Source organism: Chitinophaga deserti (assembly GCF_003149455.1).
Lineage (GTDB): Bacteria > Bacteroidota > Bacteroidia > Chitinophagales > Chitinophagaceae > Chitinophaga > Chitinophaga deserti.
The window spans coordinates 1-57,671 of record NZ_QFFK01000004.1 but is presented as its reverse complement, the minus strand read 5'-3'; the positions used below and the strand labels follow the sequence as shown (position 1 = coordinate 57,671).

44 protein-coding genes (1 of these 44 running past the window's edge) are annotated in these 57,671 nt (G+C 52.3%); 24 read left to right on the top strand and 20 right to left on the bottom strand.

The features are described from left to right. Window positions 1-1,539: the 3' portion of a glycosyltransferase family 4 protein gene (locus DEV76_RS10085; RefSeq protein ID WP_109697784.1), read on the top strand. Its footprint begins 735 nt before the window's first position; 1,539 of the gene's 2,274 nt are visible here — the last part of the coding sequence; its start codon lies off the left edge, out of view; it ends in the stop codon at window positions 1,537-1,539. After that, window positions 1,540-2,589 (top strand): glycosyltransferase family 4 protein, encoded by a 1,050-nt coding sequence (locus tag DEV76_RS10080; RefSeq protein ID WP_109697783.1) that lies wholly within the window; start codon window positions 1,540-1,542, stop codon window positions 2,587-2,589. Here the strand turns inward: DEV76_RS10080 and DEV76_RS10075 are convergent. From DEV76_RS10075 to DEV76_RS10060, 4 genes are all read right to left on the bottom strand, one after another. Further along, entirely contained in the window at window positions 2,586-4,049 is a 1,464-nt protein-coding gene (locus tag DEV76_RS10075; protein ID WP_109697782.1) for a glycoside hydrolase family 130 protein, read from the bottom strand. The genes DEV76_RS10080 and DEV76_RS10075 overlap by 4 nt on opposite strands. A gap of 32 nt (window positions 4,050-4,081) precedes the next feature. Continuing rightward, a complete protein-coding gene (locus tag DEV76_RS10070) occupies window positions 4,082-5,353 on the bottom strand; it encodes a glucose-1-phosphate adenylyltransferase (protein WP_109697781.1) in 1,272 nt (423 codons plus the stop codon). A gap of 11 nt (window positions 5,354-5,364) precedes the next feature. Continuing rightward, entirely contained in the window at window positions 5,365-6,786 is a 1,422-nt protein-coding gene (locus DEV76_RS10065) for a glycogen synthase (RefSeq protein ID WP_109697780.1), read from the bottom strand. A 130-nt stretch (window positions 6,787-6,916) separates the two neighbouring features. Beyond that, entirely contained in the window at window positions 6,917-7,393 is a 477-nt protein-coding gene (locus DEV76_RS10060; protein ID WP_109697779.1) for an HAD domain-containing protein, read from the bottom strand. A gap of 128 nt (window positions 7,394-7,521) precedes the next feature. On the opposite strand from DEV76_RS10060, the gene DEV76_RS10055 reads away from it, so the two are divergent. The 3 genes from DEV76_RS10055 (at window position 7,522) to DEV76_RS10045 (ending at window position 11,991) form a co-directional block, all read left to right on the top strand. Beyond that, window positions 7,522-8,034, top strand: coding sequence for a DinB family protein (locus DEV76_RS10055; RefSeq protein ID WP_109697778.1), 513 nt, complete (start codon window positions 7,522-7,524; stop codon window positions 8,032-8,034). A gap of 32 nt (window positions 8,035-8,066) precedes the next feature. Then, window positions 8,067-8,972: a DUF72 domain-containing protein gene (locus DEV76_RS10050; RefSeq protein WP_109697777.1), complete on the top strand. Its 906-nt coding sequence runs from the start codon at window positions 8,067-8,069 to the stop codon at window positions 8,970-8,972. A 97-nt stretch (window positions 8,973-9,069) separates the two neighbouring features. Next, window positions 9,070-11,991, top strand: a complete 2,922-nt coding sequence (locus DEV76_RS10045; protein ID WP_109697776.1) for an FAD-binding and (Fe-S)-binding domain-containing protein — start codon at window positions 9,070-9,072, stop codon at window positions 11,989-11,991. 400 nt (window positions 11,992-12,391) lie between these two features. On the opposite strand, the gene DEV76_RS10040 is transcribed toward DEV76_RS10045, so the two are convergent. Further along, complete coding sequence (locus DEV76_RS10040; protein WP_157962810.1) at window positions 12,392-12,811, bottom strand: hypothetical protein; 420 nt, start codon at window positions 12,809-12,811, stop codon at window positions 12,392-12,394. Between the two features lie 113 nt (window positions 12,812-12,924). Here DEV76_RS10040 and DEV76_RS10035 point away from each other — a divergent pair, with 113 nt between their 5' ends. Genes DEV76_RS10035 through DEV76_RS10005 form a run of 7 tightly spaced genes read left to right on the top strand, consistent with a single transcriptional unit; the run spans window position 12,925 to window position 20,494 of the window. Continuing rightward, window positions 12,925-14,382 carry a TolC family protein gene (locus tag DEV76_RS10035; protein ID WP_109697774.1) on the top strand — a complete coding sequence of 486 codons (1,458 nt, stop codon included), beginning with the start codon at window positions 12,925-12,927 and terminating at the stop codon, window positions 14,380-14,382. Beyond that, a complete protein-coding gene (locus DEV76_RS10030) occupies window positions 14,379-15,368 on the top strand; it encodes an HlyD family secretion protein (RefSeq protein ID WP_109697773.1) in 990 nt (329 codons plus the stop codon). The genes DEV76_RS10035 and DEV76_RS10030 overlap by 4 nt, the downstream gene beginning before the upstream one ends. Further along, the gene (locus DEV76_RS10025) at window positions 15,365-16,549 is read left to right on the top strand and encodes an ABC transporter permease (protein WP_109697772.1); all 1,185 of its coding nucleotides are present in this window, start codon (window positions 15,365-15,367) and stop codon (window positions 16,547-16,549) included. Before DEV76_RS10030 ends, DEV76_RS10025 begins: the two co-directional genes overlap by 4 nt. Then, window positions 16,524-17,684, top strand: coding sequence for an ABC transporter permease (locus DEV76_RS10020; RefSeq protein WP_109697771.1), 1,161 nt, complete (start codon window positions 16,524-16,526; stop codon window positions 17,682-17,684). The genes DEV76_RS10025 and DEV76_RS10020 overlap by 26 nt, the downstream gene beginning before the upstream one ends. Beyond that, window positions 17,662-19,089 (top strand): DHA2 family efflux MFS transporter permease subunit, encoded by a 1,428-nt coding sequence (locus DEV76_RS10015; RefSeq protein ID WP_109697770.1) that lies wholly within the window; start codon window positions 17,662-17,664, stop codon window positions 19,087-19,089. Before DEV76_RS10020 ends, DEV76_RS10015 begins: the two co-directional genes overlap by 23 nt. 8 nt (window positions 19,090-19,097) lie before the next feature. Beyond that, a complete protein-coding gene (gene murI, locus DEV76_RS10010; protein WP_109697769.1) occupies window positions 19,098-19,925 on the top strand; it encodes a glutamate racemase in 828 nt (275 codons plus the stop codon). A gap of 53 nt (window positions 19,926-19,978) precedes the next feature. Then, window positions 19,979-20,494 carry a ferritin gene (locus tag DEV76_RS10005; RefSeq protein ID WP_109697768.1) on the top strand — a complete coding sequence of 172 codons (516 nt, stop codon included), beginning with the start codon at window positions 19,979-19,981 and terminating at the stop codon, window positions 20,492-20,494. 233 nt (window positions 20,495-20,727) lie between these two features. On the opposite strand, the gene DEV76_RS10000 is transcribed toward DEV76_RS10005, so the two are convergent. Continuing rightward, on the bottom strand, window positions 20,728-21,618 hold the full coding sequence (locus DEV76_RS10000; RefSeq protein ID WP_109697767.1) for a chromate resistance protein ChrB domain-containing protein: 891 nt from the start codon (window positions 21,616-21,618) through the stop codon (window positions 20,728-20,730). Between the two features lie 544 nt (window positions 21,619-22,162). Here DEV76_RS10000 and DEV76_RS09995 point away from each other — a divergent pair. The 5 genes from DEV76_RS09995 (at window position 22,163) to DEV76_RS09975 (ending at window position 32,439) form a co-directional block, all read left to right on the top strand. Then, on the top strand, window positions 22,163-25,201 hold the full coding sequence (locus DEV76_RS09995) for a SusC/RagA family TonB-linked outer membrane protein (protein WP_109697766.1): 3,039 nt from the start codon (window positions 22,163-22,165) through the stop codon (window positions 25,199-25,201). An 11-nt stretch (window positions 25,202-25,212) separates the two neighbouring features. Beyond that, a complete protein-coding gene (locus tag DEV76_RS09990; RefSeq protein ID WP_198652011.1) occupies window positions 25,213-26,904 on the top strand; it encodes a RagB/SusD family nutrient uptake outer membrane protein in 1,692 nt (563 codons plus the stop codon). Between the two features lie 18 nt (window positions 26,905-26,922). Then, the gene (locus DEV76_RS09985) at window positions 26,923-29,997 is read left to right on the top strand and encodes a SusC/RagA family TonB-linked outer membrane protein (RefSeq protein WP_109697764.1); all 3,075 of its coding nucleotides are present in this window, start codon (window positions 26,923-26,925) and stop codon (window positions 29,995-29,997) included. 14 nt (window positions 29,998-30,011) lie between these two features. Beyond that, window positions 30,012-31,757 carry a RagB/SusD family nutrient uptake outer membrane protein gene (locus DEV76_RS09980; protein ID WP_109697763.1) on the top strand — a complete coding sequence of 582 codons (1,746 nt, stop codon included), beginning with the start codon at window positions 30,012-30,014 and terminating at the stop codon, window positions 31,755-31,757. A 148-nt stretch (window positions 31,758-31,905) separates the two neighbouring features. Continuing rightward, window positions 31,906-32,439 (top strand): NAD(P)H-dependent oxidoreductase, encoded by a 534-nt coding sequence (locus tag DEV76_RS09975; protein WP_109697762.1) that lies wholly within the window; start codon window positions 31,906-31,908, stop codon window positions 32,437-32,439. 56 nt (window positions 32,440-32,495) lie between these two features. On the opposite strand, the gene DEV76_RS09970 is transcribed toward DEV76_RS09975, so the two are convergent. The 3 genes from DEV76_RS09970 to DEV76_RS09960 form a co-directional block, all read right to left on the bottom strand. Continuing rightward, window positions 32,496-32,933, bottom strand: coding sequence for a nuclear transport factor 2 family protein (locus tag DEV76_RS09970; protein ID WP_109697761.1), 438 nt, complete (start codon window positions 32,931-32,933; stop codon window positions 32,496-32,498). Window positions 32,934-32,985: 52 nt separating this feature from the next. Further along, window positions 32,986-34,515 carry a M60 family metallopeptidase gene (locus tag DEV76_RS09965; protein ID WP_109697760.1) on the bottom strand — a complete coding sequence of 510 codons (1,530 nt, stop codon included), beginning with the start codon at window positions 34,513-34,515 and terminating at the stop codon, window positions 32,986-32,988. Window positions 34,516-34,874: 359 nt separating this feature from the next. After that, on the bottom strand, window positions 34,875-36,176 hold the full coding sequence (locus tag DEV76_RS09960; RefSeq protein ID WP_109697759.1) for an O-acetylhomoserine aminocarboxypropyltransferase/cysteine synthase family protein: 1,302 nt from the start codon (window positions 36,174-36,176) through the stop codon (window positions 34,875-34,877). 173 nt (window positions 36,177-36,349) lie between these two features. On the opposite strand from DEV76_RS09960, the gene DEV76_RS09955 reads away from it, so the two are divergent. From DEV76_RS09955 to DEV76_RS09945, 3 genes are all read left to right on the top strand, one after another. Then, the gene (locus DEV76_RS09955; protein ID WP_157962809.1) at window positions 36,350-36,829 is read left to right on the top strand and encodes a hypothetical protein; all 480 of its coding nucleotides are present in this window, start codon (window positions 36,350-36,352) and stop codon (window positions 36,827-36,829) included. Between the two features lie 42 nt (window positions 36,830-36,871). Beyond that, a complete protein-coding gene (locus tag DEV76_RS09950; RefSeq protein ID WP_232826922.1) occupies window positions 36,872-37,312 on the top strand; it encodes an SRPBCC family protein in 441 nt (146 codons plus the stop codon). A gap of 65 nt (window positions 37,313-37,377) precedes the next feature. After that, window positions 37,378-38,424 carry a sialidase family protein gene (locus DEV76_RS09945; RefSeq protein WP_109698169.1) on the top strand — a complete coding sequence of 349 codons (1,047 nt, stop codon included), beginning with the start codon at window positions 37,378-37,380 and terminating at the stop codon, window positions 38,422-38,424. Between the two features lies 1 nt (window position 38,425). Here the strand turns inward: DEV76_RS09945 and DEV76_RS09940 are convergent, their stop codons facing one another. The 5 genes from DEV76_RS09940 to DEV76_RS09920 all read right to left on the bottom strand — a co-directional run bounded on the left by DEV76_RS09940 (window position 38,426) and on the right by DEV76_RS09920 (window position 41,342). Then, window positions 38,426-38,905, bottom strand: coding sequence for a hypothetical protein (locus DEV76_RS09940; protein WP_109697756.1), 480 nt, complete (start codon window positions 38,903-38,905; stop codon window positions 38,426-38,428). 61 nt (window positions 38,906-38,966) lie between these two features. Beyond that, window positions 38,967-39,458, bottom strand: coding sequence for a hypothetical protein (locus DEV76_RS09935; protein ID WP_109697755.1), 492 nt, complete (start codon window positions 39,456-39,458; stop codon window positions 38,967-38,969). 19 nt (window positions 39,459-39,477) lie between these two features. After that, entirely contained in the window at window positions 39,478-39,960 is a 483-nt protein-coding gene (locus DEV76_RS25895; protein WP_157962808.1) for a hypothetical protein, read from the bottom strand. 96 nt (window positions 39,961-40,056) lie between these two features. Continuing rightward, a complete protein-coding gene (locus DEV76_RS09925; protein WP_109697753.1) occupies window positions 40,057-40,536 on the bottom strand; it encodes a hypothetical protein in 480 nt (159 codons plus the stop codon). A gap of 35 nt (window positions 40,537-40,571) precedes the next feature. After that, window positions 40,572-41,342, bottom strand: a complete 771-nt coding sequence (locus DEV76_RS09920) for a DeoR/GlpR family DNA-binding transcription regulator (RefSeq protein ID WP_317048082.1) — start codon at window positions 41,340-41,342, stop codon at window positions 40,572-40,574. Window positions 41,343-41,819: 477 nt separating this feature from the next. Here DEV76_RS09920 and DEV76_RS09910 point away from each other — a divergent pair, with 477 nt between their 5' ends. Both DEV76_RS09910 and DEV76_RS09905 read left to right on the top strand, forming a co-directional pair. Beyond that, entirely contained in the window at window positions 41,820-44,867 is a 3,048-nt protein-coding gene (locus tag DEV76_RS09910) for a SusC/RagA family TonB-linked outer membrane protein (protein ID WP_157962807.1), read from the top strand. Between the two features lie 18 nt (window positions 44,868-44,885). After that, entirely contained in the window at window positions 44,886-46,466 is a 1,581-nt protein-coding gene (locus DEV76_RS09905; protein WP_109697749.1) for a RagB/SusD family nutrient uptake outer membrane protein, read from the top strand. An 88-nt stretch (window positions 46,467-46,554) separates the two neighbouring features. On the opposite strand, the gene DEV76_RS09900 is transcribed toward DEV76_RS09905, so the two are convergent. Next, window positions 46,555-47,376 (bottom strand): N-acetylmuramoyl-L-alanine amidase, encoded by an 822-nt coding sequence (locus tag DEV76_RS09900; protein ID WP_109697748.1) that lies wholly within the window; start codon window positions 47,374-47,376, stop codon window positions 46,555-46,557. A 93-nt stretch (window positions 47,377-47,469) separates the two neighbouring features. On the opposite strand from DEV76_RS09900, the gene DEV76_RS09895 reads away from it, so the two are divergent. Both DEV76_RS09895 and DEV76_RS09890 read left to right on the top strand, forming a co-directional pair. Then, window positions 47,470-48,123 carry a hypothetical protein gene (locus DEV76_RS09895; protein ID WP_109697747.1) on the top strand — a complete coding sequence of 218 codons (654 nt, stop codon included), beginning with the start codon at window positions 47,470-47,472 and terminating at the stop codon, window positions 48,121-48,123. 98 nt (window positions 48,124-48,221) lie between these two features. Next, window positions 48,222-49,775: a PAS domain-containing protein gene (locus tag DEV76_RS09890; RefSeq protein ID WP_109697746.1), complete on the top strand. Its 1,554-nt coding sequence runs from the start codon at window positions 48,222-48,224 to the stop codon at window positions 49,773-49,775. A 53-nt stretch (window positions 49,776-49,828) separates the two neighbouring features. Here the strand turns inward: DEV76_RS09890 and DEV76_RS09885 are convergent, their stop codons facing one another. From DEV76_RS09885 to DEV76_RS26190, 5 genes are all read right to left on the bottom strand, one after another. Beyond that, the gene (locus tag DEV76_RS09885) at window positions 49,829-51,244 is read right to left on the bottom strand and encodes an alpha-L-fucosidase (RefSeq protein ID WP_109697745.1); all 1,416 of its coding nucleotides are present in this window, start codon (window positions 51,242-51,244) and stop codon (window positions 49,829-49,831) included. Window positions 51,245-51,336: 92 nt separating this feature from the next. Beyond that, the gene (locus tag DEV76_RS09880; RefSeq protein WP_109697744.1) at window positions 51,337-55,461 is read right to left on the bottom strand and encodes a hybrid sensor histidine kinase/response regulator transcription factor; all 4,125 of its coding nucleotides are present in this window, start codon (window positions 55,459-55,461) and stop codon (window positions 51,337-51,339) included. A gap of 84 nt (window positions 55,462-55,545) precedes the next feature. Beyond that, window positions 55,546-55,986 carry a DUF983 domain-containing protein gene (locus tag DEV76_RS09875; RefSeq protein ID WP_109697743.1) on the bottom strand — a complete coding sequence of 147 codons (441 nt, stop codon included), beginning with the start codon at window positions 55,984-55,986 and terminating at the stop codon, window positions 55,546-55,548. Between the two features lie 4 nt (window positions 55,987-55,990). Further along, window positions 55,991-56,860, bottom strand: a complete 870-nt coding sequence (locus DEV76_RS09870; RefSeq protein WP_109697742.1) for a helix-turn-helix domain-containing protein — start codon at window positions 56,858-56,860, stop codon at window positions 55,991-55,993. A 441-nt stretch (window positions 56,861-57,301) separates the two neighbouring features. Further along, on the bottom strand, window positions 57,302-57,671 hold a 370-nt coding region (locus DEV76_RS26190; protein ID WP_232826921.1), incomplete at its 5' end, for a hypothetical protein.

The following is a 57,671-nucleotide window of genomic DNA, read 5'->3' as shown; positions in this document are numbered from 1 at the left end:
CTGGGAAAAGACCTGGGTGTTGAAGACCATGTCATGTTCCTCGACGAGTTCCTGTCTGAAAATGACCTGTTTGCATGGCTCACCTGCAGCCAGATATACGTTACACCTTACCTCAGTGAGGCACAGATTACGAGCGGCACGCTCACCTATGCTATGGGTGCAGGCGCAGCCGTATTGTCTACCCCCTACTGGTATGCCCGTGAGTTACTGGCAGAAGGACGTGGCAGGCTTTTCGGCTTTGCACAGCATGAAGCACTCGGACAGCTGATCCTTTCCCTGTTCGACGAGCCGGCTAAACTGGAGGCACTCCGAACAAACGCGCTCGCCTATGGCCGGGAGCTGCAATGGAGCCGGATGGGTGGCAGATACCTGCAGCTGGCTATGAAAGTACGCAGCACTCCCCGCCCAAAGCAATTGGCTCCCCCCATGCCCGACGCAGCGGCTTTACCTCCGCTTAACCTTACCCACATCCGCCGGCTGACAGACGATACCGGTATCGTTCAGCACGCCAAGTACGGTATTCCCAATCTGAAAGAGGGCTATTGTGTGGATGATAATGCCCGGGCACTGATGATGCTCCTCATGGCGCAGCAATACCGTAAGGGAAAAGAAGGCCCGGAGCTCTTACCCGTTTATCTCAGTTTCATCCATTATATGCAAACACCGGAGGGTAACTTCCGGAATTTCCTCAGCTTCAGCCGTCAGTACCTGGACGAGGTTGGCTCCGAAGACTCCTTCGGCCGCACCGTCTGGGCACTGGGCTATCTCATCCGGTTTGCCCCCAACAATTCTTACCGCGAGTTCGCTTACGAACTGTACCACCGTTCCATCCAGCACTTTGATGCGCTGGAGCACCTGCGCGGCCGCGCCAACACAGTAATCGGCGTATGCCATTATCTGATGCAGCACCCGGCAGATGAGGGTATGTTCCATGTGCTCGAACGGCTTGTTCTGCCCATGACCGATGCCTGGGAACGTAATTCCACCCGGGAATGGCGCTGGTATGAGAAGTCGATGACGTACGACAACGGCATCCTCCCCCTCGCTTTGTTGCATGCGGCTGAAGTAACGGGTAACGAACGGTGGCGCGAAATTGCATTAGAAAGCCTATCCTTCCTGGAAAACCTCACCATGGTGCATGGTTATTTTTCACCAGTGGGCAACAATGGCTGGCACTGCGAAGGTGGCGCCTGCCCTGTATTTGACCAGCAGGCGATCGAAACCATGGCCATGGTACTCCTCTACCGCCAGGCCCATGCTGTTACGGGCGATGCAACCTACTTAGAGAAAATGGTGCATTGCTACCAGTGGTTCCTCGGTGAAAACGTGCTTCGCATACCGCTGTACGACCATGAAACACATGGTTGCTGCGACGGCCTGTCTGCCGAAGGACTTAACCGTAACCAGGGTGCAGAATCAACGCTGGCGTACTTCATCTCGCACCTTACCGTGCTTAACTGCTGTGAGGCGCTTCCGAAACAGGAAAAGCCCGTACGCACAACAATCATTTCCACCAACATCATCAGTAAAATCGGATAAATGAAAATAGCGATCCTCTCCCCCGTGGCCTGGCGTACACCTCCCGTGCACTACGGGCCATGGGAACTGATCGCGTCCGGCGTAGCCGAAGGCCTCGTTAACCGGGGCCTGGACGTTACGTTGTTCGCCACCGCCAACTCCATCACGAGTGCCAGACTGGAAGCAGTTTGTCCGCAGGGGTATGAAGAAGACCGTACCCTTGATGCAAAAGTGATGGAATGCATGCACATCAGTAACCTGATGGAGCAGGCGCATCAATTCGATATCATCCATAACCACTTCGATTTCCTCCCCCTTACTTACAGCCGCCTCATCCGCACACCGATGGTTACTACCATCCACGGCTTTTCTTCGGAGAAGATCGTACCCGTGTTCGAACGCTATAACGATATCTCGCATTATGTAGCCATCAGCGAAGCCAACCGGCATCCGGCCCTGCAATACGCCGCCACCGTGTATAACGGCATTGATCCCCGCCAGTTCGATTACCAGCCTGAGCCGGAAGATTATCTGTTATTCTTCGGCAGGTTCCACCCGCACAAAGGCGCGCACGACGCTATCTCCATTGCACAGCTCACCGGCCGCAAACTCATTATGGCAGGTATTGTACAGGACGAAACTTATTTCCGGGAACAGATAGCGCCTCATATCGATGGGGAACGTGTTCAATATGTTGGCGCTGCAGGATCAGAAGAGCGCAACCGGCTGTTAGGTAACGCTTATGCCCTGCTGCATCCCATCTACTTCGATGAGCCTTTCGGCCTGAGCGTGGCTGAGGCCATGATGTGCGGAACACCCGTGATAGCCTACAACCGTGGCTCTATGCCGGAATTGATTAAATCAGGAGAAACAGGGTACCTCGTAAAGGATGCCGCAACTGCAGCTGCAGCCGTAACGGATATTGCCGCTATCGACCGGCAACAGTGCCGCAACTGGGCATTGTCCCGGTTTAGTGTGGATAGTATGGTAGATGATTACCTGGCAGTTTACGAACGCGTATTGCGGAAAGCAAGCCCTGCGGGCGTAAAGGCCGGCGCAATGTTGCGCTAGCCTTCCTTCACTCTTTTTAGCAGATCTTTTAAATGCACCGTCGCGAAGGTGGATGCGTAGTCAGACAGTCCGTATGGTATGAGCAGCTCTTCATTATGAATAAGGGCGCCGCAGCTGTAGAGGACGTTGGGCACGTACCCTTCGCGTTCGTCTTTATTGGGGATGATGAGCGGCTCGCGGAGGCGGCCTATCTCGATCTGGGGATCTTCCAGATCCAGCAGTGTGGCACCGAGGCAGTAGGTACGCATAGGCCCTACACCGTGGGTGATTACCAGCCAGCCATCGGGTGTTTCGATGGGTGAGCCGCAATTGCCGATCTGCACAAACTCCCAGGGGTATTTAGGTGTTTGAAGTATCTCAGGGTTTTCCCAGATATTGATCTTATCGGAATACATGATGTAATTGTTGATCCCGTCGATGCGCGACATCATGGCGTATTTCCCTTTGATCTTCCGGGGAAAGAGCGCCAGGTTCTTGTTCTGCGCACCTTCTCCATACAGCGGCATGATCTTGAAATGATAGAAATCCCTCGTGGCCAGGAGCTTTGGCTGGATGGTAATTCCATCAAACGCGGTATAGGTGGCGTAATAGGTAACGCCACTTGTATCGCCGGTGTATTTCACGAAACGGGCATCTTCTATCCCCCTGCTTTCTGCATCGGAATATGGGAAAATCACCCGGTCGGAAATATCAGTATCCAGGGAAAAGTTGATTTCGTAATAGCTGTCGGCCAGCCACAACAGCCGTTCCAGGTTGCGTTTCAGCAAATGATCTACCTGGTAACGCTGCTGCATATCCCGGATCACCTTTTTAAGTCCCACGTAATCAAATGTATCGGGCAGGGAAGCGGCCACTTCGCGGAAAACGGAATCGGGCAGGCGGATGGAGACTGCGTTCTGGAAGAATATCTGTTTCTGATAAATTGTGTTGCGGATTATATCCGGTTCGTCCACATAATTCCCCGCCGGAACAATGGTAACGTTGTTATCGCGGTCCACAATTGCCTGACGGAAAACGATGGATGACACGTGCCCTTCGCCCACTGCGCGGAAGCTCAGAACTACGCGTTTCTCTCCTTCTTCGAGATTGCTCTGGTCCGGATCTTCCACGATAGACGGGTTAAAGAACGCCGCCGATTCAATGGAAAACTCGTTGGTGAAATAAGACCCGATCAGGAGTTTCCTTTTCATGCCCAGTCCTTCAAAATCGAGGCCCAGTGCTTCTACGAGGGGTTTTACCTTATCGGCATGCCGCTCAAAGATCCGGGTGATGTTCCGGTGCCTTCGCGAGAACTCGCGGAGGATAGGATTAATTGCGCCTTCCACATCCGTGTCAGACATCTCAGTTACTTTCAGGATAACGCCCTTTGCCCGGGCGTCACCATTAAAGAAGAACCGTGCCACCACACGTTTAAGGTCGGGTGTAATCTTGGTCTTCTGCCGTTCGATGGGTATGCGCATATGCCTGATTTTTAAAGCCTGTGCCCGCCGGATCAACACTGAAAGCCGTCGGGCAACACTGCTCCTTTCTTAACAACAACGATGCCATCCTTCACCGTATACTTCTCAAAATCACCATCTTCCAGATGCCTGCCTCCGTTGATCCGCACATCGTTCCCGATACAGGCGTTCTTATCGATGATGGCATTGTTGATATAACAGCGGTCGCCGATGCCGATGGGCGGGCGGCCTTGTGATTTAGCGAGATTGATCTCATCCAGCGTCTGGTACTTATCGTTCCCCATCAGATATGCATTGCTGATAGTAGTGCCTTTACCTATACGGGTACGGATGCCCACCACGCAACGCTCGAGGCGGCTGGCATTGATGATACAGCCGTCGGCGATCACCGTTTTCTCCAGCGTGGTGCCTGATATCTTCGCGGGCGGCAGCATGCGTGCGCGGGAGAAGATGGTTTTGGCGTCGTCGAAAAGATTGAACTGGGGGATATCGTCTGTCAGTTCCAGGTTGGCTTCGAAGAAGGAAGAGATATTCCCGATATCGGTCCAGTAGCCTTCGTACTGATAGCTGAGTACCTTGCGCTCACCGATGGAATTGGGGATGATCTCCTTCCCGAAATCCGTGGCATCGGGCTGCTGGGTAAGCAGTTCGTACAACAGGCCCTTGTTGAAAATGTAAATACCCATGGAGGCAAGGTAGTTACGGCCGGCACGTTCCATTTCCGGGCCGGTATCCGAGGTCCAGTCGGGCAGCAGGTCTTTCTTCGGCTTTTCGATGAAAGCGGAAATGAAGTTTTCCTCATCGGTTTTGAGAATACCGAAATCAGTAGCCTCGCGGGCATGCACAGGAATAGTGGCAATAGATATATCCGCCCCCTTCTCAATATGGTTATTGATCATTTCCCGGAAATCCATCTGGTACAACTGATCGCCCGAGAGGATGAGGATGTACTTGTAATCGTAGTTCTCGAGGTGGCGGATGGTTTGCCTAACGGCATCAGCCGTGCCCTGGAACCAGGTAGGATTGTCAGGCGTCTGCTCTGCTGCCAGGATGTCTACAAATGCCTTGCTGAAATGACTGAAATGGTACGTGTTTTTAATATGCTGGTTCAGCGACGCGGAGTTAAACTGCGTCAGCACAAAAATACGGTGCAGGTCGGCATTCAGGCAGTTGGAGATAGGAATATCGACAAGTCGGTACTTGCCGGCTACCGGAACAGCGGGTTTGGAGCGGCTGCGGGTCAGGGGATACAGGCGGGTTCCTGCGCCCCCGCCAAGGATGATCGAGATCACTTCGTTAGACATAACGTTCAGATTTATGTGAGGCTGGTATAAAGGTCCATGTATTGCCGGGCGGCTTTGTTCCACGAATGGTCTTGCTGCATACCCGTTTTTCTGATTTTATTGAAATTAGTTTTGGTGCCATAAAGCTCCAGCGCCCTTCCGATGGCGTGGTGGAGATCGCCCGCTGTGGGCTGGAAAAACCGTACGCCGGTACCTCCTTCGTCCCCGAAATCGGTGACGGTATCGCGGAGGCCACCCGTACTGCGTACGATGGGAATAGTGCCATAGCGCATGGCGTACATCTGGTTCAGACCGCAGGGCTCCACACGCGAAGGCATCAGCAGGAAGTCTGCCCCGGCGTACATCCGGTGACTGAGCGTTTCGTTATAACCGATATACACGCCAAAGTGTTCAGCATGCATATGCCGCGCCTGTTGCATCAGCCATTCAATATGCGCATCTCCGCTGCCAAGTACCAGGCAATTGAAGCTGCCAGGGTTTTCGAACATGGTGCGCCCTACGGCTTCAGGGATGTAATCAGCCCCTTTATCGCCTACCAGCCGCCCGATGAACACGAACAGCGGCAGTGCGGGATCGAGTTTGAATTCTTCGCAGAGGGCCTGTTTATTGGCCTTCTTTCCCTTGGTCATGTCTTTAATGCCAAAGTTCGTAGTAAGCATGGGGTCTGCCGAAGGGTCCCATACGGCATCGTCGATACCGTTCAGGATACCCCGGGCTTTCGACCTTTCGGTATTCAGCAGCCCTTCCAGCCCGTTGGCTGAATGGTACAACTCTTCCATATAACTGGGCGATACGGTGTTGATCCGCCAGGCGCATTTGATGGCCGATGCCAAGGGATTGATGGCACCGTTCCAGTCGAGCAGCCCGCTTTTCCAGAGGTCGAACGATGGGATGAGGTATAGTTTATCCCAGCCGAACTGCCCCTGGTACTGGGCATTGTGAATGGTGAGCACGGCAGGGATATGCTGCATGCCGCTGTACTTGCGGCCGTATTGCAGCAGAAATGGGATCAGGCCGGTGTGATGATCGTGGCAATGGATGATATCTGGCTGATGTTGCCATTCACTCAGCCATTCCAGCACAGCGATCTGGAAAGCCAGGAACCTTTCGGTATCATTGGCATAACCGTACACGTTGGGGGTATCCAGCAGGCCGGGAATATCGACCTGGTAGAAATCGAAGCCCAGTGCGTTGGCGCTTTCCTTCCAAACGTTGAAGTGAAACCAGTCGTGCCCCAGCCACAGCCCGCCCTGATGCACAAGCTCAAAGCTGTACTTCCCGCTTTCGCGGAAAGCGTTCCTGTAAGCCGGGATCACCACTTTGGCGATGGCCCCTTCCTGCGTCTGGTATTTGGGGAGCGCACCCACTACATCCGCCAGACCACCTACCTTGGCGGCCGGGTAACATTCCGCGCTGACGTGCAATATTTCCATACTGATTATAATTTAATCCGTAAACTTCACATTACAAAGGAAACGTGCATAAAAATATGAAGATCAGGAAAGTTAGTTGGAACAGCGGGCTATACGGGGTGATAGTGGATTGCGGAAACATGTTGTTATTTTAAACCGCAGCATGGAGTATTTCCAATGCCTTTTCTGCGGCTTCTGTGTTGAGGCCGATATTGGGGAATGTTTTAACCCAGTGGGTTTTAATATTGTCAGGGAGGGCATGTAATGATGAATCATCGTCTAGTATTACATAACTGGCATTACCATGTATGTGTACCCATTTTACCACATCATCCAGCCGGGAAAACCGTAGCGGTATAGGCTGGTTACAGGAATCATCCAGCGTTAGTACTTCGTTCACTGCCTGAAATCTCCTGCTCAGTAGTTCTTTCCATTCGATACTGGAATATCGCGTTCTATGTGTAGTAGTTAAAATAATGGTTGAATTGGTTTCCCCCAACAGCCACTCCAGGCTGCGCTGAGCTATTTGACTGAACTGGTAAAATCCATCTGCATGAATAGCAACCGGCTTCCATCCGGAAGCAGGAACCATCACTCCATCTATATCCAGTAAAATGAACTTCTGCATAGTAATAGTAATAGAACCAATTTAATCAAATTATCACCGCAAACACATTACAGTAAACAATCATAATAAATCTGGCACAGTATTTCGCGTTTAGAAAAATCATAAATTAACTGCATAAAACCATTCTTATGATTATCCAGGCCCTACTCGCTGAATTCGAACAGGAAGTAACCAGCACCCGTAAACTCCTCGATGCTGTTCCTGAAAAAGACCTCGGCTACAAACCCTCCCCCACTTCGTGGACGATGGGAGAACTGGCGCAGCACATCGCTACCATTTACTACTGGTACACGGGTACCCTCACCCAATCGGTATATGATATTGCTGCCGACCATTTGGAGCGCGGCTCCACTTCAGATATTAAAGCTACCCGGGAGCTGTTCGAAAAGAATGTGGAACTGGCAAGGAAAGCGCTGCAGGGCGTTACAGAAGAAAGTCTTACCGAAAACTGGACCATGAAGGCAGGCGGCCACACTGTTCTGGGGCCTTTACCACGCGGCACTGTGGCACGCAGCTTCCTCTTTAACCACATCTACCACCACCGTGGTGAAATGATTGTGTATTTACGCGCTACCGGCAATAAGGTACCCGGGCTGTATGGCCCCACTTACGAGCAAAGCCAGGGGAAAAAGGCGGGATAGCTTATTTCCCTCAAATCCCATAATTTGCAGCTATGAAATTTGGCCAGATCGATGAGGCTCTCCTCTACGAAACCGACTTCAAGCTGCCCGCAGAGCCCGCCTTCAACCAGGGCGCCCTGCCGGGAAAACCCGCAGCCAAACCCGTTATAAGGCTGGGATGCACTACCTGGAACCGTAAAGACTGGGTAGGCGACATCTTCCCCAAAGGCACCCGCGAAAAAGACTTCCTCACTGAATACGCCCGGTCCTACGCCAGCGTGGAACTCAACGCCACACATTACAAGATCTATGGGCCGGATGCTATTGCCGGCTGGTCCGAAAAGGTCAAAAACCCGGATTTCAGGTTTTGCCCTAAAGTGCCACAGTCTATCAGTCATTACAGTAGCCTGGTGAACGCCCGCGAAGCCACTACGGCCTTCCTGGAAGGTGTTCTTGCCTTCGGGGATATGCTGGGGCCTATTTTCCTGCAGGTCAGTGAATCTTACGGCCCTTCCCGGAAAGACCAGCTGTTTACCTACCTGGCCTCCCTGCCAACGGACCTGCGCTTTTTCGTGGAGCTACGGCACCCCGACTGGTTTGCCGACCCACACCACAGCCAGATTCTTTTTGACACTTTCCGCAAGCTCAATACCGGCCTGATAATCACTGACACTGCCGGCCGCCGGGATGTGGTGCATATGCACCTCCCTGTGCCCCGGGCCATGATCCGGTTTGTGGGGAACAGTTTACATTCAACGGATTTCCAGCGGGCGGACGATTGGATCAACCGGCTTCATTTCTGGCTGGAAAACGGGCTGGAAGAAGCCTATGTGTTCATCCACCAGCATAACGACGACGGGGTTACCGAGCTGGCCTCCTATTTTGCAGAGCGGCTGGAGGGCTTCCCCGGCCTGGATATCCGTAAGCCGAAGAGCTTTAAGGAGAATACCCTTTTCTAAGGAAATCCCCCGGCAGCCGCCCCCTCAGGCGATCCCTGTCATAAAAGCAAATATTCCGTGCTTTTAATGCTCCGGGCAATGTATTAATTTCGCATTCATGATCAAGCGAGACGAGCTTTTACAGCTAGGCCAGGAACTGAAAGGCGAACTGTATACCGACGATACCATGCGGACCCTCTATGCCACGGACGCATCCGCTTACCGCGAAATGCCCCTGGCAGTAGCTATCCCAGCCGATGAATCCGATCTTAAAACACTGATCCGCTTCGCACGGCAGCATAAAACCTCCCTGATCCCCCGCACCGCAGGCACCTCTCTCGCAGGACAGGTAGTGGGTAACGGCATCATCACCGATGTATCCCGCACCTTCACCCAAATCCTCGAAATCAATACGGAAGAAAAATGGGTGCGCGTGCAGCCCGGCGTTATCCGCGACGAGCTGAACATGTTCCTCAAACCTTATGGTTTCTACTTCGGTCCGGAAACTTCCACCGCCAACCGTGCTATGATCGGCGGGATGGTGGGCAATAACTCCTGCGGCTCCAACTCCGTGGTGTACGGCAGTACCCGCGAGCACCTGCTGGAAGTGAAGGCCATCCTCAGCGACGGGTCGGATGCCACCTTCGGGACGCTCTCCCCTGACGAGTTCCATGCCCGCTGCGAAGCCAACGACGGCAGGCTGGAAACGGCAGTATACAAACAGATCCGAACCATCCTCGGCAATGCCGGCAACCAGGAAGAAATCCGGAAGGAGTTCCCCAAGCCGGAGATCCTCCGTCGTAATACCGGATATGCCATTGATCTGCTGCTCGAATCCGCCCCTTTTACTGCCGGTAAAGAGGATTTCAACTTCTGCAAGCTCATTGCAGGGTCTGAAGGCACCCTGGCATTCCTGACAGAGATCAAGCTGAACATAGTGCCGCTGCCGCCCAAAGAAACCGGGCTGCTGTGTGTGCATTTCAATACCATCGACGAATCCCTCAGGGCCAATATCATCGCTATGCGCTACAAACCCAGCGCCAGCGAACTGATCGACCACTTCATTCTCGAATGCACCAAGGATAACATCGAGCAAAGTAAAAACCGCTTCTTCGTTCAGGGCGATCCCGGCGCCATCCTCGTGGTGGAATTCTGCCGCAATACCCGCGAAGAAATCACGGCTATCACCGAACAGGTGAAGGCTGATATGCTGGCGGCAGGGCTCGGTTACCACTTCCCCCTCCTGTTCGGGGAGGATACCAAGAAGATCTGGACCCTTCGCAAAGCGGGCCTCGGCCTGCTCAGCAACCTCCCCGGCGATGAAAAAGCCGTTCCCGTGATAGAGGATACCGCCGTGGCGGTAGACGATCTGCCGGAGTTCATCGCGGAGTTTAATGAGATCCTGAAGAAATACGACCTCTACGCCGTTCACTACGCCCATGCGGGCAGTGGTGAGATCCACCTCAGGCCTATCATCAATCTTAAAACGGAAGAAGGCAACCAGCTCTTCCGTACCATCGCCGAAGAAATTGCCACGCTGGTGAAGAAGTTCCATGGTTCCCTCAGCGGTGAGCATGGCGACGGCAGGCTGCGTGGTGAGTTCATACAGCAAATGATCGGCGCACGTAACTACGAATTGCTCCGCCAGCTGAAATACACCTGGGACCCTGAGAATATCTTCAACCCGCATAAGATCGTAGACACCCCGTCTATGAACTCCTTCCTGCGGTACGAACCGGGCAAAAAGGCACCGGATATCAAAACGGTATTCCACTTCCCCGAGCAAACCATCCTGCAGCATGCAGAGCAGTGTAACGGCTCGGGCGACTGCCGCAAAACGCACCTTTCCGGCGGCACCATGTGCCCCAGTTATATGGCTACCCGCAATGAGAAGGATACCACCCGCGCCAGGGCCAACATCCTGCGCGAGTTCCTGACCAACAGCACCAAAGAGAATAAATTTGATCATGAGGAGATATATGACGTGCTCGACCTTTGCCTTGCCTGTAAGGGCTGCAAGGGCGAATGCCCGTCTAACGTAGACGTGGCCAAGCTGAAGATGGAGTTCCTCCAGCATTATTACGATGCCAACGGCGTTCCTCTCCGCGCCAGGATGATCGGTAACTTCTCGCGCCTCAATGCGCTGGCTGCCATTGCGCCCGGTATCTACAATTTCCTGGTAAAAAACAAAGCCACATCTACTTTCATAAAGAAGCTCAGTGGCTTTGCCCCGGCACGTTCCATGCCTACCCTGCAAAGTACCACGCTTCGCAAATGGCTGCGCCGTAACCCGGCTCCGGCTTCCGGCGGAAAGAAAGTGTACCTCTTTTGCGACGAGTTCACCAATTACAACGATACCCATGTGGGCATCAAAGCCGTTCAGCTGCTGCGGAAGCTGGGATACGACGTTACGCCGGTAGACCATCCGGAGAGTGCACGCGCCCTGCTGTCTAAAGGCTTCCTGCGCCAGGCGAAAGTATTTGCGGAGAAAAACGTGTCGCTTTTCGGTGATATCGTTACTGCCGATGCTCCGCTTGTAGGTATTGAGCCCAGCGCCATCCTTACCTTCCGGGATGAGTACCCCGACCTGGTGGGCGATGCCCTGCGCGACAAAGCAAAAACCCTTGCTAAAAACGTGTTCCTCATAGATGAGTTCCTCGCCATGGAGGTGGACAAAGGCGCTATCCACAGCGGCCAGTTCCGTGCCGGGGAGCAGAACATCAAACTGCATGGCCACTGCCAGCAAAAGGCGCTTTCATCGGTGCTTCACAGTAAAAAGATCCTCAGTCTGCCTAAAGGCTACACCGTAGATGTGATCCCTTCCGGATGCTGTGGCATGGCGGGTTCTTTCGGATATGAAAAAGAGCACTACGAAGTGTCAATGAACATTGGGGAGCTGGTGCTCTTCCCGGCAGTGCGTAAAGCAGGTAATCAGTCGCTCATAGCAGCACCCGGTACCAGCTGCCGGCACCAGATCAAAGACGGAACCGGCGCTCATGCCTTGCACCCCGTGGAAATACTCTATGATGCATTAGCATAGCCCTAATTTCAATTAATATACTATCATAGGCATCGTTACAGCCCTGTAACGGTGCCTTTCTCAATTAGTTCATTATCAATCAACTTACAGTCTTCCTTCATCCATCCTCCATCCATCCTCCATCCAACCTATAGCAAACCCTTGATTTTGCTGGCCGTGGATGGAGGATGGATGGAGGATGGCAGGAGGATGTCAGTAGGCATTCCGATACGATATTAACACTAAGGTTGATATTCCTGTATACCAGGCATTTCTGTTTTTACCTGTAAACCCATTTCAGGATTTTCTAAACATCAGTGTAAAACGATAGCAGATCAAGACCAAATCGGTTTCAAATAGAAAAGCCCCGTAAAAGCGGCAAGGGCATTTTACGGGGCTTGTTATTACTTCAGTATGGATTTTACTTTTTGAGGTAGAATTCTCCACCGGTGGGGCCGTCGTACCCTACCAGCCATTTACCACCCAAACTATCGGGGCGTTCCAGATTTGCGCGGAATGAAAATTCGGAGTTACCCTGAATATATTTATACCGGGCATATAATTTCTTATCCTTCAGTTCATACTGCCCTTTGGCGGTCATCGTCTGTCCGTTCCCGATATCACGCACCACCAGATCGCCGTTGCGGGCAAAATCCATTTCAAAATATCCGAAATAACCGCCGAAGGTAGTGTCCCCTTCATCATTACCGTAGGAGTAACCGTACCTGCCCGTCCAGGTACCCTGTAAATATTGTTGGGGATGCTGTGGTTGCGGCTGACGGGACTTTTTGCACGCAAAAAAGGCCATGACAAGGCATAGCGCGAAAATGTTACGAAGCATAAACATGGGGGTTTAACCGGCACAAAACTAAACCGTTCCCCGGCAGCAAACAACCACATAATTATGTGAGTGTCACGAACAAATGCGGGCGGCTTCCTGTTAAAATATGGATTATGAGCCCATCCTCCCTACGCATTACGCTCCTATGCTTGCTGGCCGGAGTTTCCGGAACAGTCCACGCACAATCCGGCGAACTGACGCTGGAAGACTGCTTCCGCCTCGCCCGCCACAAGAACCTGGCGGTAGAACAGGCCCGCCGCTCCCTCAACGCCCGGCAGTATCAGCTGGCCGCTGAAGAAGCCACCTACTTCCCGAAAATCGATCTCCTGGCAGGGTATAATTACCTGAGCCGGCCGCTCGAAGTAAACCTCCAGCAGGTGAAAAACGGAATTGTGGAGGGTTCCTCGCGGCAGAGCGTTAACACTGCCAACAACATCTTTAAAGAAATTACCGGGAACGATCTGCCGCAAAACGTGCAGGACGCGGTATATTCATCTTCCGAAAAGATCATCAATACTTTTTACCCGGATTACAATCCGCCGCTGAGCAAGCAAAGCTACTTTACGGCTGCGCTGGCCCTGCGGCAGCCCATCTACCTCGGCGGCAAGCTCGCTACGGCCCGCAATATTGCCCGGGCGGAATACGATGCCGGCATCGTGAACCTGGAACTGGTGGAAAAGCAGATGGACTTCGCCTTAACGGTTGCCTACATCAAAATACTCTACATTAATGCCATGATGGCCTCGCAGGCGCGGATCGTGACTGCCATGGAGCGCAACGAGCGGTATGCCACCTCACTTGTTAAAAATGAGATCATCCCCCCATACCAACGCAACTGGGCTACCGTTGCGCTTACTTATGCCCGCAGCCGCATGTCGAACCTGGAGCTGGAAAAGATCAATGGACTGGTAGAACTGAAGCGCCTCATGCAGCTCCCGCAGGATACCATGCTGCTCATCAGCGATACCCTGCGGTATACCCGCATCCCTGAAGCTGCGCCACCTCCGGGCTTCTGGCGGGGCAACCCGGCATGGAAGGCTGTAGATACCAAAACCTCGCTGGCTGAAACCACCGTGAAAGCCAGCCGCTCACTGCAACTGCCCAACATCTTCGGTATTGCCAGCCTCAACCTCTACCAACGCGACCTCCCCGTAACCACGCCACCCTGGCTGGTAGGTGTGGAAATGCAATGGAACCTCTTCAGCGGTTTCTCCCGGGAGAAACGCGTGAAAGCCACGAAGCAGCTTGTGGAAGAAGCCCGCATCGCGTCTTTTAACGCCCAGGCCCTGCTGGAAGCCGGTGCCACCGTAGTCCGCAACAAGGTGACCGTGCTGGAACGCGATATGCACAGCCTGCTGCAGGCGCGCGATCAGGCCCAGCTCACCACCCGTCAGGTGGAAGAGCGCCTGTCCGAACAACTGGCTTCCGTGAAAGATGTGAACGAGGCACTGCTGGTGGAAGAAGAGCTGGGAAAAGCCTATTACACCGCCCTTTTCGGATATATGATCGCCGCCGCGGAATTCTATAATATTCTTGGAACACCACAACAAATCACTGCTCTGATACAATGAAAAGATTCTTCACACAATACTGGGCTTTGCTCATCCCCGTCGTGATCCTCGGCATTGCCGTGCTGTTCCTGATACGGCAGTCGCCCTCATCCGAAAACCAGTTCCTGGGCATGGTAGATGCTTCGTATGTAGACGTGGCCGCCGAGTTCCCCGGCCGCCTCGATTCCCTGTTCGTGGAACAGGGCGATACCGTTAAGGCAGGGCAGCTGCTGGGCGTACTCCGCACCACAGAGATCAATGCCATCCGCAATCAGGCCGAAGCCGCCATAGAAGCGGCACAGTCGCAGGTAAAGCTCCTTGAAAAAGGCGCCCGCCCCGAGATCATCACCAATGCAGGTAACCTGTATAAGATTGCGCAGGATCAGTACGACCTGGCCCGTAAAACTTATGAGCGGATGGAAAGATTGTACAACGACAGCGTGGTATCCGGCACGGAGCGCGACATTATTCACTTCCGCTTCCAGGCGGCTAAAAAGGAAATGGAGATTGCCCGGCTGAACCAGCAGATGCTGGAAAAAGGCACCCAGCCCGAGATCATTCAAACCGCCACCGCTATCCTCAAACAGGCGGAGCAGGGTTACGAACTCACCAAAGCACTTACTGACAATACCCGCATCCATGCGCCGGCAGACGGCATTATCTCTTCCCTCGTTATCCACCAGGGTGAGATCGTAAGCATTGGCTACCCTATGATGACGCTGCAGAAAAACATGTCGTATTTTATCCGGTTCAACATCCGGCAGGATAAGGCGGCAGATTACCAGATGGGCGCCAAAGCCAGGGTGAAAGTGCCCGGCTGCGATCCGGAAACGTTCGATGTGCAGGTATCCTCCGTGGCGCCCTCGCTTGAGTTTGCCAACTGGGTACCCACGAAAGAAAAGGGAGCATTCGAACTGCGCACCTTCACCATCGAGATGAAACCTGTTAACGTCACCGCCATACAGGGCCTGCGGCCGGGTATGACCGCATCCCTGCTTACGCCATGATCCGCGCCATCGCACAAATAGCGTTAAGGGAATGGAAGCGCATCCTCACCCGGAAAGATCATTACATCGTGCTGCTGGTGATGCCCGCATTCCTGTTCTTCTTCTACGCTCTCATCTTCGATAAACAACAGGCGGAAGACCTCCCCGTTGCTATCTGGGACGACGACCGCTCCCCCGTTTCCCGCCAGATCACTTTCCTGCTGGAACAAACTCCCAGCATCCATATTACACAGTCTGTTCACAGCGAAACCGAGCTGCGGCAGCTCATGCAGGAAAAAAAGATCATCGGCGCCGTGCATTTCCCCCAAGGCATGGAAAGGGATATCAAAAGCAGGCATCCCGTGAAAGTAGCAGTGTACACCAATGCTTCCGCGCTCATTCCCAGTAAGCTGGTGTATAAAGATGCATCTACCGTTATCATCACGGCAGGGTCGGGCGTTAACCTGCAGAAGTTTATGAAAACAGGGATGAACGAAGGTAAGGCCATGGCGCTTATTATGCCTGTAAGCCTTGAACTGTTTACGCTCTACAACCCTACCTACAATTATCAGACATATCTCGTTCCCGGCCTGGTTACCGTGGCCATGATGATGATGATCATTATGGTGGCGGTGCTGATGTTCAATAAAGAATGGGAAGAAGGCACGGCGCATGAAATGGCTCAAATGGGAAAAGGCAATGCAGGCATTGTGTTTACCGGTAAAACCATTGCGCACCTCATGGCCTCTTGGGTCAATTTCGTGCTGGTATTCGGAGTGATATTTCCCGTGTTTTCACTATACCATCCCGGTACGTGGTGGAACCTGTTTGTGATGTACAACCTTATGGCGCTCGCATGTATCGGTATCGGCGCCATGGTATCTGTCATTATGCTGGATACTATGCTGGCGCTGGATTTCGGCATCTTTTATACATCGCCCGCCTTTGTGTTCAGCGGGTTCACCTTTCCGCGCTGGGGCATGCCCTGGTACGATCAGTATTATGCCGCCATCATGCCGTATACGCCTTTCCTCGATGCGTTCTTCAAACTGTATTTCATGGAGCTGCCCCTGCGCTACGCCACGCCGGAAGCGTTGCGGCTCCTACTGTTCATAGGTTTTACATTCTTCATTGCCGTGTTCTTCTTACAGAAACGGCTACATAAAATTCAGGCCCATGCTGTTCCGCTTACTGCTGCGTGAAGTAAAGAGAGTGGCTGCCGATCACAGCCTGATATTGACACTGCTGCTAGCGCCGCTGGTATACGTGTTCTTCTACGGCAGCATTTACCAGTACAAAGCCGAAGAAGAAGTGCCCATTGCGGTGGTGGATGAAGACCGTACCGGTCTTTCTCAAACACTCATCACCCAGATCGATAATTCACAGATGGTGAACGTGGTACTGCGCACCAACCTCGAAGCAGCGAAGGAAAGCATGTACCACGGCCATACCCAGGGGTTTCTGTATATCGAAAAAGGACTGGAGCAAAAAGTGCTCTCCCTGCAGCAGGCTAACATGGTGCTGGCGGTGAATGCCGCGCGCTTCCTGCCTTCCAGCGAAGTGGCGGGTGCTATTACACAAATCGGACTTACCGTGGGCGCGGGCGTAAGGCTGCAATACCTGCAAAAGAAAGGCATGAACACCGAAGCCAGCATGCAGGAAGTGATGCCTGTAAATATTGATTACCGCCCTATGTTTAACAGCCGCTCCGATTACGGCACCTTCCTCCTCCCCGGCCTCATTGCCATGATATTGCAGCAAACACTGCTTATAGGACTGGCAGGCGGCTCCGCAGCGGAAAGACAGCGCGGTACCCTCTCCGAATGGATGCAGATGGCCGGCGGGAATGCATCTACTGCCCTCTGGGGTAAAGGGATGTTCTATTTCTTCCTCTTTTGCGCATACGCTTACTTCTTCCTCACCGTGAACTTCCAGGTACTGGAATTGGAGATACTCGGCAGCGGGTGGGAGCTGGCGCTTATTACCGTTATATTCCTGCTGTCGCTTATACCCATGGGGATTTTTATTGGCCTGCTGTCTAAATCACAACTGCTGGCCACGCAGCTCATGGTGTTTTCCACTTATCCCATCTTCCTCATCACCGGCTACAGCTGGCCACTGTCTGAGATGCCGCCACTGGTGAAAGCCGTGTCGTACATGCTGCCCATAACCCCGTTCCTTGGCCTGTACCAGGGCATTGTGCAGCAGGGGGCACATATTACAGACAGGGTGCAGGATCTGTATCACTTATCGGCCCTCTGGTTCTTCTACACCGCCATTTGCCTGTGGAAGATGCGGCGGCTGGAAAAACGCAATGCCATCGCCCATGCGGTCTAAAGGCGGCATACTCATTACCCTCATGCTCGGGACCATCATGGCCTCGCTCGACAGTTCCATCGTCAACATCTCCCTGCCCATAATGCAGGATCAGTTCGGCAGCAGGATGGATGAGGTGCAATGGGTGGTAACGGCCTATATGATGGCCTTTTCCGTGTTCATGCCACTTACCAACTGGCTGAAGAACCGCATCGGGTTCTTTAATCTCTACGTGGCCAGTTTAAGCATATTTACCATCGGCTCGTTACTCTGCAGTTTGTCTGACACCCTCGAAGGACTGGTAGCCAGCCGTGTAATACAGGCCATTGGCGGGGGCGCATTGCAGCCTACCGTGCTGGCCATGCTCACTTATATATTTCCGCCGGAGATCAGGGGGAAGATGATGGGCTGGTGGGGCTTTGGCGTAGTGTTAGGGCCTGCCCTCGGGCCTACGCTGGGCGGGATACTCACCGAACATCTGGGCTGGCCTTCCATCTTCTGGATCAACGTGCCCATAGGTGTTGTTACACTCGTGATGTGTTATTACTACCTCGGCTTCATGCGCGGACAGGAAAAAACGAAACAGCGTTTCGACACGCCGGGGTTTGCGCTGCTTACCACATTCCTGGTAACGCTGCAGTTAGAGATATCCCGGCTGGAGAAAGACAGTACCACGCTGTATGGTTTTATCGCTTACTTCACAGTGGCCGTGCTGGCACTGGTATTCTTTATACTTTGGGAACGCAACCGGCGGGATGGTATTTATGATATCCGCATTTTCCGTAACTGGCCTTTTGTATCGGCCCTGATGGTGACCGCCGTACGCTCTGCGGCGCTGTTTGGCGGGGTGTTCCTCCTGCCCTTCCTACTGCAGCGGCATATGCATTTCTCCGAGATGAATGCCGGTATGCTGCTGCTGCCGGCGTCAGTAACCCTTGCCATCATGATGCCATTGGCGGGGAATTGGGTAGATCATCATAGTCCAAGGGGTATCGCAATTGTGGGACTGCTTTTATTATCGGTAACCATGGTGCTTTTCGGGCGGATGGATGTGGGCAGCAGTGTTACGTTTATTGTTACTGCCATGCTTATCCGCGGCCTGGGGCTGGGATGCCTCATGACGCCCGTTACCGTGGCTACGGTGAATGCCGTGCCGCGCCCGCTGCTTACGCAGGCATCTTCCCTCAATAATCTTGTGCTGCAGGTAGCAGGGGCTATCGGTGTGGCCATATTATCGGTCGTGCATCAGCAGGTGGGCGATTATTACCTTGGACAGGGATATAGCGAAACGGGCGCCGAGCATCTGGCCTTACAATATAGTTTTAATATATCTGCGGCTTTGCTTGTGCTGGCGGTGGTTCCTGCACTCTTTATCTCTAACCGCAGGGCACAGCAGCATACCCCGGCAACCGCAAAAATTCCGTAATTTGGCGCATGCAGAAGAAACCAGGACCTATAGGCGTTTTTGATTCAGGATACGGCGGGTTAACCGTGCTGAAGGAAATCATCAAAACTTTACCGGAATACGATTACATCTACCTTGGTGATAATGGCAGGGCGCCCTACGGCATCCGCTCTTACGAAACCGTTTACCACTACACCCTCGAATGTGTGCAGCATCTGTTCAATATGGGCTGTCACCTGGTTATACTGGCCTGCAACACCGCATCCGCCAAGGCACTGCGTACCATCCAGCAAAACGATCTGCCGGGCATTGATCCGGAGAAGCGCGTGCTGGGCATTATCCGGCCCACTACTGAGATCGTGGGGGAATATTCCCGCAGCCGCAACGTGGGCATCTTTGGCACGGCAGGCACTGTCAATTCCCAAAGCTACCCCATCGAAATAGAGAAGTTTTTCCCGGATGTGACCGTTTACCAGCAGGCCTGCCCCATGTGGGTGCCGCTGGTGGAAAATGACGAGTACGAAAGTGAAGGGGCCGACTTCTTCATTAAAAAATACATCCGGCAGCTGATGGTGCAGTCTGAAAACATTGACACCATTGTACTGGGATGCACGCACTACCCTTTACTGGTGGATAAGATACGGAAGCACCTGCCTGCGGATGTAACGCTGCTGTCGCAGGGTACCATTGCCGCAGCGAGCCTTGAAAACTACCTGGAGCGGCATCCGGAGATCAGGGAGAAATGCAGTACGGGGGGCACCAGGGAGTTTTATACAACTGATGATACCGGTACGTTTGACCGGCAGGCAGGAATATTTTTCGAGCAGCCCGTTTCAAGTAAGCATCTGGCATTGTAGCCATGCAAAAAATCCGTACATTGAAGTGAACTTTTCATCTAAATAACTTCACTATGCTAAGTAAAACCATACAGGACGCATTGAACGCACAGGTAGGATTGGAAGCAGCTTCTTCACAGGCATACCTGGCTATGGCCTCCTGGGCAGATATTCAGCCGGGGCTGCAGGGCGTGGCCGACTTTTTCTACCAGCAATCCGACGAAGAAAGGGTGCATATGCTGAAGCTCCTCAAGTTCATCAACGAGCGTGGCGGGTTTGGTGTGGTGCCAGAGCTGAAACAGCCTATCATCACCTTCCTTTCCCTGAAACGTGCATTCGAGGAATTCCTGGCCCACGAGATCAAGGTTTCTGAAAGCATCAACGACCTGGTACACCAGGCCCTGCAGGAAAAAGACTATGCCACACATAACTTCCTGCAATGGTATGTATCTGAACAAATCGAAGAGGAAAGACTGGCCCGCACCCTGAACGATAAGCTGGAGCTTATCGGGGAAGATAAGAGCGGCCTTTACCTGTTTGACCGCGATATTATGAATTACCGACTCCAGGTTGCCCGGGGCGGAAAATAGGGAGCACATAAAATCATGATCCGAAAGGCCGGCGTAATGCCGGTCTTTTTTTTTGCAAAAAACCACGCCCGAAGCGTGGTTTCTGCGATTAGCCCGGAGGAGAAACAAGGAGCAGTCCCTTAGTTAAAAACCGGGCGATAGATTTTGCTGACAGATTCGCGGTGCATTGTCAACTTAGATGCCTGACGGTAAAGTCCTGTATGCAGGCGTATAAATTTGTGCAAACGTTTCCTTTAATCTTCATCTTCTTCTACGGTTTCCTGTGGTACTTCGCGGTTCTTTTGGGCGCGGATGGTTTTAAGATGGCCGGTAGGTGTTTTGCCATAGTGCCGGGTAAAGATGCGGGAGAAGTGTGTCTGATCGGAAAATCCTGACATATAGGCGATTTCCGTGAGTGTATATTTTTCTTCTTCCATGAGTTCGAGTGCTTTCTCGATGCGCTTTTTGCGGATGAAATCCCCGAAGGTCATGTCTTCGAAATCGCGGGTAAACTCGTTGGAGAGGTATTGCGGATTGGCGTTGAGCTTGCGTGCGAGGTCGGGCAGGCTGAGGGTGAGGTTGGTATCGATCTGATCCTGCACAATGGCGGCGATCTCCTGTACCCACATTGGTTTGCGCACACGGTCGGAGTACTTCTGAGTCACGAAGCGGTGGAACACTTCCATGAGTACCTGTTCGGAGTATTGCGGTGTTTGCGTGAGGCCGGGAAGTTGTTTGGCCCAGCTGTACAGCGCGTCGAAAAGGATGATGCCCTGTCGGGTGAGTTCATCGCCGGGGGGGATGTTCATGGCCAGTCCTTCGGCAATGGCCCTGAAGCCCGCAGTTTGCGGGGATGCATCGTTTCGGCCGGTGACGAGGCTGCGGATGAGGGGCGATATAACGGGCAGCGCCGGATCGGGCAGGCGGTGCTTCCGGAGGAAGATATCGAAGGTGCAGTAATGATCGCCGAGGTAATAATCGGACCCGGGTACATCAAAAGCAATAGCGTTTTCAGACCTCGATACAGGGATCACGCGGCCTTCGGGGAGGTAAAGTATTTCAGCCTCTTCATCGATCAGGCGGCGGATAAGCCAGGAACATGCGATACGGTCGAGTTTAGGATGCAAACAGGTGACCCATTTCATAATAGACGCGGTTTATAATATGATTTGAATATGGTTCTGGAACAGAAAATGAAACTTTTATAGGAATATCCCTGTTAATCGATTCCTAATCCCTGAAATTCGTCCCCGGAAACCGCGTGTAGCGCAGGCGCCGGGACACTTATTGTCAATCAAACACAATCCCACACGCAAGATTTTCTTTGAAATAAATTTGGGAATGCGGGAATAATTTTATTATTTGGCCTTAAATGCAAACGATTGCACTTTTACGGTGCAAACGATTGCAGCCCGAGAGGGTTCAACCAAAATTTCACGAAAGGAAAAATGATAAAATAATATCAGGACAGCTGAATTCCATACCAATGTTGTGCATTTCTCCACCGAGGGCCAGGCATTGTGACGAAGCCGAACCAGAGAAGATCCACGCTTTACGACAAACTGATACAGAGGACAGCACCTCCACTTTACGGGAATCGATTAATCTATGAAATATGCGCCGGCTATATGTTCCGGCCAAACACGTTATTAAATGCTAATCACAATCACCAGTCAAAACTGATTATTGATGAGAAAATTTCACGTTAGAAAGCTGCTGCTTTTGCCTGGCGCCGGCTTCCTGGCTGCCGGTCTTTGGGCTATGCCCCTGCAGGCGGCAAATTACAGCCCGGGCGCCACTACAGGCGCCAGTCCACGGTGGGCCTCCATCAAAGGTTCCGTTTCCGACGACTATGGTAAACCCCTTGCCGGCGTAACCGTTCGCCGTAAAGCCGGTTCCGGCCAAACCGTTACCGATGCCGATGGCAACTTCTCCCTGTCTGCAGAACCCGGAGAAATACTCGTTTTCTCCCATCCCTGGTACCGCCTCACCGAAGCCACCGTTACCGCAGGTAAAAACCTCGCAGTTCAATTACTGCCTTCCCTGCAGGACAGTGATTCCGTGTACAATATCCTCTACGGGCAGCAACGCAAAGCCACTTCCGTGGCCGCCGTTTCACAGACAGGTTCACGCGAACTCAATAAGACTTTCTCTTCCAGTTTACAAGGTATGCTGGCAGGCCGCCTTGCCGGATACAATGTATCCTATACGCCCGGCATCCCCGGTGATGAAACGTTCTCACCTGAATTGCGCGGCCAGTCGCCCATGATTATGGTAGATGGTAGTCCTGCCCGCAACCTCACCAGCATTAACCCCGAACAGATCGAGTCGGTAACACTGCTGAAAGACGCCCTTTCCACCGCCATGTACGGCATGCGGGCTTCCAACGGCATCCTGCTCATTACCACCCGCAAGGGCGATAAAGCCAGCGGCCAGCGTATTTCCTTCACCGCAGGCGCAGGAACGTCCCAGATGCTGAAAAGCTACAAACCCGTAAGCGCCTACGACTATGCCCGTTTATATAACGAAGCACTCGCCAACGACGGACAGCCTGCTGCGTATACTCAGGCAGACCTCGACCATTACCGCAACGGAACCGATCCATTTGGGCACCCGGATGTGGACTGGCGCAGCGAGGTGCTTAAGAAAAACGCCCTCATGCAGCGGTACGACCTGAACATCTCCGGCTCCCGCGGCAATGCGCGTTATTTCGTGGACCTGAACTATACCAACCAGGCCGGTCCGTTCCAAACGGCTTCCTTCAATAAATACAATACCAACGCCGATATGCAGCGTTACCTGATCCGTTCCAATGTAGACGTTCAGATCAACCGCAGCATTTCCGCCTCCCTTAACCTCCTGGGCCGTATTCAGAATAACAACGAGCCGGGCGGCTTCGGTCCTGCCATCATGCAGGATATCCACAACACCCCGCGCAATGCCTACCCGGTATTAAACCCAGACGGCTCACTCGGCGGCAATGCATCTTACCAGAGCAATATCTATGGCGAAACCGTGAAGAGCGGTTACGCCAATCTGTATAACCGCGATATCAATGCGGAGCTGAACATCAAGGCAGACCTCGGTGATATTACACAGGGCCTCTGGTTCCGCGTAGGCGGTTCGTTCTACACCAGCTTCACCGAGTATATCGTGCGTGTGAAAGAGAACGCCGTGTACCAGCTGTACATTGACCCGGCTACGGGCGACAGCACCTATCTTAAAACCGGTGAGGATACCGATATGGGCAACTTCCGGGAAAGCAGCTCCACCGAGCGTTTCCTGTATGGTGATGCACAACTCGGCTGGGACCGCGGCTTCGGCAACCACCACATCAGCGCCCTCGCTTCCGTGAATTACGACAACCGCATCCTCGGCTCCCAGCTGCCGCAATACTTTATGGGTGTGGCGGGCCGTATCCGGTACGATTATGCAGAGAAGTACCTCTTTGAAGCCGCCATCGGGTACAACGGTACCAACCGCTACCATCCCGACCGCCGCTATGGCGCTTTCCCTGCATTCGGCATCGGCTGGAACCTTGCAAAGGAAAACTTCCTGAATAAGGACTGGCTGAATATGCTGAAGCTGCGCGCCACTTACGGTCTTACCGGCGAAGCATTCAACTCCGCCCGCACTTCCGGCTCCGGCGAAGCATATTTCGTATACAACCAGTATTACGTGAATGGCACGGGCTACAGCTTCGGCACTACGCATTCCGCGGTAACCGGTGTGCGTGAGGGCAGCCTCAACAACCCCTACATTTCCTGGGAAAAAGCCCGCAAATTTAATGTGGGTGTGGACGTGGAAGTTCTCGACAACCGTCTTGCTTTTACAGCAGAGCTGTATAACGATCTGTACTACGACCTGCTGATGAACCGCGGTACCAACACGGCACTGCTGGGCATCGGCTACCCGCAGGAAAACCTCGGCAAGATGCGCCGCAAGGGCATGGAGTTTACCGCCACTTATCGCGGCACTGCTGGTAAACTGAACTACTATGCTTCAGGCAACCTGTCTGTAAGCCACGGCATCAACACCTTCATGGATGAAACCGCACGGCCTTATCCCTGGTTGGTACGTACCGGTGATTACGTGGGAATGACCTACGGTTACCAGGCAGAAGGCCTCTTCCAGAGCGAAGAAGAAATCAACCGCAGCGCGGTGATAGACGGATACCGACCTAAACCGGGTGATATCAAATACAAAGACCTGAACAACGACGGCCGCATCAATGCATTCGACCAAACGATGATCACGCCCGAAAAGCCGCGTATCAACTACGGCGTGAACCTGGGCCTCGGATGGAAAGGATTTGACCTTACGCTGCTCGTGAATGGTACAGCTAACCGCTATTCCAGCATACAGATCGCAGAATTCCTGGACAACGGGCTGGGCAATGCCTGGGAGCATCACCTGGGCCGCTGGACGCCGCAAACTGCTGCATCCGCCACCAATCCCCGTCTTACCATTGGAACCAACTTCAACAACTCGCAAACATCCAGCTACTGGTTGAAGAATACTTCCTTCCTGCGGCTGCGCAATGCCGAGCTGGGATACAATGTTCCGGAAACTTTCGCCAAAAGGCTCCGCCTCGCATCGGCCCGCTTCTTCCTGAACGGCACCAACCTACTGACGCTGTCGAAGTTTAAAGACACTGATCCGGAAAACCTGGCAGGCAGATACCCGGTGTCGCGCGTGATGTATGCCGGTATAAACGTTAAACTCTAATGCGCATCAACATGAAAAAACTCATCTATATCATACCAGCATTTGCCCTGTTTGCGACGGTGGGATGCAATAAGAACCTGGAGGAAGGCCCGCTCGAGAACCTCGACTCTTCCTTCATCTTCGACCCGGTAGACAAGAACGGCGCTTATGCGGATCAGTTCCTGAACGATATCTACGGCAACATGCCCAATGGCTGGAACCGTATCGGCAACGCCATGCTGGACGCTGCAACGGATGACGCCGTGCCTTCCATGCGCGGCAGCTCCATCGAAGATTTGCGCTTCGGCCGCATCGATCCCTTCGGCAACCCCGATGATGTGTGGACGAGCCGGTATACGCAGATCCGTAAGGTGAACGTATTCCTCGCCAACATAGGCAAGGTGCCGATGGAAACTGAAACGAAGGACTACTGGAAAGCGGAAGCCCGCTTCCTCCGTGCCTTCGCTTACTTCGAACTGCTGAAACGCTATGGAGGCGTACCCCTCATGGGCGACCGCATCGGCACCCTGGCCGACGATCTCCAGCTGCCCCGCAACACCTTCGCGGATTGCGTGGCATACATCACAGCTGAGCTGGATGCCATTAAGCCCCTCGTTCGCCAGTTCCCTGCTTCGGGCGGAGATTATGGCCGTATCACCAACACAGCAGTACTTGCCCTTCAATCGAGGCTCCACCTCTATGCTGCCAGCCCGCTGTTCAACGCAGGCAATCTTGCCACGGAAAATAAAGAGCTCACCGGCTACGCAGATGTTTCTGACGCCGCCGTGAGAGCCCGCTGGCAGAAAGCCGCAGACGTGTCTAAAGAACTGCTCGACCTCAACGTGCATATTATTGAGCCGAACAACCGCTACATCAACGTCTTTATTACGCGAGACAGTAAAGAGATCATCCTCTCCTACCTCCGCGCCAATAGCAGCGATGTGGAACAGAATAACGGTCCGGTTGGCTTTACCCAGCACGGCCACAGAGGGTATACCAGTCCTACCGAAGAGCTGGCCCAGGCGTTCCGTATGACGAACGGCAAGCTCATTACCGATCCCACATCAGGATACAATCCCGACAAACCAAACGTTGGCCGCGACGTGCGTTTCAATAACGTATTCTTCTTCAACGGCAGCAAATGGATGCGGAGAACCGTGGAAACCTATGAAGGCGGGCTGGACCGGCCGGGAGGTAACCTCACGCAAACGCAAACGGGTTACTACCTCCGTAAGTTCATGTACAATGCGGAAACCGCCACATCACTGGGCGCACAACCGCACAACTTCCCCCTGTTCCGTTATGCGGAAGTATACCTGAACTACGCAGAAGCGCTCACGGAAACGCTGACGGATGACGCCGACAACCCCACGCAGGCAGCGGTAGACGCGCTGAACAAGATCCGCGCACGGGGAAATATCGGCAACGTATCCCGCACATCCGTTACCAAGCTGCAGATGCGCGACCTCATCCGCCAGGAGCGCCGCGTGGAGCTGTGCTTCGAAGAGCACCGTTACTGGGACATCCGCCGCTGGAAGATCGCGAAAGATGTGCTGAACGGCAGCCTGCATGGCAACAGCATCATCCGTAACGACGATGGTACGTTCACTTACACGCCCACGGCGATTGCGCAGATGTCTTTCCTTGACAGGATGTACCTCTACCCCATCCCGCAGGCAGAACTGTACAGAAACCGCAACCTGAAACAAAATCCCCGCTGGTAATCCAATAAAGCATCCGTTATGAAAAAAATATGCACTACCCTCCTCCTGCTCTGCATGCTGGTCCAGGCCATTGCCCAGGACGCCCGCAGAAACGTCAGGGGCACCGTCAGGGACGCCAACGGAGCGGTTCCCGGGGTGATCATCTTTGAGAAAGATGTGCCCAGCAATGGCACCACAACCAACGAAACAGGGCACTTCAACCTGTCTGTCCGCGGCAAAAGCAATACCCTCATCTTTAAATTCGTAGGCTACCTGCAGCAGGAAGTGAACATCGCCGGTAAAAGCGATATCAACGTTACCATGCAGCAGGACGTGAAAGGCCTCGAAGAAGTTATGGTAGTGGGTTACGGCCGCACCACCAAGCTCAGCAATACCGTGGCCACCAGCTCCGTAACCGGAGACGAGATCCGCCGCGTGCCCACTGCTTCCCTGCAGAACGCATTGGTGGGTAAGCTCCCCGGCTTCCTCGCCATGCAGCGCTCCGGCCAGCCGGGCCGCGATGGTGCCGAGTTCCTCATCCGCGGTGCTTCCACTTTCTCCAATAACCGGAACCTCACGCCCCTCATTATTGTGGACGACGTAGAGTTTACCGGTAACTTTTCCGACATCGATCCCGAACAGGTAGCCAGCGTTACCATTCTGAAAGATGCGGCCTCCGCAGCGGTATATGGGATCAAAGGCGCCAACGGCGTAATCGTAGTTACCACCATCCGCGGCCAGAGCGGTAAAGCACAGATCCGCCTCACCAGCAACTACGGCCGCCAGGGCAACAGCATCCGCCCTCGCTTCCTGAGCGCTTACGATCATGCCCGCCTTCGCAACAACGCCCTTGTGAGCGACGGCCTGCCTAAAGAGTATACCGACGAAGACCTCGAACACTGGAAAAACGGCACCGATCCTTACGGTCACCCCGATATCGACTGGTGGGATGTGCTGGTGCGTAAATCCACCACGCAAACCAAGAACAACCTCAGCATCACCGGCGGTTCCGACAAAATGAAATATTTCGTATCCGTAGGGCACCTGTACCAGAACGGTATCCTGAAAGACTTCCGTGAACCGGGCTCTTCCGTGAACCCGAACTACTACCTCAAACGCTATAACTACCGCAGCAACCTCGACTTCCAGGTAACACCCACCCTCGACCTCGGACTGGATGTATCCGGCTACTTCGGGGAAGAAAACGAGCCTAACACCCGCGGCCGTGCCAACCGTAACAAGATCTGGTTCGAGATCTACGATTACAAAGCGCTGCCGCCCATGGCTTACCCCATCTACAACCCCGACGGCACACTCGGTGCAGCACCGGAAACCGTGGTTACAGGTAACGGCGCTGGTAACAACATCGTAGGCAGGCTCATGAAAGGCGGTTACAGGAGAGATTTCGAAAACGATATGCAGGTGAACATCCGCGCATCGCAGAAGCTGAACTTCCTGCTCGACGGACTGAAGCTCTCTGCACTGGTAAGCTATTCCAGCAACCAGAGCTTCAGCCGCGACCTCGGACGCACTAACTTCCTCTCATTCATCTACAACAGCAAGAATCAGACATATACCCCTCTCCTGCCCAATACGTACCGCGACGAGAAGTATAGCCTCAGCGCTACTGCTGCAGTGGTGGAGAAACGCCTGAATACGCAGCTGTCACTGAACTACGATACCACGTTTGGCCTCAACCACCGCGTATATGCACTGGTGCTACTGAACCAGTTCTCCGAAACTGAAGGCGCCGCACTGCCTGAAAACTTCCGTGGCTACACCTTCCGCCTCGGCTACGATTACCGGAAGAAATACCTCATTGAGTTTAACGGCGCCTATAACGGTACCGACCGCTTCAAATCCAGCAACCGTTACGGCTTCTTCCCCGCGGTATCCGGCGGATGGAACATCGCAGAGGAACCTTTCTTCAAGGAAAACGTATCCTTCATGGACCTCCTGAAACTGCGCGGCTCCATCGGGATGACAGGTACCGACGATATCGATAACACTTACCAATACCTCTACGAACACGTGTACCTGAGCGGACTGGGCTACAACTTCGGTGAAAACCAGCGCGCGTTCAACGGTATTTACGAAGGCATCCTAGGTAATGAAAATGTGAGCTGGGAGAAAGAATTACAGTGGAACATCGGTACGGATATGAACTTCTTCAAAAACAAGCTGTCGTTCACCGCGGAAGTGTTTAAAAGAAGAAGGACCGACATCCTGCTGCCCCGCCAGAGCCTCAGTTCCATGATCGGTATCGGCCTCCCTCCTTCTAACCTTGCGAAGGTATCTAACCGCGGCTTTGAGCTGAATATGGATTACAGGAACAAGATCAACCAGTTCAGCTACCGTATCAATGCGAACATGTCTGTCGCCAAAAACGAAATAGACTTCATGGACGAAGGTAACCCTCCCTACGCGTGGCTGCGCCAGACGGGCGGGCCTACCAACCGTGAACTGGGATATGTAACCGAAGGTTTCTATTACGATCAGGCCGATGTGGACAAAAGTCCTGTGCCTGTGGGTCCTAAACCGCTGCCCGGTGATCTGAAGTACAAAGACCTGAATAACGATGGTAAGATCGACCCATACGATATGGCTTACAACCGCTTCTCCAACACCCCCACCACGCAATATGCGATGACGCTGGGCGGCGACTGGAAAGGCCTGAGCTTCTCCGTTACCTTCCAGTCGGCCACCAACTTTGTACTGAGCCAGTTTGCGGAAGCGGTAACGCCTTTCTTCGGTAACCTGCGCCAGGTGCACCTGGATGCCTGGACGCCTGAGAACCGCGACAATGCCAAGTTCCCCCGTATTTCTACCATGGATAACATCAGCAACGCACTCTCTAACCCGTCGGACTTCTGGACGGTGAAGGGCGATTACATCAAGCTGCGCAATGCGGAGATCGGGTATACCATTCCCCGCCGTATTACCAGCAAGCTGCGCCTGCAGCAGGTACGGATCTACGCCAACGGCTCCAACCTGATGACCTGGATGCTGGGCCCCAACCTGTACGACCTCGACCCTGAGGTGAGCTCCAGGACGGAAGGCGGGGTTTACCCGACGCAGAAAGTCTATAACGCAGGTCTGAATGTTAACTTTTAAAACACCGGAAGCACATGAAAAGCATTTATAAAATCTGTTTCGCCGCCATGGCCAGTGCAGGCATGCTCGCGTCCTGCGCGAAAAAAGATCTGCTGGACCCAACGGTAGTGCGTACGCTCAATGAAGAGCTGACCTTCAGCGACAGCGTGCGTACCATCAGCTTCGTAACCGCTATCTACAGCGAGCTGGGAGCCAACTCCTTCAGTAACCGGTATGGTAACGGGGGAAGTCTGGCCGAAGGATCTGACGAGTCTGTATCCCGCCTCTTTGGTGCTACCCAGGCCTGGGTGCCCCTCATGATCGGGACGCTCAACGCCACGCGTACCACACCATACGAAAAAGTATATAACAACGGGTGGACCAACATCCGCCGTGCCAATACCTTCATTAAGAACTTCGCTAAACTGCCGCTGGCAGAGGAGACGAAGAACCGGCTGCTGGGTGAAGTGAAATTCCTGCGGGCATGGTACTTCTGGTCGATGGTGCAGCACTTCGGCGGCCTGCCTATTATCGGCGATAAACTCTATACGCTCGATGAGACCATTCTTGAGCCGCGTTCCAAGTACGAAGACTGTATTGAATACCTGGTGAAGGAACTGGATGAGGCCCGCGACCTGCTGCCTTCGCCCCGCGGCGATCAGCGCCCCGAAGATTACGGCCGCGCCAACAAAGGCTTCTGTATGGGCCTCAAAGCACGCATCCTCATGTTTGCCGCCAGTGATCTGTATAACGGCGGACAGGAGTCTATCGCAGGCGACAGAAAGCTGCTGGTTGGCTACGAAACCAAAGACGATGCACGCTGGCAACGGGCGCTGGATGCAGCACAGGATGTGATCAGCACCGGCTGGTACAATCTCGTGGAAAACAATGCGCCTACACCCGGCAGAGGGTTCTATGAGTTGTTCATCAACCGCGTGAACGACGAGTTTATTTTCCCTGCCATGGCCGGTAACAACCGTACCATGGAGGCAAACTTCCTCCCCCGTTCGCGCAACGGCAACGTAAACGGATGCCCCAGCCTCAACGCAGCCAAGCGTTTCGGCACCAACAAAGGCCTTCCGATCACTGATCCCGCATCGGGCTACAATCCGGCAGAACCTTTCAAGAACCGTGATCCCCGGTTTACTTACACGATCATCAACAACGGCGATAAATGGCGTACCAACGCCAGCAGCACCGCTTCTCCCATATGGACATATGTAGGCGCTCCTACCGATGGCATGGATGTAAGTCTGGTGTACACCGGCATGTTCTTCCGGAAATTCTGTAACGAATCATCAACCGCCAATGCCGGTACCAATACCGACCGTGTAATGCCCATCATCCGCTATGCGGACATATTGCTCATGCATGCAGAAGCGAATATCGAACTGAAGAATTATGAAGCCGCTGCAGAAAAGATCATCATGGTACGCAAGCGCGCAGGCATCCAGCCCGGTGCTGACAACCGTTATGGCCTCAAAGTAAGCACGGATGAAGCCTACTGGAACAGCGTTATCCGCAACGAGCGTGCGGTGGAGCTGTGCCTTGAAGACTCCCGCTTCTGGGACGTGCGCCGCTGGAAAACCGCTCCTGTGGAGCTGAATACCACTATCATGCGCCTGAAGATCACGAAAGGAGCCGACGACAAGTTTACCTACGAGGAAATCCCGGTAGACAAGAACCCCTTCCGTGTGTTCCAGCCACTGCATTACTTCTTCCCCCTGCCTATGACAGAGGTTATGAAGAATACGAAAATGGTACAGAACCCCGGCTACTAAGCCTCTCTGCACTTCATCAGAAAGCCCGGCGCACCTTTGCAGCCGGGCTTTTTTTATACTCCGTTACGCCCAATACTTACATTTTTTATAGTACCACACAACGGGCCGCGCCTTTCCGTACGATGTATTACCACTGTAATTTTGTGGCATGAAAACACTCGTCATAGTAACACACCCGGCACTGGAGAAATCAGTGATCAACAAAAGATGGATTGAGGAGCTTGAAAAGCATCCGGAGAAATATCATATCCATTCCCTGCACGAAGTATATCCTGATGAAAAGATTGATGTACTGAAAGAACAGCAACTACTCGAATCGTTCGACCATATCGTTTTCCAGTTTCCTTTTTACTGGTTTAACTGCCCGCCGCTGCTGAAAAAGTGGCTCGATGAGGTATTGACCCACGGATGGGCATATGGCAGTAAAAGCGGCTATAAATTGGGCGGGAAGAAGATTGCGCTGGCCATCTCCGCAGGCATCGAAGAATCGGGCTATACACCGGAAGGCAAATACAAATACACCATGGAAACGCTCACCACGCCATTCCAGATCACTTTCGAATATGTGAAGGCGGATTATAAGGGGATTTATGTGTATTACGATATTGAACAGAACAGTTCTCCGGAATGGATCGAGCAGAGCGTGGCACCCTTCCTCGGGTTTATCGATAACCTTTCATGAAAAAGCCCGCTCCGCTATCAGCGGAACGGGCTATGATATTCATTTAACTTCCCTGCTCAGGATGCGGGCGGTACCTTCACCGCCTGACGGCCAATAAGCTTCCAGTGCTTCCCTGACTTCGACCACACCATCATCACATACAGGTTTACATGACCGGCCTTTCCGCCATCGTTGGTATCTGCAGACAGCGTATGCCGTACAATGGCCGTGGGGCCTGTGATGAGGATGGATTGATCTGAAAGGTCCATCGTTACAAAATCGCCTTTACCGCTCACCAGGTAGTCTACAAACTGGGCCTGTGTTTCTATACGGCCATTGGAATGACCGTAGGTGAGCGTAGGGCCTGTAAGCGCTTCGAGGGCGGGCTTATCGGCTGCGAGCATAGCGGTACGGAGCTTTGATACAGCGGCTGCTACCGCCTGCTCGTCTTTCGACTGCGCGAAGGCCAGCTGACTGAAGGCTGTAAGCGCAAGCAGGGAAAAGAATGCTTTCATGTTTTCATGTTTGTGGAATCTTATCAATTTACAAAATCTTCCACATAAAACATTACTGCGGCGGGAAGTTGTACGGCATCCATCCGGGGAGAGCCGCCAGTTCCTTTTCCACATCATCGCTGATGGGAATGCCCCATTTCTCGAAGAAAGGCGCCACGTTGCGGCCGCTTACCTTGGAGAAGGTTTTAGCCCACATGTTACGCTTCTGCTGATCGCCTTTCACATATCCGCCCGAAGGGTCGGATGCAGCCAGCTGCTGGTATTCCCGGAAGAACTGCTTGTATGTTTCCCAGCCAAATGCTTCCTGCAACTGGCGGAACATGATGAGGCCGAGGAAGGGATCTTTCTGCCATTTGGTATACTCAGGCCCGGCAGCGAAATACTTCTTCATGGCAGACTGAGTTTCGTCGTTAGACACACCGGTATGCGCATCGTCGCGGCCACCCAGTAACCGGTCGAACATATAGAGGGAGAAGAAGTTACAGCTTACTTCAGTAGTGCCGCCAAATACCCAGTCGTTATTCTGCATATTATGCCCGATCTCATGGAAGAAGCCCCAGTTAGCGCCGCCTTTGCTGCCTTTCAGGAGTTTTGCAGGGTTGGCGATTACATCGGCAGAAAGCAATCTTCTGGAAGGGGAATGGTGGATCATAATGGGGTAACCGCTGTGCATGAAGCCACCGCCGATATGCTCGTCGATCACCATGCGCTGCGGCCGGTAAAAAGGCTGCGGTATCTGCGCCAGTTCCATTTCTCCACCCACAATCAGATCCCACAACTGTAACACACTTTCCGGATCGCTTACCTGCCGTAAAATAGAATCGGGGATGGTGAGCACCACTTTACCGGTAGCCAGCTCGCCCCAGGGTGCTTTGCTGGCAGCCAGCTGTGCCTGCCATTCTGCAGCCGTGGTTTTGCCGGCGATGAAGAGCGGAGCCTTCACGGCGCGGGCTATCTTCACATCCGCCGTCCATGAATCTGATTTAGGCGGTGCGGTGATGTAAATGAGGCCGCCGAAGGGAGACGTGATGCGCATGGATTTCCTGCGGATGGTATCAACCCGTACAATGTTGGGCAGGCGCCGCCAGTCTTCCCCGCCAGCTACCCAAAAATTGAGATTATCGGAATGTGCCCCGATCTGGAGGCATACATCTTTCCCGATCAGCGATTCCGGTACTGTTACTTCGATGTACTCCCCGGCAACTGCATAGAGCCCGGTACTGTACATATTGTTGCGCCAGGGCTGTGAGAAGTTCAGTTTGGATACTACAGGCACCAGTGCATCGGAGATTTTGTTATGCGTGATGGAAACCGTTTGTGTTACCCTTGCGGCGCTCTTGTCTACCGTTCCGGGAAAAATGGCCGCGGAGGGATGCGCGGGAATGCGGGCATAATCGGTGGAGGCCAGTTGTTCCTTGCTCCAGTCGCGCACTGCTTCGCGCATTTCCTTGTCTTTAACGGAAAGCCTGTTTTCAGGTGTAATGAGGATGTTGGCGGGCGTGAGCTGCTGCGCGCCGGCCGTCAGCGCTGCCATTACCATGGCGCAGCTGAGAGTGGTTTGCCTTATCATAAGAGTAGTCATCTTTCAGGTAATATACGGCACCCGTATAATCGTTTCCGCTCAATTTGGATGAACGGCTGAATTTGTCGGTGAGCCTTAAGGCCGTGGAAGGCTGTCAACAGGTAGTCTGGAGGCAGTCTAAAGGCAGTGTAGAGGCAGTCTGTACCGGGTAAAAAGGCCGCCCGAAGGCAGTAACAAGGCAGTCTGGACGTAGGAATCGACAGCAATATTTACCTAAAAACGGCCAAAATGGCCAAAACGGACATTCCCTTTGGCGGTTGACCGTCTTACTGCTACTTTCGAATTGCCGGGATGAGGAGCTAACAAAAAGGGCTGCCCCGCAGAGAGACAGCCCCGTTATCGCATACGCGTTACAATGATCAGATTTTAGCGAAAGCCTGCGCCAGATCGCCCTTGATGTCATCGATATGTTCGATGCCGAGGGAAATACGGAGCAGTCCCGGTTCCACACCCGCTTTCTTCTGCTCTTCTTCGCTGAGCTGCTGGTGCGTGGTAGTGGAGGGGTGGATGATGAGCGTTTTGCTGTCGCCCACGTTAGCGAGGTGATAAATGAGCTGCAGGCCCTGCACTACAGTGTCTGCCGCTTCTTTACCGCCTTTCACCTTGAAGGAAAGCACACCGCCGGCGCCTTTCTTCAGGTATTTCTTAGCGGTTTCGTGGTACTTGTTACCGGGGAGGCCGGGGTAGTTCACGAATTCTACCTGTGGTTGCTGCTGGAGCCATTCCGCCAGTGCCTGCGCATTCTGGATGGTGCGCTCTACCCGCAGGCTGAGCGTTTCCAGGCCCTGCAGGAACAGCCAGGCGTTTTGCGGTGCCAGTGCAGGCCCGATGCTGCGGAGGCCGGTTACACGGGCGCGGATGATGTAGGCGATGTTGCCGAAAGGACTATCAGACCCGAACACTTCCCAGAACTTCATGCCATGGTAAGCTTCATCTGGAGAAGTGAACTGCGGGAACTTGCCGTTGCCCCAGTTGAAATTACCACCGTCAACGATCACGCCGCCGATGCTGTTGCCATGGCCGCCGATCCATTTGGTGGCAGATTCCACCACGATGTTGGCGCCATGCTCCAGCGGACGGAAGAGATAACCGCCTGCACCGAAGGTGTTATCTACCACCAGTGGCAGATCGTGCTTCTTAGCGATGGCGCTGATCTTTTCGAAGTCAGGGATGGCAAAGCCGGGGTTGCCGATGGTTTCGACATATATGGCTTTGGTATTATCGTCGATAAGGGCTTCAAAGCTTTCCGGATTGTCGAGGTCCGCAAAGCGTGCTTCCACACCGATGCGCTTGAAGCTCACCTTAAACTGGTTGTAGGTGCCACCGTAGAGATAAGAGGAAGAAACGAAGTTATCTCCCGGAAGAAGGATGTTGTGCAGGGCGATGAACTGGGCCGCCTGTCCGGATGCCACCGCCAATGCCGCCACGCCGCCTTCGAGGGCTGCGATCCTTTTCTCGAACACGTCGGTAGTGGGGTTCATGATACGGGTGTAGATATTGCCGAACTGCTTGAGCTGGAAGAGGTCCGCAGCGTGGTTGGCATCTTCGAACGTATAGGAACTTGTCTGGTAAATGGGAACTGCTGCTGCATGGGTTACGGGGTCGGGCTGGTAGCCTGCATGTACCTGGAGCGTTTCGAAACGTAAGGAGTTGTTTGACATGATGTATGCTTTAAGTCTACAAAATAAGTAGACTGAACGGATTATCAAAATAAAAAGCCGGGGAAAAGCCCCGTTCGTCAAGGCGATATGCCGGAACATCAAAGGCTTTTGTGCAGCCGCAGGGGATTTGCGTGCTTTACGGTACAAATTTCATCACCAGAAAAAACATACCCATGCAACACAAATTCCTTTTCAGCGCCCTTACTGTCCTGCTGGGAATATTCACCTTTGCCTCCCTGCAAGCCGGTGGCGGCAGGGATTCCTTCAAGGTATACCTGAACAACAAACTCATTCACGAGCAGTATGTAGGCCAGGAAATGCAGCTGGATAAGCTCCAGTTAGACGAGAGCAACCTGCAGGATAAGCTGACCTTCCATTACAGTCATTGCGGAAAGATCGGTACAAGCCGCAAACTGACTGTGAAAGACGCGGCAGGAAAAATACTGCGCGAATGGAAGTTTACCGATGCCGAAGGTAAGCAATCCGGCATGGCCGTACCGGTAAAAGATTTATTAGCGCTCCGCCAGCAGAATGTATCCTTCTTCTACACCGCAACTGAGCTCCCTAAGGGACAGCTCATGGCCTCCTTCCGCCTCCATTCTTCTGCTACTTCCTGGGTACCGGGTCAATCGGTTTTGGCACTAATGTGTTAGCTTTATGGTATGTCGCGCACATACCGTATACGTAAAACACAAATGTTACCAGTAGGGCCGGATGTAGCCTGGGAGTTTTTCAGCAATCCGGCCAACCTGCAGCACATTACTCCGCCCCGGATGGGCTTCACCGTTATCAGTGAACCACATCAGGGGCGGATCTATGCAGGCCAGATCATCGAATACCGCCTCAGGCCCGTACTGGGCATCCCTATGTACTGGATGACGGAGATTACCCGGGTAGATGATGGCCGCATGTTCATCGATGAGCAACGTTTTGGCCCCTATACCTTCTGGCATCACCAGCACCATTTCGAGGAAAAAGACAACGGGGTACTTATGACGGATATCGTACACTACCGCGTTCCCCTCGGCTGGCTGGGCGATATCGCCAATTCTCTCTTCGTTCAGCGCCAGCTGGAAGGCCTCTTTACCTACCGTACCTCGGCGGTTGACAGTCTGCTGGAAAACAAAGGCGGATAATGCTGGCATTTTCAGGGGGAATGTTCTACTTTCATGAACTTCTAATGTTCATGAAAACTGATCGTATGTTCCGTTCCTTTCTGGCCCTGTCCCTCCTCGCCTGCTGTACCGCCAGTGCGCAGCAGATCATTCCGCAGCTCGATGCACGCGATTTCATCATGCAAAATCCCCCTGTTCCGGAAGTGCATGCCTCCACCATCGTGGAACTGGATAAAGGGAAACTGCTGGCTGCCTGGTTTGGTGGAACGGAAGAAAGTCATAAAGACGTTGGCATATGGACTGCTGTATATGAAAACGGGCAATGGAGCCAGCCAACGGAACTGGTGAACGGTGTCATCAATGAAACACTCCGCTACCCCTGCTGGAACCCTGTGCTGTTTCGCACCAAGGCCGGCAAACTGTTCCTCTGGTACAAGGTTGGCCCTAATCCCCGCGAATGGTGGGGCATGATGATGTACTCCACCAATAACGGTAAAACATGGAGCAAGCCGGAGAAGCTGCCCGATGGCATGCTGGGCCCTATCAAGAACAAACCCATCCAGCTGGCTAATGGGGACATCCTCTACCCTACCAGTACCGAAAGCGTGGATAAAAACATCTGGAAAGTACATCTGGAAAAATCCGATAAAAACGGTGACAACTGGACGCATATCGCTGTACCTAACGATACGTTCCAGGCCATTCAGCCCAGCATCCTCCGTTACCCGCACGACAGTCTCCAACTCCTTTGCCGCAGTAAAAACAACTTCGTGGTACAATCCTGGTCGGCCGATAATGGTAAAACCTGGAGTGCCATGACGGCCACACAGCTGCCCAATCCCAATTCCGGAACCGATGCGGTGACGCTCAGCAACGGCTACAAGCTCATCGTATACAACCCCACTACCCGTGGCAGCAAATGGTCTGACGGGCGGGCCAAGCTCAACGTGGCTGTCAGTGAAGACGGAGTGGCATGGAAAGACATTCTCCAGCTGGAGAAGGGTGATAAAGGGGAATTCAGCTATCCTGCAGTGATCCAGGCGAAAGACGGGCGTGTGCATATTACTTACACGGCAGACCGTAAGAATGTGCGGCATGTGGTGTTCAGGCTGGATACGCTGACAAGGGAATAATTTACTTAAAGAATCTTCTGGCGGGTGTTGCTTCCGGCAACGCCACCTTCCAGGCATGCCTTACTTTCCATAATGCACGGAGGTAGAAGGCTGCTATTGTGATGGTAAAGCATTCCATGGTAACCATTGACCATAAAATACGGCGATAGAAAAACAGGTCATAAATCAGGAATCCGGCGAACGCGCACAATACACCTGCCGATGCCCATATGGCAAGTGGAAGCCCCCAGCGCCTTTCCAGTATGAGCCCTGCAGCGCTGATGCCACTGATAAGGCCAATACCATGACAGGCAAGCGCTGTGGCACTTTCAATTTGAATGGATGTTGTAGCTGCTTCGAACAAACTGTAAATGATTACCAGGGAGAATAACAGGATAATGCAAGCCACTGCCTTGGCCCACCCGGGTATCAGTTGAGCGCGGAATGGTGGTGCATCCTGGAGGCTTTGCAGCAGATCTGTGGAATGTGGAACATTGGTCATAACCGGAATGTTCAGGGTTGGTAAAGGGTTGTTTTATTTAAAGTCTCATGTCTATCTTAATCTATTTCATCAGTATATCCCGCTGCGACTGTACCCATTGCCTGTGGATTTTGAAAGCGTGATATGTCCATGTGGCGATACAGCCTGCCCATGCGAGTGCTAGGAAAATCATAAAGTAATCAGTGAGGTCGGAATAGGCTTTAATGGAAAGACTGTCCAGCGAAATGATTGTACGTAAGATACCCACTACCATAGCCCAGTAAACTGCCTGTTTCTGCTGAAGAAAATACAACAAGGCAGGCACTGCAGTAATGATGATAATGACTTGCCTCGCTATTATATAATAAAAAAAGCTGTCGTCCAAAAACAATGCTGACACGGATTCATACATCCGTAAATAGCTGATCAGCCTGAAAATATGGATCACTCCAATGAGCAAAAGCAATGCATTCATGGCTTTAAACCATACAGGCATTAGTTGCCACCGGGTGGGTGGTTTAAATTCCTCATTCAGTAAATCCTTTTCCGTATCAGGGTTAGATTGTAATTTCATTTGAACAAGAATCAATGAATCATTTCCGTTTACCGGCCTTCCATTCTTTCCGTACTTTAAACAGATGGATGGTAAGAATGCTCAGGAACACAAGAAATACTACTGCAAATACCAGCCCATCCCAGCTGCGGTCTCTTATAGTACCTACTGTCGCAAATACCATAAAAACCGCCAAAAAACCAGATTGCACGATCATAAAAGCCACAGCATGTTTCCAGCGGCACCACATCAGGATGCAACCGGCTGTGATACTGTAGCAGAGTAATACAACTATACTCATGCCAATACTGAACCCGATTCTAAAAGCTGGTTCATCGAGCCTTTCTCCCATTTGGAATATTAACCCGAAACATACAGAGCCAAAAACGAAACTGAGGAAAACCACTACTGACAAGCATACATGTATCCACCAGGGTATCAGTAACGCACGGGGTAGCGCAGTATTAAATTCTTCATGCGGGATCAGATCGGGCTGGGTGTCGGTAGTACTATGCTGTATCATATTTATAGGTATCGGGGATGGTATGAGATGCTTTTACATAGATTAAGCAGGTATTGTAAAGATTAACGTACAGTCCATTTCTGAAAGAAAATGTTATTAGTCCATCGGAGATGCCTCGCTCCATTTCTTACGGATACGGAAGGTATGTATAAGTGAGGCGGTCAACGCAATCTCATGAACCACGATCCAAAACTGAGTGGCAGGGCTGGACTCGGCATCACCAAAACAAATGCTTAAGATAGCGATTAAGCCAAAGCATAAAGCTGTGATCATGACTGGTATGGCTACTTTAATAGTTGCGTCTGCCTGCTTGTGAAACAAAAAGCGCACAACTATTAAAGCGATTGAAGTGAGGATATAAATAAAATAGGTTACTGCAAGAATAACCTGGGTGGTTTCATCCGCTTCATATATCTGGCGAATTAAACCAGGAACAGAAATCAGCTCCCTGACATTGTAGAAAATAATTACCCCCCAGCAAAATTTGAACCAGCCCGGCAACAGTTCTGGCCGGTATGTAGTAGTGCGGAGGTCAGTATCTTGCAGCAGATCTTCCTGCGGGGTAATTTCGGGCATAGGTTCGGTATAAGGGTGTATATATAGCCGGAAAATTATACAATTACCACTTCAATTCCCATATCCTCCAGCAATTTCACCATGTGTTCGGAGATGCCTTTATCGGTGATGATCTGGTCTACTTCTTCGAGGCGGCAGATGCGTCCGAAGCCGCGCTTCCCGAATTTGGAGGAATCGGCCAATACAATGGTTTTCTGCGCTGCACGGATCATTTGCTGGTTCAGATGTGCTTCTGCGATGCTGGTGGTGGTGAGCCCGAATTCCACATCAATACCATCTACCCCCAGGAAGAGTTTGGAGCAGGAGAAATCTTCCAGGATCTTTTCGGCATAGGGGCCGGCAACGGAAGAGGAATTATTCCGGATAACGCCGCCCAGCTGCACTACTTCTATTTCATGGTAACGATTGAGTTCCAGTGCTACGTTCAGTGCCGATGTAATAATCATAAGAGGACCACGGGGCTGGAGCTGCTTGGCAAGTGCCAGCACGGTGGTACCGGAAGCGATGATGATGGCATCGCCCGGAACAATGAGCGAAGCGGCCAGCTTACCGATGCTGTGCTTCTCCTCGCGGCGGATCTTTTCTTTTTCATTGACAGGCTTGTCGTTCGTATATGGGTTCTGGATAGTGGCGCCACCGTGAGAACGGTACAGGAGTGATTTATCTTCCAGCAGCTTCAGATCCTTTCGAATTGTTACACCTGAAACATCCAGCTCCTTACATAACTCCACTACATTAACATATCCTTTTTCATACAATCTGCTCAGAATGAATTTGTGACGCTCCGCGATATTGATCATTGACATTGGGTATTTTATTTCGGTTAAACGTAGAACTTACCATAACGGTATATTGAATATCAATCTTTTTCTACCGATAGTCTGTTTGGTGATCCTCCAAAATACGGCAGTTTTTCCAAATTCCGTTCAATTGAACAGACTGGCCTGACAGCTTATCAATTCCTGCACATAGATAATTCCATCTGTTTCAATAAACAACATTTTCCCGGGAAATTTTCCTGGCGGCGGGGCGGCTCCTCCTCCCGGCAGACGGCCAATCCTGCAAAAAAGTTTCGAATACTTTGCTTTTGTTATATTTTTATTAGTTTTGGAACGAAACGAAAGAACATAAAAGGCGAAATCGTTATATAATATAATACTGATACTATAAACGGAAACAATGACTGTACCACGCATCCAAGGCCGGGGCGCCCGCCCCGGTTTATTCCTTCTTATCATCAACCAGATCTGATCACTATTCAAACACGTTAAAAATCAATGAATATGAAGCTTGCCAAGCCATCCTTCATGCGCCGGCTCCGCGCCGCCGCTTTCGGGATCTTCTGCCTTGCATCCCTCCAGCTCCACGCGCAGGACGTTCCCGTTTCCGGGAAAGTAACCTCCGCGGCCGAAGGAGTACCGCTTATGGGCGTCAGCGTCCAGATACAGGGTACCTCCAAAGGAACCGCCACGGACCAGCACGGACAATTCAAGATCAGCGCCCCCGTTGGCGCCGTTCTGAAGCTCTCCTTTATAGGCTACCTGCCTACGGAAGTGAAAGTAACCAAAGCCACCGACCTCAGCATCCAGCTGCAGGAAGACGTGCAGAAACTCAATGAAACCGTAGTAGTAGGTTACGGCACCAAGAAAAAAGCCACACTTACCGGGGCCATCGCCATGGTAGACGCCGCCCAGCTCGAAAACAGGCCCGTTACCAACGTATCCAACGCCCTTTCCGGGACTCCCGGCCTCTTCGTGAACCTTTCCAACTCCCAGCCGGGGGTAGACCGCTCCACCATCCGCATCCGTGGCGTAGGTACCCTCAACAACAACAACCCGCTGGTGCTGGTAGACGGGATCGAGTATTCCATGGACGAGCTCAACCCCAACGATATCGAGTCTATCTCCGTATTGAAAGATGCAGCAGCTGCTATCTATGGGTCACGCGGCGCCAATGGGGTTATCCTTGTTACCACCAAAAAGGGGAAAGGTGCTTCGAAAGTGAACTACAGCTACTATCGCGGTATGCACAAAGCCACTTACCTCCCCGATGCAATTAATGACCCGCTTGTGTATATGCGCACCAAAAACCAGGCGCTTAAAAACATCGGTAAGGCTGTAGAATATACCGACGCTCAGCTCAAGGAGTATGAAGAAAACATGGCCAGTGATCCTTTCACTTATCCGGCCAACGATTGGTATAAGATTGCACTGGACAATGGGTCTATCCAGAAACATGACCTCAGCATATCCGGGAGCGCAGAAAAGTATCAATACCGCCTGTCGCTTGGTTTCCTGGATCGTGACGGTATTATGTTCGGCCCTGCCAACCATGCAAAAAACTACTCCCTCGGCCTGAATGCTTCCATGAATGTATCCAAGCGTTTAAAAGCCGGGATTACGCTCGACGGTTACTACCGCCAGTACACCCAGCCCACTTACAATACCTTCTGGGAAGCCATGAGCCGCACGCTGCCCATCCTCACCGATACGCTGAAAGACGGCCGTTACGGCAACTCCTGGATGCGTACGGAAGGCCGCAACAACTGGGAGCACCCGCGCCTGTTTGCATATGGCGCCACAAGCACCAAGCTCGTGCAACGCTTCCTCGCTACCGTGTTCGCCGAATACCAGCTGCCATTCGACATCAAATACAACATTAAATTCGGTGTCGATAAATACGACGGCCTGCTTACCACCAACACGCCCCGCCTGCAAACCTTTAACCCTAAAACCGGCGCTGCCACAAACTGGAACAGTCCGGCTACGGCGCCCCGCTACGGGAAAACCGACGAAAACGATCTGGCAATTCACTTCTACAATACGCTCGACTGGGGTAAAACCTTTAATGGCAAACATAATGTGACTGCCATGATCGGTTCTGCATACGACAACTTCGATAAAGACCAGTTCGATGCAACGATGACAGGTTATATCGATGGCCGCCTCAGCGCTCTTGATGCCGGTCTTATCTGGAACTCAACCGGAGGTAACACCACCCGCGATGTGCTGATGTCTTACTTCGGCCGTGCAGGTTATGAGTATGACAACAAGTACCTCTTTGAATTCACCATGCGTGCAGACGGTTCGAGCCGCTTCGCACCCAACAAACGCTGGGGCTACTTCCCTGCCGCATCCGCAGGCTGGCGCATCGACCGTGAAAGCTTCTTCCAGTCTAAGTTCATCGACCAGCTGAAGCTCCGTGCCTCCATTGGCCAGCTGGGCAACCAGGCAGTGAGCCTCTACAGCTACAACACCTCTGTTCAGGTACGGGAAGACTACAGCTTCGGCGGCAACATCGTTCCCGGGGCAGCTGTAAAATCTATTTCCGACCCGTCTATCAGCTGGGAAACCACCACTACCTACAACGGCGGTGTTGATATGAACCTCTGGAAAAACAGGCTTGCGGTAACGGTAGATGTGTATAAGAAACGTACCGACGGTATCCTCCGCGCCGTGAACTTCCCTGCACAGGTGGGTAATTTAACAGGCCCCCAGCGTAATGTGGGAACAGTTGACAACACCGGGTATGAAGTAACATTGCAATACAAAAACAACATCCGCCAGGTGAACTATGGCGTATGGGGCAACATGTCTTACAACAAGAACAAAGTAGTTGACCTCGACGGTGAAGTGATTTACAGCGGCGGCACCATTATTAAAGAAGGCTACCCGCTCAACTCCTGGTACCTGCTTCAGTCTGACGGTTACTTCCAGTCGCAGGAAGAAATCACGAATCACGTAAGGCAGGCGGGCAACCCACGCCCCGGCTTTATCCGGTATAAAAACGCTAATGGAGATAAAATCATTAATGGCGACGACCGTGTAATCATGAATGCTTCCTCTATTATGCCGAAGTATACTTACGGCTTCGGTCTCAATGTAGAATACAAAGGCATCAGCCTCACTTCAGCATGGCAGGGCGTATCCGGCATCAAGGTTTACCCCAGGGCTAACCTGGCAGTGCCTTTCAACAACGGAGCCAATGCCACCTGGGAATGGACGCGCGACACCTGGTCGGAAAGCAACCGTAACGCACGCCTTCCATTGCTGACTCCCGGCGATCAGTCGAACTTCACCGAGATGTCTGACTTCTGGCTGCGTAGTGGGGATTATCTGCGTCTGAAAAACCTGCAGCTTATGTACGCTATCCCGCAATCGCTGCTGGAAAGGATCCGGATCAGCAAACTGTCTATCTACGCCAACGCGGAAAACCTGCTGACTATCAGCAAGTATAAAGACATGGATCCGGAATCGCTTACGAACCGCAACGATCTGTACACATACCCGATGCTGAAAACATTCACGGCGGGCTTAAACGTTACTTTTTAATCCAATCAAACCGATCATATGCAAAAGATTTGGACCATCGCAGGCGGCATGCTGCTCATGATATCCACCAGCTGCAACAAAGACCTGCTGAACACCACACCCAACGACCGATATGAGGAAGCTACCTTCTGGCAAACGCCCGAAGCTGCAAGTGCCTGGCTGAACAGCTGCTATTCGGTATTGCGTAACGATGGGGTTTATGGCGGCAAAGGCTCCAACAACGCCACCGCGCTCTGGGAAGAGTGTATGACACCGAACCAGTATGGGAATACGATCAACTTCGGCACTATCGCCCGTGGTGATCATGGCGCTTCCACTTCCGGGATCATCGTTTCCCGCTGGTCGGATGCCTATGGCGGCATCGGGCGGTGCAATACCCTGCTTGCCAAAGTGGACGGCGTACCGGGTATGACCGCAGCAGGCATTAAGCGCATGAAAGGCGAAACTTACTTCCTCCGTGCCCTTTATTACAATCTGCTCACCACATATTACGGCGATGCCCCCCTCATCCTGGACCCTCCCAATGAAGATGCCCAGGAAAAGCTGCCCCGCACTCCCCGTGCCCAGGTAGTAACACAGATCCTGAAAGATCTCGACAGCGCAGCAGCTAATCTGCCCAACAGCTACGCTATCATCACGGATAAAGGCCGCGTAACCAAAGGAGCAGCGCTGGCATTAAAAGCCCGTGTGCTGCTTTTTGAAGCAAGCCCGCTGATCAACAAAACGAATGATATCCAGAAGTGGAAAGACGCTGAGCTGGCTGCCAAAGCCGTACTGGATCAGGCGGCCGCTGCAGGATACAAGCTCTATCCGGATTACCGCTCCCTGTTTCTTCCCGAAAATGAGAACAACAGCGAAGTTATTTTCGACGTACAGTATATGTTCCCTAACCAGGGCAGTTCTTTCGATCTGATTTGCCGGCAGTATAATACAAATGCGCCTACGCTCGATCTGGTAAACGCTTACCCGATGAGCAACGGCCTGCAGATCACCGATGCCGGTTCCGGCTTCAACCCTGCCAAGCCATACCTCAACCGGGACCCTCGCCTTTACGCAACCCTCACCTTCCCGGGTGATACGTACATGGGTGCGGTGATCGATGAAAAGCGTTTTGCCATTACCGGTTTTGGAATGAAGAAATTCAGCATTTACGATCGTGAAACACCTCCTACAGATAAAGCCTCGCTGGTAGGCGGCCAGTCCGTCACCAACTTCATAGTACTCCGCCTGGCAGATGTTATGCTGATGTACGCAGAAGCGCGTAACGAATCAACCGGTCCCGACAACACCGTATATGCTGCCCTTGACAGTATCCGTAAACGGGTGAATATGCCTTTCATCACCCCAGGCCTTGGCCAGGCGGATATGCGGGAAGTGATCCGTCGAGAAAGAAGAATCGAACTGGCAGGAGAAGCCACTTATTATAACGACATCCGCCGCTGGATGACCGCTGAAACCGTGTTGAATGCAGATGTAAAAACACATAACGGCTCCTTTAAAGAAAAGCGGAAGTTCGATAAAACCAGGGATTACTGGTGGCCCATTCCAACAGGAGAGCGGGAACTGAATCCCAACCTTGAACAGAATCCGTTCTATTAATCATATAGTACGTGAGTAACGTGGAAAAAAGAAAAAGCGGAGCGCTCTCGCTCCGCTTTTCTATTATAAGTGGGTTAGTAAGTAGCGGTTATAACGCCTTTTGCATAACGCTCAGCAGAATCTTCCGCGAGCCATCATTAAGGGAAGCCGGAGCACCCAGCGAATCTCCCGGAACGAAGTGCCGCTTAAAGGCCTGAATGGCGGCGGTCGTATCCTGCAGATCGTAACCGATGATACGGAGCGCCTGCAGGTGATTGAAATTATCAGGCACTGTAACGCGTGCCGTATCTCCATACCAGAGGCCGAAACCTTTCTCCGCCAGCTGATTCCAGGGAAATTTCACACTGGGATCATTCTTTCGCCGGGGAGCAATATCACCATGACCGATGAAGTTGATGGCTGGGATATTATACCGGCTTTTCAGCGTATCGAGCACCACGAGCAGGCTGCGGATCTGCAGGCTGTCGAACGGTTCAAATCCGTTATTATCCAGCTCTATACCGATGGAGGAGGAATTGATATCCGTGATGCTGCCCCATTTGGAAATACCGCCATGCCATGCACGCAGGTAATCGTTGAGCATATGATGAACGGTACCGTTGCGGCAGATAACATAATGTGCACTTACCTGGGTGCGCTCCAGCGTAAAGGTACGCAGTGTTTGCTCACAGGAATTTTGCGCGGTATGATGAATGATGACGTAGTTAGGTTTACGCAGGTTGAAGTTGACAGTACCTGCCCATGCGGGATTGGCTACGGCAGATATGGGAATATTTTCCGGCTGGGCTTTCACGACGCCCGACCACTTTTTGGCTTCGGCGCGGTAAACTTTGTTCGTTGCCTTGTACGGTTGTGGCGAGCATGCGCCCGCGGATACAACAGCTGTCAGGATGAGCAATTTCTTCCACATACCTAAATCTACGGAAATTTAACTTACCATAACGGGTATACTCAGCATCGGGTATTGTCCGGTTAGGGATTATTTCCGTTCTTTGGACCCGATATGAAAACAATCCTTTGGTACACCCTGAAACTTTGGCTTATTGCCGCGCTGCCCCCATTTGTTTTCGTTAGTTATTATCTGATAGCCATGACGGACGGTCGTGCATCAGATGCGATGGCAAACTGCAAGTACATCCCGCTCTATCCCATTCCAGCAGCATTATTCGCCGGCTTCTGCGCGCTCAGGCTGTACAGTACCAGTATCAGCATATACCAGCGTAAAGCCATGATATTGCTCTGTGCCGTGATGGGACTGGTACCTTTGTCAGTTGTCATGCATAACAACAGCCAGGTTTTCTTCACGCTGCTGTTGTATTACTTTTCCATGACGGCAGCGGTGTTGCTGATTAAAGTACCATCGTCTCCCCGGTTCCTCCCCCGCCAGTCGCTCCGCGGCCGGCATGTTACCCTGAAGCCGGATAATGAGTTAAATGCATGGCGCGGCATCATCGTATCGGGCTTACATACGCTGCCCATCCGCCTGAAGCTCGACCGGAATGCCCCATATCCTCAGCTGGAATGCCATTCCCTGGAAAGAGATGATATTTTCAGAAAGATCGCGGCATATGTGCCGGTAAGAGTGAGGGCATACCTGCCCGGCGAAGAGAAACCGCTCTTTTCAGGCGTCCTCGAAATCGACCATTCCCTGAACTAACGGCATTCATTTTGTGGCAAACAGTTACAATACGGCCATGTAGCCTAAATTTTCTGTAAATTTCCGGAGAATCATGGCCCGATAAACAGCTGTTTTCTATGTCTTACCTACTGTCGCCACTCCGCACGGTGCTTATTTACTTTGCAGCCGGTGTGCTTTGGATATTTTTAACCGATTCCCTGCTGCAGTGGCTCGCCGAGCATTCGCCGTCGCTGATGCTGGGCGGACAATATGCCAAAGGCTTCCTCTTCATCATCCTGTCTTCGGTCCTGCTATTTTTATTGTTATCCAAGTCCCGCCGCTCCATCCGCACCCTTGAAATGGCCTATATGCGGGTATTCAGGGAAAGCCCTCAGCCCATGTGGATTTATGACCAGAAAACGCTGGAATTCGTGGATGTGAATGATGCAGCCATCCACCTTTACGGATACAAACTGGAAGAGTTCCTGACCATGAACATCCTCCAGATACGCCCGCAGGAAGACGTACAGAAGGTCCTCGACGCCACACGCTTCACCACAACCGGGTTCCAGAATTTCGGCACCTGGAAGCACCTTAAAAAGGATGGCGGACTGCTTTATGTAGATATACGCACCTTCGGCACACACTATAAAGGCCGCGAAGTGGAGATCGTCAGTATCGCGGACGTGACGGATAAACACCTGGCCTACGAAGCACTCTCCCGTCAGGAACTGCTGCTGAATTCTATCATCAACAGTACCAGCGACCTCATCTGGGCGGTAGACGATCAAAAGCATTACACCGCCTTCAACAACGCCTTCCGCGATGGTATACGGATCTTTAAAGGGCAGGAAGTACATGTGGGCGGCCCGTTGGTAAAAGGCGACAGCGAAGCGGAAATCAACCGGTGGAACGAATATTATAACCGCAGCCTGCTCGGAGAAGTTCTTACCATTGAAGAATCCCTGGAACTCGAAGAAATGGGCCTCGCTTATTCGGAGATCACCTTCCACCCCATCCGCAAACAACAGCGTATTGTAGGTGTTTCCTGCTTTGCACGGGACATTACCCAGCGTAAACACCAGGAGCTCAGCCTGCAGAAAGCCCTCGACCGTTACGAAATGGTAACGCTTGCCACGAGTAACGTTATCTGGGACTACGATATTTCTTCCAACACCATTCACTGGAACAACAACCTCACTACATTATTCGGATACCGGAAAGCGGATGAAACAGAAGACTGGTGGCTCCATCATGTTCATCCCGAGGATGCTCCCCGTATCACTACCGGTCTTACAATCGCCATACAGGAAAAACGGCATACTTACTCCGCAGAATACCGCTTCCTTTGCGCCGATGGAAAGTACCGCCACATCTTCGACAGGGTTTTTATCATGTACAACGATGAAGGCGCCCCCATCCGAATGATCGGCGCCATGGAAGATATCGAGGATAAAAAAGTGTACGTGGAAGAACTGCAGAAAGTAGCCCATATGAGCTCTCACAGCCTCCGCCGCCCCGTGGCCTCCATGCTGGGTGTTGTAGGGCTTATCAACAAAGACAACCTCACCGATCCCGCTAACCTCCCCCTGCTGGCAGGTATAGAGAAAATAGCGCAGGAGATGGATGAAATCATCCACACCGTTGCCGATAAATGCAATATGATTTTCAAAGATGTGGTAGACAAATAATAAAGGCCCCCTGAAACGGGAGCCTTCACTAAAACAATATGTTAATCTGATTATCAGGTTTTAGCTTCCTGGTACTTATCGCCCTGCTGCCCCGCTTTCTCCGTTTCCAGCACAATCACTTCCGGCCCTGTCATCTTTTTGGCGGTATAATGAATGTAATATTCATTCTTCGCTATCTCTTCCACCTTCCAGGCTTTATTACCGGAGCGTGCTGTAAGAATCTTCACGTTATTAGGCACCTTCACTTTCAGTAAACCGGACACAGGTTTATTGAACACAATCATATTCACCACTGCGCTGCCTTCCTGACGGGTAAAATATCCCCAGTCCTGCTTCTCCCATCCGGCATATCCGCAATTCCAGATCACATTACCATGTTGCTGCATCCAGTTGCCAATGGTTTTGGCGATGTGCAGCTCTTCTTTCCGGAAGCCGCCGTTACCATCAGGCCCGAAGTTCAGGAGAAAGTTACCGCCCATGGAGGTGGAATGTACCAGCATTTCCAGCAGCTCCAACGGCGATTTAACGTGGCTGACAGACCAGTCGCGGTGATACCCCCACTGGTTTTCCGGCACGGTCATACAGGCTTCCCAGTCCCACTGAGTCACTTTCACATCTTTCACGGCATTGGGAAGGCGGCGCTCGTAGCCGGATTCATAATCGCCCATCAGCTGGTTATTGGAATCGAAGTGGCGCTTCCCGAAATCATCTGCCCGCAGGCGGCTGTTCACGATCATACCGGGGCGTACGGATTTAAGCATCTTTTCCATTTCAAGCGTCCACCATCCGTTTTTCTTGATGGAGCTATCCCAGGTACCATCGAACCAGAAGGCTTTCACCGTAGGGTAATTAGTGGCAAGCTCCTTCAGCTGGTTACCCGCAAAGGTTAGAAAGCGGCGGAAAGCGATACTGTCTGCCGGCGACTGAATATCATACCGCCAGTCTGGATGATGCCAGTCGAGCACGGAATAATAAAAGTTCACATCGATCCCTTCAGCATTATAGGCTTCCACCAGTTCTTTGAGGATATCGCGGCGGAAAGGGGTGTTTCCGATGTGAAAACTGGTGTATTGACTGGGCCACAGGCAGAAGCCTTCGTGGTGTTTGGTAGTGATGGTCATATACCGGGCACCCATATTTTTGGCCATTTTAGCCCATGCACGGGCGTCGAACTCCTTAGGGTTAAATTGGTACATCAGTGAATCCCAGGTGGAGGTAGGTATACGGGCGCTGGATTTAAGGAATTCTGCGGCGTAGTTATAGGTTTTACCGTTCCATACGCCTCCGGGGATGGCGTAGAGGCCCCAGTGGATGAATTGTCCGAACCGGTTGCTTCTCCATTTCTGCATGGCATCGTCGGAACGCTTTTCCGTGGTTTGGGCACCGTATTGTAGCGGCGTTTTTGTTTGCGCCTGTGTGGATCCCGCGAATGTAATCGCAAGCGCCAGGGCGGTGAGGGTGTGTTTCATGTGGCTCATCATTATCTTGAATAGCATCAAAAGTAACGGTAAGCATCTCCGGAAACACCCTTCATTTGCAGCAAAAACACCGGTGAAAAAGATCAATCTTCCTTTGCTGGCCCGTTATGCTGACGGCTGGCGGCATATTCCTTCGGCGTACTGCCGAACTCGGTCTTGAACCATTTCCGGAAATAATCCACGTCAGAGAACCCGACCATGTAAGCCGCTTCCGTTACATTATGCCCGGTACTGAGCAGCTGCGCTGCCTTTTTGAGCCGGTAGCTGCGGATGAACTCGATGGTAGACTGGTTAGTGAGCGCCTTGATTTTCCGCAGCAGGGTAATGCGGCTGAGGTTCAGATCCCGGGCCAGCTGTTCCACATTGAGGGAAGCTTCCATGATATTATCGTCGATGAAGCGCATTACTTTAGAAAGGAACTGTTCGTCGGCCGAAGTGATGGCGATATTACCTGGCTGAAGAGTAACATCGCGGCTATAGCGCTCCCGCAGGAGTGCGCGGGAAACAAGGAGGTTATGGGCACGGAGCTGCAGCAGGCCAATATTGAACGGCTTGGTCACGTAATCATCCGCACCGGTTTCAAGGCCTTCCATCTGGAATATAACCGGACTGCGTGCAGTAAGCAATATCACGGGAATATGACAGGTGCGTTCGTCTTTCTTTAATTGCCGGCAGAAATCGGTACCGCTCATTCCCGGCATGGTAACGTCAGAAATAACAATATCCGGCAGTACGCTGGTGGCAATGCGCCAGCCTTCTTTCCCATCCCGCGCTTCATGGACCGTGTACAGATCCCGGAAATGACCTGCGATGAAGCCCAGCATCTCCTCATTATCTTCCACAATCAGCATCACCGGCTTCCCTGCAGCAGCATCCCCTGCTTCCTTTTCCGTTTCTTCCGCTATAACACGTGCAGGTAAAGCTTCCTGCGGGGGCTGCGCCAGCAGTCTTTCTTCGGGACGATAATCCTCCTGACCCACCGGCAGGCGGATGAGGAAACACGTTTGCCCCGGCTTGCCGCCCGCAGCGGTTGTACTCTCCACAGCAATCGTTCCATGGTGCAATGCTACCAGGCCTTTGGTAAATGCCAGCCCGATGCCGGTGCCGGTAGCTTCCTGACCGGATTCATTGAAATGCTGAAAGAGGTCGAATATTTTACCGATATGTTTCTCCGGGATGCCAGCGCCATTATCTTCTGCCAGCAATAGCAGCTCCCCTCCTTCAGTTTTCACCGAAATACGGATACGGCCCCCGGAGGGCGTGAATTTAAGTGCGTTGGAAATAAGATTATAGAGCATCTTCTCCACCTTATCCCTGTCGAGCCAGGCGGGTATTTCCGGCTCCTGTGCAGAAAGGGTTAGCCGCACACCGCGCTGGCGGGCATAGGCATCAAACGACAGCACTACTTCCCTCACCAGCTGCACGGCATCCTGTTCCATCACCTGCAGCTGCATATGCCCTGCCTCCAGCTTCCGGAAATCGAGCAACTGATCAGTAAGCCTTAACAGGCGTTCCCCATTGCGCTGCATCAACATGAGCTGATTGAGCAGACGGGTATTCCCCTTCTCCTGGTCTACCAGCTTATCCAGCGGCGCCAGTATGAGGGTGAGCGGTGTTTTGATTTCGTGGGAGATATGGGTGAAGAAAGACAGCTTACGTTGTGCCAGCTCCCTGTCCTTCTCACCGGAGCGCTGCTGCAGCACCAGTTCATGCTTCAACCGGGCGGTTTTCAGTGAATATTTCCAGCAGGCGTATAAGATTGTTCCGATGGCCAGTACATAGAAGAGCCACGCATACCAGGTTTTCCAGAGTGGCGGCAGTATGGTTATCCGCAACTGGGTATAATGATCATTCCAGAGCCCGTCGTTATTGGCGGCCTTCACTTTAAAGATGTAATCCCCTGCATCGAGGTTGGTGTAGGTGGCCTGTTGCTGGCGGCCGACGTAGTTCCATTCCGGCGTACCGCTGAGACCTTCCAGCGTATAGGCGTATTGATTGCTGCCGGGCTTGATGTAATTCAGCGCCGCAAAGCCGATGGTAAAATAAGCCTGATCGTGCGTAAGGGTAATATGATCCGACCAGGTAACTGATTCTTTGAGCGGGGAGTTTTCACCGCCTATTTCCACAGGCTGGTTCTTGATGAGGAAAGTAGTAAGCACCACGGGTGGTGGTACGGTATTACTCACGAGGTTTTCCGGAGAAAAATATACCACGCCCCCGCTTCCGGCAAACATCAGCTCTCCGCGGGAAGTGCGGCAGTTGGCAGCCAGGAACTCGTTGGCGCTGGTACCGCTCTGCATGGGGTAGTTCCGGATTTCAACATCCGCTTTGGTAAAGGGGCCGGCAGCTTTGCGCAGCACGAGGCGGGTAATGCTCCTGTCCTGACTGATCCAGTAATCGCCCCTCCCGTCTTGCTGAATAGCCCGTACAATATTACTGGGCATGCCGTAAGTAGAATCGAGGGTATGGAAAGTGCGCCGTTGCTTATCGAGCAGCTTCAGGCCATTGCGGGTGCCGATCCAGATTTGGTGCCGGTCGTCTTCATAGAGGGCAATGATGGCGTTTTTGTTATATACCGAATCGTACTCGAGGTTGTAATTACTGAACTGATCGCTGCCGGCAGGGAGGCAGGCCAGTCCGCCTTCGGTTCCTGCCCAGATTGCTCCGGCATGATCGCGGATAATGATATTGATATCGTCGTGTACGAGGCTCCGGGGATCACCTTTACGGTGGCGGTAATGCTTCAATACACCGTTTGCTTCCCGAAGGATTAATCCCGCCTTAGTACCTATCCATTGGCGGTTCCCCTCTGTGAGCACACTGTATGCTACTTCGTCGAGGTTATTGAGGGGCGTTTCTTTCAGGGGGTGGCGCTTCATGAGGCCGGACACGGTATGGTAACTGTAAAACCCGTCGAGCGTAGCGATCCATAGCACATCCTTATCATCCAGACATATGGATTTTACCATTTGCGGGTTGATGTGATGCTGCAGATCGTGCCCCACGCGCACATGCCGGATCACGCCCTTATCCCTGTCGTAGTAATTGATGCCACCGCCTTCCGTACCTATCCAGAAGCGGCCGTGGCGGTCTTCCACAATACTGCTTGTTACCCGGTAGCTAAGGCCGGGCAGCGGATTGGTTTTATCGGAAATGAAACTGAAATTATTATTCCCGGGGTGCAGGATGCTGGCCCCGCCGGAGAAAGTGCCGATCCAGATGCTGCCGGCATTGTCTTTCATAAAACTGAGGATGGAGTTGGAGGATATACTCCAGGGATCGTCGCGGTTCACGGTAAAGTTGCGGATAGCCCCTCTGTTGCCGGGGATCACATAAACACCATTGCGCGTACCAACCCATGCATCCCCATTATGAAACCCGATGGCCCGCACCAGATCACTGCTTACGGCGTTGGCTCCGGCGCCTGCATGGAAATTCTCACAACTGTCTGTAGCCCTGTTCCATACGATAAGTCCATGTTTAGCAGTGCCTGCCCAGAGGTTCTGCGCACTATCTACCCGCAATGAATGCAGGGTGCTTTTATTGTAATAAGGGTTGTTAGCCAGACTTTCAGGAATAGGGATCATCCGGCGTGTTTCCGGATTATAGCGCCGGATACCGGAGTAGCCTCCCAGCCAGAGAATACCTGCATTATCTTCCGCGATATAATTCAGCTGAAACCGTCCTTCCTTGCCGGGTATTTCCCTTTGCAGCCGGCGTTCTTTGGCATTGTAACGCAGCAATCCCAGGGTGGAGCCGGCCCATAACTGGCCTTTCCGGTCTTTGAAAAGTGATTTGACATGCCGGTAAGCCACTTTGGCTGTACCCTCAAAAGCAGGTACGCGGTGAAACTTCTCAGTACGGGTATCGAACACATCGAGGCCCTGCTCGGAGCCGATGAGCAGATTACCGTGTTCATCTTCCTCAATGGAAAGCGGATCGTTGCTATGAATGGAAAAGGGATTGGCGGGGTCGTAGGAGAAGTTGCGGAAGCCGTAGCCGTCGTACCGGCTGATACCAAGACTGGTACCCATCCAGATGAAGCCTTTGCTGTCCTGGAACATGCAGTAAACGGAGGTTTGGGGTAGCCCCTGTGCAATGCCGAGGTGAGAGAACCTGACAGCCTGCTGCTGTGCCAGCATGGTACCGCGCATCCCGCAAATGAGCAACAGCAGGCTCATTATCATTTTCCATAACCCCTTCATCATACCTGAAAAATAGTAACTGCGGCGGTAAAGGGCAAGGGGCGGGTGCGGAATGCGCGTATAGTGGAAGGATCGGTTAAAATGCTACTAATTCGCGTGCGGCTGGGCCGTGAAGCGTTTTTCCCGCCAGTTACGGTCGTAGTACACGAAAAAGTACAACCAGATGGTACGGCTCAGGCGCATGAGCAGCGGCTGCATGATGACGAGCAGTCCGGCGTTTACACCCAGCCAGTACAATACGCTGTTGTCGTGCAGGGAGAAGCCCAGCAGCACCCACCATGCCACGAAAGTAGATACACTGAGGGCGATGGAGAGCGCATAGCTCACATATCCCGTTCCGAAGAAGAAGCCGGTTTCCGGTTCGCTGAGTTGACCGCACTCCGGGCAACGCTCGTTCATTTTCATGAAAGAGCCCAGCTTGTAGGGGTTGGATTCCGTGAAAAGACGGCCCCTGCGGCAGCGGGGACATTTGTTCTGCAAGGCGCTCAAAATAACATTGGGCTTATGGTCGTTTCTTTCGGCACACATAGTTTTATTTGTTTAGGCTTTTTCTGAATTCTTCAGGCGTTTGGCTCACATACTTTCTGAAGAACCGCGAGAAGTAGCTGTTATCAGGAAAGTTGAGTTCCGCCGCTATCTGGGCCACCGTTTTCTGCTCATTGGTGAGCAGGCGTTTGGCTTCGAGTAATACACGTTCGCGGATCACCTCACCGGCCGTTTTACCGAGGAGGTCCTGGCAGAGGGCGTTGAGGTGGTTAGGCGTGATATAGAGCAGCTCCGCATATTCGCGGGGCAGGCGCATGGAGCGGTAATGACGGTTGATGAGGGCCATGAAGTTGCGCAGTACCAGCTGCTTCTGCTGCGGAACACCAGCCGCCCCGTCGCGGGCAATGTGGCGGTCGGCCTCCAGGAACAGTTGCAAGAGCAGGGCACGCACCAGATCGGGTTCGTTATCCTCCCCTGCCTGCAGGAGCTGTTCGAAGATGGCCATCATGACGGTGCGCAGCTTTTCGGGCACGGCCATTACCTGGTCCTGGCTCTGGCCGGAGAAGAACGGGAAGCGTTCCAGGTATTCCGGGTTGGCGAGGAACGACTGGAAGAAGGCGGGTGAAAAGTGCACCACATATCCTTCAGTTTCCGGGCCGAGGTGCCAGCTGTGGACTTGTCCGGGCGTCATGAAATACAGCTGCCAGGGTTCTACGGGGAAGCGGGAGAAGTCCATGGTATGGTACCCGCTACCTCCGGTAAAAAGCACCAGGTGGTAAAAAGAGTGGCCATGCTGCTGATGGACGCGCTGGTAGTTCTTTTTAAGATACGAGCCCAGGCGCTCTGTGAGGAGATCCTGATGGCGGTGACCATCGGAGATGGTGCAAATATCGTATACCGGGATGGAAGATTTCATGACATCACAAAGGTACGCCAGAAGGGGCTGCGGTACTTTTCACATTTGGGGCTTTTATGGTACTTTTTACTGAAGACGGATTAGACAAGCTGATAATTATCACATTTTCAGGGGTTTTGGATGAAAAAACAACAATTAGGGTGAGGGAATGATGGGATTAATCAGGCCATGGGAGTTTAATTACCTCGAATTCGGGGTAATTAGAATTAGGACCCAATTGCCAGCAATCTGAAAGTGCGGGGTTCTAATTCCGTCGAATTCGACGGAATTAGAATTGGAGACTGCAAACTCAATTGCCGGGGATTTGAAAGAATAGGGTTCTAATTCCGTCGAATTCGACGGAATTAGAATTGAAGGCTGCAAACTCAAATGCCAGGGATTTGAAAGAATAGGGTTTTAATTCCGTCGAATTCGACGGAATTAGAATTGGAGGCTGCAAACTCAATTACCGGAGACCTGAAAGTATAAGGTTTTAATTCCGTCGAATTCGACGGAATTAGAATTGGAGGCTGCAAACTCAATTGCCGGGGATTTGAAAGAATAGGGTTTAATTCCGTCGAATTCGACGGAATTAGAATTGAAGGCTGCAAACTCAATTGCCGGGGATTTGAAAGAATAGGGTTTAATTCCGTCGAATTCGACGGAATTAGAATTGAAGGCTGCAAACTCAATTGCCGGGGATCTGAAAGAATAGGGTTTAATTCCGTCGAATTCGACGGAATTAGAATTGAAGGCTGCAAACTCAATTGCCGGGGATTTGAAAGAATAGTGTTTAATTCCGTCGAATTCGACGGAATTAAAACCCTGTTCT

What these genes read in the sequence shown, in the direction of transcription:
- DEV76_RS09940 (WP_109697756.1), bottom strand. Translation starts at nt 38,905, where the DNA reads ATGACCAATGTTCCACATTCCACAGATCTGCTGCAAAGCCTCCAGGAT.
- DEV76_RS10075 (WP_109697782.1), bottom strand. Translation starts at nt 4,049, where the DNA reads ATGCGCATACCCATCGAACGGCAGAAGACCAAGATTACACCCGACCTT.
- DEV76_RS09945 (WP_109698169.1), top strand. Translation starts at nt 37,378, where the DNA reads ATGTTCCGTTCCTTTCTGGCCCTGTCCCTCCTCGCCTGCTGTACCGCC.
- DEV76_RS10030 (WP_109697773.1), top strand. Translation starts at nt 14,379, where the DNA reads ATGAAAAGATTCTTCACACAATACTGGGCTTTGCTCATCCCCGTCGTG.
- DEV76_RS09910 (WP_157962807.1), top strand. Translation starts at nt 41,820, where the DNA reads ATGAAGCTTGCCAAGCCATCCTTCATGCGCCGGCTCCGCGCCGCCGCT.
- DEV76_RS09935 (WP_109697755.1), bottom strand. Translation starts at nt 39,458, where the DNA reads ATGAAATTACAATCTAACCCTGATACGGAAAAGGATTTACTGAATGAG.
- DEV76_RS10055 (WP_109697778.1), top strand. Translation starts at nt 7,522, where the DNA reads ATGATTATCCAGGCCCTACTCGCTGAATTCGAACAGGAAGTAACCAGC.
- DEV76_RS09995 (WP_109697766.1), top strand. Translation starts at nt 22,163, where the DNA reads ATGAGAAAATTTCACGTTAGAAAGCTGCTGCTTTTGCCTGGCGCCGGC.
- murI (WP_109697769.1), top strand. Translation starts at nt 19,098, where the DNA reads ATGCAGAAGAAACCAGGACCTATAGGCGTTTTTGATTCAGGATACGGC.
- DEV76_RS09985 (WP_109697764.1), top strand. Translation starts at nt 26,923, where the DNA reads ATGAAAAAAATATGCACTACCCTCCTCCTGCTCTGCATGCTGGTCCAG.
- DEV76_RS10045 (WP_109697776.1), top strand. Translation starts at nt 9,070, where the DNA reads ATGATCAAGCGAGACGAGCTTTTACAGCTAGGCCAGGAACTGAAAGGC.
- DEV76_RS09890 (WP_109697746.1), top strand. Translation starts at nt 48,222, where the DNA reads ATGTCTTACCTACTGTCGCCACTCCGCACGGTGCTTATTTACTTTGCA.
- DEV76_RS10000 (WP_109697767.1), bottom strand. Translation starts at nt 21,618, where the DNA reads ATGAAATGGGTCACCTGTTTGCATCCTAAACTCGACCGTATCGCATGT.
- DEV76_RS09905 (WP_109697749.1), top strand. Translation starts at nt 44,886, where the DNA reads ATGCAAAAGATTTGGACCATCGCAGGCGGCATGCTGCTCATGATATCC.
- DEV76_RS10040 (WP_157962810.1), bottom strand. Translation starts at nt 12,811, where the DNA reads ATGCTTCGTAACATTTTCGCGCTATGCCTTGTCATGGCCTTTTTTGCG.
- DEV76_RS09950 (WP_232826922.1), top strand. Translation starts at nt 36,872, where the DNA reads ATGTTACCAGTAGGGCCGGATGTAGCCTGGGAGTTTTTCAGCAATCCG.
- DEV76_RS09965 (WP_109697760.1), bottom strand. Translation starts at nt 34,515, where the DNA reads ATGACTACTCTTATGATAAGGCAAACCACTCTCAGCTGCGCCATGGTA.
- DEV76_RS25895 (WP_157962808.1), bottom strand. Translation starts at nt 39,960, where the DNA reads ATGATACAGCATAGTACTACCGACACCCAGCCCGATCTGATCCCGCAT.
- DEV76_RS09990 (WP_198652011.1), top strand. Translation starts at nt 25,213, where the DNA reads ATGAAAAAACTCATCTATATCATACCAGCATTTGCCCTGTTTGCGACG.
- DEV76_RS10080 (WP_109697783.1), top strand. Translation starts at nt 1,540, where the DNA reads ATGAAAATAGCGATCCTCTCCCCCGTGGCCTGGCGTACACCTCCCGTG.
- DEV76_RS10020 (WP_109697771.1), top strand. Translation starts at nt 16,524, where the DNA reads ATGCTGTTCCGCTTACTGCTGCGTGAAGTAAAGAGAGTGGCTGCCGAT.
- DEV76_RS10015 (WP_109697770.1), top strand. Translation starts at nt 17,662, where the DNA reads ATGCCATCGCCCATGCGGTCTAAAGGCGGCATACTCATTACCCTCATG.
- DEV76_RS09920 (WP_317048082.1), bottom strand. Translation starts at nt 41,342, where the DNA reads ATGTCAATGATCAATATCGCGGAGCGTCACAAATTCATTCTGAGCAGA.
- DEV76_RS09870 (WP_109697742.1), bottom strand. Translation starts at nt 56,860, where the DNA reads ATGAAATCTTCCATCCCGGTATACGATATTTGCACCATCTCCGATGGT.
- DEV76_RS09875 (WP_109697743.1), bottom strand. Translation starts at nt 55,986, where the DNA reads ATGTGTGCCGAAAGAAACGACCATAAGCCCAATGTTATTTTGAGCGCC.
- DEV76_RS10050 (WP_109697777.1), top strand. Translation starts at nt 8,067, where the DNA reads ATGAAATTTGGCCAGATCGATGAGGCTCTCCTCTACGAAACCGACTTC.
- DEV76_RS10065 (WP_109697780.1), bottom strand. Translation starts at nt 6,786, where the DNA reads ATGGAAATATTGCACGTCAGCGCGGAATGTTACCCGGCCGCCAAGGTA.
- DEV76_RS09960 (WP_109697759.1), bottom strand. Translation starts at nt 36,176, where the DNA reads ATGTCAAACAACTCCTTACGTTTCGAAACGCTCCAGGTACATGCAGGC.
- DEV76_RS09900 (WP_109697748.1), bottom strand. Translation starts at nt 47,376, where the DNA reads ATGTGGAAGAAATTGCTCATCCTGACAGCTGTTGTATCCGCGGGCGCA.
- DEV76_RS09975 (WP_109697762.1), top strand. Translation starts at nt 31,906, where the DNA reads ATGAAAACACTCGTCATAGTAACACACCCGGCACTGGAGAAATCAGTG.
- DEV76_RS10025 (WP_109697772.1), top strand. Translation starts at nt 15,365, where the DNA reads ATGATCCGCGCCATCGCACAAATAGCGTTAAGGGAATGGAAGCGCATC.
- DEV76_RS09980 (WP_109697763.1), top strand. Translation starts at nt 30,012, where the DNA reads ATGAAAAGCATTTATAAAATCTGTTTCGCCGCCATGGCCAGTGCAGGC.
- DEV76_RS09970 (WP_109697761.1), bottom strand. Translation starts at nt 32,933, where the DNA reads ATGAAAGCATTCTTTTCCCTGCTTGCGCTTACAGCCTTCAGTCAGCTG.
- DEV76_RS09955 (WP_157962809.1), top strand. Translation starts at nt 36,350, where the DNA reads ATGCAACACAAATTCCTTTTCAGCGCCCTTACTGTCCTGCTGGGAATA.
- DEV76_RS10060 (WP_109697779.1), bottom strand. Translation starts at nt 7,393, where the DNA reads ATGCAGAAGTTCATTTTACTGGATATAGATGGAGTGATGGTTCCTGCT.
- DEV76_RS10035 (WP_109697774.1), top strand. Translation starts at nt 12,925, where the DNA reads ATGAGCCCATCCTCCCTACGCATTACGCTCCTATGCTTGCTGGCCGGA.
- DEV76_RS10070 (WP_109697781.1), bottom strand. Translation starts at nt 5,353, where the DNA reads ATGTCTAACGAAGTGATCTCGATCATCCTTGGCGGGGGCGCAGGAACC.
- DEV76_RS09885 (WP_109697745.1), bottom strand. Translation starts at nt 51,244, where the DNA reads ATGAAACACACCCTCACCGCCCTGGCGCTTGCGATTACATTCGCGGGA.
- DEV76_RS09880 (WP_109697744.1), bottom strand. Translation starts at nt 55,461, where the DNA reads ATGATGAAGGGGTTATGGAAAATGATAATGAGCCTGCTGTTGCTCATT.
- DEV76_RS10005 (WP_109697768.1), top strand. Translation starts at nt 19,979, where the DNA reads ATGCTAAGTAAAACCATACAGGACGCATTGAACGCACAGGTAGGATTG.
- DEV76_RS09895 (WP_109697747.1), top strand. Translation starts at nt 47,470, where the DNA reads ATGAAAACAATCCTTTGGTACACCCTGAAACTTTGGCTTATTGCCGCG.
- DEV76_RS09925 (WP_109697753.1), bottom strand. Translation starts at nt 40,536, where the DNA reads ATGCCCGAAATTACCCCGCAGGAAGATCTGCTGCAAGATACTGACCTC.